49 protein-coding genes, 1 pseudogene and 1 riboswitch (2 of these 51 cut by a window edge) are annotated in these 56,395 nt (G+C 71.1%); of the genes and pseudogenes, 21 read left to right on the top strand and 29 right to left on the bottom strand.

Annotated elements, in window-relative coordinates; all coding sequences use genetic code 11:
- The 5 genes from ACFVTC_RS03300 to ACFVTC_RS03280 form a co-directional block, all read right to left on the bottom strand.
- Positions 1-2,295, bottom strand: partial view of a DEAD/DEAH box helicase family protein gene (locus ACFVTC_RS03300; protein WP_390123385.1) — the 5' portion only. 759 nt of this gene lie to the left of the window's left edge; only the first 2,295 of its 3,054 coding nucleotides appear in the window; the start codon lies at positions 2,293-2,295; its stop codon lies off the left edge, out of view.
- Between the two features lie 1,388 nt (positions 2,296-3,683).
- Positions 3,684-8,273 (bottom strand): hypothetical protein, encoded by a 4,590-nt coding sequence (locus tag ACFVTC_RS03295; RefSeq protein WP_390123383.1) that lies wholly within the window; start codon positions 8,271-8,273, stop codon positions 3,684-3,686.
- A 21-nt stretch (positions 8,274-8,294) separates the two neighbouring features.
- Positions 8,295-9,869 carry an AAA family ATPase gene (locus ACFVTC_RS03290; protein WP_390123381.1) on the bottom strand — a complete coding sequence of 525 codons (1,575 nt, stop codon included), beginning with the start codon at positions 9,867-9,869 and terminating at the stop codon, positions 8,295-8,297.
- 453 nt (positions 9,870-10,322) lie between these two features.
- Positions 10,323-10,709: a hypothetical protein gene (locus tag ACFVTC_RS03285; protein ID WP_390123379.1), complete on the bottom strand. Its 387-nt coding sequence runs from the start codon at positions 10,707-10,709 to the stop codon at positions 10,323-10,325.
- 219 nt (positions 10,710-10,928) lie between these two features.
- Positions 10,929-11,534, bottom strand: a complete 606-nt coding sequence (locus tag ACFVTC_RS03280; RefSeq protein ID WP_390123377.1) for a hypothetical protein — start codon at positions 11,532-11,534, stop codon at positions 10,929-10,931.
- 631 nt (positions 11,535-12,165) lie between these two features.
- On the opposite strand from ACFVTC_RS03280, the pseudogene ACFVTC_RS03275 reads away from it, so the two are divergent.
- Positions 12,166-12,390, top strand: a pseudogene (locus ACFVTC_RS03275) (helix-turn-helix transcriptional regulator); the annotation flags it as partial.
- Between the two features lie 1,041 nt (positions 12,391-13,431).
- Here ACFVTC_RS03275 and ACFVTC_RS03270 read toward each other — a convergent pair.
- Positions 13,432-14,622, bottom strand: coding sequence for an acyl-CoA dehydrogenase family protein (locus ACFVTC_RS03270; protein ID WP_390123375.1), 1,191 nt, complete (start codon positions 14,620-14,622; stop codon positions 13,432-13,434).
- Positions 14,623-14,747: 125 nt separating this feature from the next.
- On the bottom strand, positions 14,748-14,969 hold the full coding sequence (locus tag ACFVTC_RS03265; protein ID WP_168526353.1) for a CbtB-domain containing protein: 222 nt from the start codon (positions 14,967-14,969) through the stop codon (positions 14,748-14,750).
- A gap of 36 nt (positions 14,970-15,005) precedes the next feature.
- A riboswitch (cobalamin riboswitch) is annotated at positions 15,006-15,149 on the bottom strand.
- 144 nt (positions 15,150-15,293) lie between these two features.
- Between ACFVTC_RS03265 and ACFVTC_RS03260 the strand changes: the two genes are divergently transcribed.
- Positions 15,294-15,893: a histidine phosphatase family protein gene (locus ACFVTC_RS03260; RefSeq protein ID WP_390123373.1), complete on the top strand. Its 600-nt coding sequence runs from the start codon at positions 15,294-15,296 to the stop codon at positions 15,891-15,893.
- On the opposite strand, the gene ACFVTC_RS03255 is transcribed toward ACFVTC_RS03260, so the two are convergent.
- Together ACFVTC_RS03255 and ACFVTC_RS03250 are read right to left on the bottom strand one after the other, a co-directional pair.
- On the bottom strand, positions 15,882-16,232 hold the full coding sequence (locus tag ACFVTC_RS03255) for a four-helix bundle copper-binding protein (protein WP_390123766.1): 351 nt from the start codon (positions 16,230-16,232) through the stop codon (positions 15,882-15,884). The genes ACFVTC_RS03260 and ACFVTC_RS03255 overlap by 12 nt on opposite strands.
- Before the next feature lie 154 nt (positions 16,233-16,386).
- Positions 16,387-16,788 (bottom strand): nuclear transport factor 2 family protein, encoded by a 402-nt coding sequence (locus ACFVTC_RS03250; protein ID WP_390123371.1) that lies wholly within the window; start codon positions 16,786-16,788, stop codon positions 16,387-16,389.
- 85 nt (positions 16,789-16,873) lie between these two features.
- Here ACFVTC_RS03250 and ACFVTC_RS03245 point away from each other — a divergent pair, with 85 nt between their 5' ends.
- A complete protein-coding gene (locus tag ACFVTC_RS03245) occupies positions 16,874-17,440 on the top strand; it encodes a PadR family transcriptional regulator (RefSeq protein WP_390123369.1) in 567 nt (188 codons plus the stop codon).
- A 136-nt stretch (positions 17,441-17,576) separates the two neighbouring features.
- On the opposite strand, the gene ACFVTC_RS03240 is transcribed toward ACFVTC_RS03245, so the two are convergent.
- The gene (locus ACFVTC_RS03240; protein ID WP_390123367.1) at positions 17,577-18,173 is read right to left on the bottom strand and encodes a GNAT family N-acetyltransferase; all 597 of its coding nucleotides are present in this window, start codon (positions 18,171-18,173) and stop codon (positions 17,577-17,579) included.
- Between the two features lie 255 nt (positions 18,174-18,428).
- On the opposite strand from ACFVTC_RS03240, the gene ACFVTC_RS03235 reads away from it, so the two are divergent.
- Positions 18,429-19,001, top strand: coding sequence for a TetR/AcrR family transcriptional regulator (locus tag ACFVTC_RS03235; protein WP_390123365.1), 573 nt, complete (start codon positions 18,429-18,431; stop codon positions 18,999-19,001).
- On the opposite strand, the gene ACFVTC_RS03230 is transcribed toward ACFVTC_RS03235, so the two are convergent.
- A complete protein-coding gene (locus tag ACFVTC_RS03230; protein ID WP_390123363.1) occupies positions 18,993-20,141 on the bottom strand; it encodes a CaiB/BaiF CoA transferase family protein in 1,149 nt (382 codons plus the stop codon). The genes ACFVTC_RS03235 and ACFVTC_RS03230 overlap by 9 nt on opposite strands.
- A gap of 76 nt (positions 20,142-20,217) precedes the next feature.
- Here ACFVTC_RS03230 and ACFVTC_RS03225 point away from each other — a divergent pair, with 76 nt between their 5' ends.
- A complete protein-coding gene (locus ACFVTC_RS03225) occupies positions 20,218-21,408 on the top strand; it encodes an acyl-CoA dehydrogenase family protein (protein ID WP_390123361.1) in 1,191 nt (396 codons plus the stop codon).
- Positions 21,409-21,424: 16 nt separating this feature from the next.
- Here the strand turns inward: ACFVTC_RS03225 and ACFVTC_RS03220 are convergent, their stop codons facing one another.
- On the bottom strand, positions 21,425-22,213 hold the full coding sequence (locus tag ACFVTC_RS03220; RefSeq protein ID WP_390123359.1) for a polysaccharide deacetylase family protein: 789 nt from the start codon (positions 22,211-22,213) through the stop codon (positions 21,425-21,427).
- 417 nt (positions 22,214-22,630) lie between these two features.
- Between ACFVTC_RS03220 and dhaK the strand changes: the two genes are divergently transcribed.
- From dhaK to ACFVTC_RS03205, 3 genes are all read left to right on the top strand, one after another.
- Positions 22,631-23,623: a dihydroxyacetone kinase subunit DhaK gene (gene dhaK / locus ACFVTC_RS03215; RefSeq protein ID WP_390123357.1), complete on the top strand. Its 993-nt coding sequence runs from the start codon at positions 22,631-22,633 to the stop codon at positions 23,621-23,623.
- Between the two features lie 166 nt (positions 23,624-23,789).
- Positions 23,790-24,389, top strand: a complete 600-nt coding sequence (gene dhaL / locus ACFVTC_RS03210) for a dihydroxyacetone kinase subunit DhaL (protein WP_390123355.1) — start codon at positions 23,790-23,792, stop codon at positions 24,387-24,389.
- Positions 24,382-24,807: a PTS fructose transporter subunit IIA gene (locus ACFVTC_RS03205; RefSeq protein ID WP_329285297.1), complete on the top strand. Its 426-nt coding sequence runs from the start codon at positions 24,382-24,384 to the stop codon at positions 24,805-24,807. Before dhaL ends, ACFVTC_RS03205 begins: the two co-directional genes overlap by 8 nt.
- 219 nt (positions 24,808-25,026) lie before the next feature.
- Here ACFVTC_RS03205 and ACFVTC_RS03200 read toward each other — a convergent pair whose 3' ends face one another.
- The gene (locus ACFVTC_RS03200) at positions 25,027-25,716 is read right to left on the bottom strand and encodes a glycoside hydrolase family 75 protein (RefSeq protein WP_390123764.1); all 690 of its coding nucleotides are present in this window, start codon (positions 25,714-25,716) and stop codon (positions 25,027-25,029) included.
- A gap of 401 nt (positions 25,717-26,117) precedes the next feature.
- Here ACFVTC_RS03200 and ACFVTC_RS03195 point away from each other — a divergent pair, with 401 nt between their 5' ends.
- Both ACFVTC_RS03195 and ACFVTC_RS03190 read left to right on the top strand, forming a co-directional pair.
- Complete coding sequence (locus tag ACFVTC_RS03195) at positions 26,118-27,086, top strand: fibronectin type III domain-containing protein (protein WP_390123353.1); 969 nt, start codon at positions 26,118-26,120, stop codon at positions 27,084-27,086.
- A 240-nt stretch (positions 27,087-27,326) separates the two neighbouring features.
- Entirely contained in the window at positions 27,327-27,962 is a 636-nt protein-coding gene (locus ACFVTC_RS03190) for a hypothetical protein (RefSeq protein ID WP_390123352.1), read from the top strand.
- Positions 27,963-28,013: 51 nt separating this feature from the next.
- On the opposite strand, the gene ACFVTC_RS03185 is transcribed toward ACFVTC_RS03190, so the two are convergent.
- The 4 genes from ACFVTC_RS03185 to ACFVTC_RS03170 all read right to left on the bottom strand — a co-directional run bounded on the left by ACFVTC_RS03185 (position 28,014) and on the right by ACFVTC_RS03170 (position 32,993).
- Entirely contained in the window at positions 28,014-28,628 is a 615-nt protein-coding gene (locus tag ACFVTC_RS03185; RefSeq protein WP_390123350.1) for a PadR family transcriptional regulator, read from the bottom strand.
- Between the two features lie 65 nt (positions 28,629-28,693).
- Positions 28,694-30,709, bottom strand: coding sequence for an FAD-dependent oxidoreductase (locus ACFVTC_RS03180; RefSeq protein ID WP_390123348.1), 2,016 nt, complete (start codon positions 30,707-30,709; stop codon positions 28,694-28,696).
- A gap of 229 nt (positions 30,710-30,938) precedes the next feature.
- Positions 30,939-31,712: a putative protein N(5)-glutamine methyltransferase gene (locus ACFVTC_RS03175; protein ID WP_390123346.1), complete on the bottom strand. Its 774-nt coding sequence runs from the start codon at positions 31,710-31,712 to the stop codon at positions 30,939-30,941.
- Positions 31,713-31,889: 177 nt separating this feature from the next.
- Entirely contained in the window at positions 31,890-32,993 is a 1,104-nt protein-coding gene (locus ACFVTC_RS03170) for a hypothetical protein (RefSeq protein WP_390123344.1), read from the bottom strand.
- 53 nt (positions 32,994-33,046) lie between these two features.
- On the opposite strand from ACFVTC_RS03170, the gene ACFVTC_RS03165 reads away from it, so the two are divergent.
- On the top strand, positions 33,047-33,526 hold the full coding sequence (locus ACFVTC_RS03165) for a MarR family winged helix-turn-helix transcriptional regulator (RefSeq protein ID WP_390123343.1): 480 nt from the start codon (positions 33,047-33,049) through the stop codon (positions 33,524-33,526).
- Positions 33,527-33,617: 91 nt separating this feature from the next.
- Here the strand turns inward: ACFVTC_RS03165 and ACFVTC_RS03160 are convergent, their stop codons facing one another.
- Together ACFVTC_RS03160 and ACFVTC_RS03155 are read right to left on the bottom strand one after the other, a co-directional pair.
- A complete protein-coding gene (locus ACFVTC_RS03160) occupies positions 33,618-34,349 on the bottom strand; it encodes a GNAT family N-acetyltransferase (RefSeq protein ID WP_390123341.1) in 732 nt (243 codons plus the stop codon).
- Positions 34,346-35,266 carry an NADP-dependent oxidoreductase gene (locus ACFVTC_RS03155; RefSeq protein WP_390123339.1) on the bottom strand — a complete coding sequence of 307 codons (921 nt, stop codon included), beginning with the start codon at positions 35,264-35,266 and terminating at the stop codon, positions 34,346-34,348. The genes ACFVTC_RS03160 and ACFVTC_RS03155 overlap by 4 nt, the downstream gene beginning before the upstream one ends.
- Before the next feature lie 258 nt (positions 35,267-35,524).
- Here ACFVTC_RS03155 and ACFVTC_RS03150 point away from each other — a divergent pair, with 258 nt between their 5' ends.
- Both ACFVTC_RS03150 and ACFVTC_RS03145 read left to right on the top strand, forming a co-directional pair.
- Entirely contained in the window at positions 35,525-36,130 is a 606-nt protein-coding gene (locus ACFVTC_RS03150; RefSeq protein WP_390123337.1) for a sulfite oxidase-like oxidoreductase, read from the top strand.
- A gap of 88 nt (positions 36,131-36,218) precedes the next feature.
- Complete coding sequence (locus ACFVTC_RS03145; protein WP_390123762.1) at positions 36,219-36,938, top strand: ferredoxin reductase; 720 nt, start codon at positions 36,219-36,221, stop codon at positions 36,936-36,938.
- Between the two features lie 113 nt (positions 36,939-37,051).
- Here ACFVTC_RS03145 and ACFVTC_RS03140 read toward each other — a convergent pair whose 3' ends face one another.
- A complete protein-coding gene (locus ACFVTC_RS03140) occupies positions 37,052-37,945 on the bottom strand; it encodes a universal stress protein (RefSeq protein WP_390123335.1) in 894 nt (297 codons plus the stop codon).
- Between the two features lie 232 nt (positions 37,946-38,177).
- On the opposite strand from ACFVTC_RS03140, the gene ACFVTC_RS03135 reads away from it, so the two are divergent.
- Together ACFVTC_RS03135 and ACFVTC_RS03130 are read left to right on the top strand one after the other, a co-directional pair.
- Positions 38,178-38,759: a hypothetical protein gene (locus ACFVTC_RS03135; protein ID WP_390123333.1), complete on the top strand. Its 582-nt coding sequence runs from the start codon at positions 38,178-38,180 to the stop codon at positions 38,757-38,759.
- 166 nt (positions 38,760-38,925) lie between these two features.
- Positions 38,926-39,891 (top strand): acetylxylan esterase, encoded by a 966-nt coding sequence (locus ACFVTC_RS03130; RefSeq protein ID WP_390123331.1) that lies wholly within the window; start codon positions 38,926-38,928, stop codon positions 39,889-39,891.
- Between the two features lie 118 nt (positions 39,892-40,009).
- Here ACFVTC_RS03130 and ACFVTC_RS03125 read toward each other — a convergent pair whose 3' ends face one another.
- The gene (locus tag ACFVTC_RS03125; RefSeq protein ID WP_390123329.1) at positions 40,010-41,059 is read right to left on the bottom strand and encodes a phosphatidylinositol-specific phospholipase C domain-containing protein; all 1,050 of its coding nucleotides are present in this window, start codon (positions 41,057-41,059) and stop codon (positions 40,010-40,012) included.
- Positions 41,060-41,280: 221 nt separating this feature from the next.
- On the opposite strand from ACFVTC_RS03125, the gene ACFVTC_RS03120 reads away from it, so the two are divergent.
- Together ACFVTC_RS03120 and ACFVTC_RS03115 are read left to right on the top strand one after the other, a co-directional pair.
- Positions 41,281-42,447: a serine hydrolase domain-containing protein gene (locus ACFVTC_RS03120; protein WP_390123327.1), complete on the top strand. Its 1,167-nt coding sequence runs from the start codon at positions 41,281-41,283 to the stop codon at positions 42,445-42,447.
- 144 nt (positions 42,448-42,591) lie between these two features.
- A complete protein-coding gene (locus ACFVTC_RS03115) occupies positions 42,592-43,362 on the top strand; it encodes a GntR family transcriptional regulator (RefSeq protein ID WP_390123325.1) in 771 nt (256 codons plus the stop codon).
- A 148-nt stretch (positions 43,363-43,510) separates the two neighbouring features.
- Here the strand turns inward: ACFVTC_RS03115 and ACFVTC_RS03110 are convergent, their stop codons facing one another.
- Entirely contained in the window at positions 43,511-44,206 is a 696-nt protein-coding gene (locus ACFVTC_RS03110) for a DUF2993 domain-containing protein (RefSeq protein WP_390123323.1), read from the bottom strand.
- Positions 44,203-46,446 carry an MMPL family transporter gene (locus ACFVTC_RS03105; protein WP_390123321.1) on the bottom strand — a complete coding sequence of 748 codons (2,244 nt, stop codon included), beginning with the start codon at positions 46,444-46,446 and terminating at the stop codon, positions 44,203-44,205. Before ACFVTC_RS03105 ends, ACFVTC_RS03110 begins: the two co-directional genes overlap by 4 nt.
- A 312-nt stretch (positions 46,447-46,758) precedes the next feature.
- On the opposite strand from ACFVTC_RS03105, the gene ACFVTC_RS03100 reads away from it, so the two are divergent.
- Both ACFVTC_RS03100 and ACFVTC_RS03095 read left to right on the top strand, forming a co-directional pair.
- Positions 46,759-47,445 carry a response regulator transcription factor gene (locus ACFVTC_RS03100; RefSeq protein WP_390123318.1) on the top strand — a complete coding sequence of 229 codons (687 nt, stop codon included), beginning with the start codon at positions 46,759-46,761 and terminating at the stop codon, positions 47,443-47,445.
- Positions 47,442-48,842, top strand: a complete 1,401-nt coding sequence (locus ACFVTC_RS03095; RefSeq protein WP_390123316.1) for a sensor histidine kinase — start codon at positions 47,442-47,444, stop codon at positions 48,840-48,842. The genes ACFVTC_RS03100 and ACFVTC_RS03095 overlap by 4 nt, the downstream gene beginning before the upstream one ends.
- Before the next feature lie 62 nt (positions 48,843-48,904).
- Here ACFVTC_RS03095 and ACFVTC_RS03090 read toward each other — a convergent pair whose 3' ends face one another.
- Positions 48,905-49,825, bottom strand: a complete 921-nt coding sequence (locus tag ACFVTC_RS03090) for an NADP-dependent oxidoreductase (protein ID WP_390123314.1) — start codon at positions 49,823-49,825, stop codon at positions 48,905-48,907.
- 103 nt (positions 49,826-49,928) lie between these two features.
- Positions 49,929-50,567 carry an HD domain-containing protein gene (locus tag ACFVTC_RS03085; RefSeq protein ID WP_390123760.1) on the bottom strand — a complete coding sequence of 213 codons (639 nt, stop codon included), beginning with the start codon at positions 50,565-50,567 and terminating at the stop codon, positions 49,929-49,931.
- 139 nt (positions 50,568-50,706) lie between these two features.
- Between ACFVTC_RS03085 and ACFVTC_RS03080 the strand changes: the two genes are divergently transcribed.
- Positions 50,707-51,672: a GlxA family transcriptional regulator gene (locus tag ACFVTC_RS03080; RefSeq protein WP_390123312.1), complete on the top strand. Its 966-nt coding sequence runs from the start codon at positions 50,707-50,709 to the stop codon at positions 51,670-51,672.
- 198 nt (positions 51,673-51,870) lie between these two features.
- Complete coding sequence (locus ACFVTC_RS03075) at positions 51,871-53,460, top strand: alpha-amylase family glycosyl hydrolase (protein ID WP_390123310.1); 1,590 nt, start codon at positions 51,871-51,873, stop codon at positions 53,458-53,460.
- A 70-nt stretch (positions 53,461-53,530) separates the two neighbouring features.
- Here ACFVTC_RS03075 and ACFVTC_RS03070 read toward each other — a convergent pair whose 3' ends face one another.
- From ACFVTC_RS03070 to ACFVTC_RS03055, 4 genes are all read right to left on the bottom strand, one after another.
- Complete coding sequence (locus tag ACFVTC_RS03070; RefSeq protein ID WP_390123309.1) at positions 53,531-54,796, bottom strand: RNA polymerase sigma factor; 1,266 nt, start codon at positions 54,794-54,796, stop codon at positions 53,531-53,533.
- A complete protein-coding gene (locus tag ACFVTC_RS03065; RefSeq protein WP_390123307.1) occupies positions 54,793-55,134 on the bottom strand; it encodes a YciI family protein in 342 nt (113 codons plus the stop codon). Before ACFVTC_RS03065 ends, ACFVTC_RS03070 begins: the two co-directional genes overlap by 4 nt.
- On the bottom strand, positions 55,131-55,880 hold the full coding sequence (locus tag ACFVTC_RS03060; RefSeq protein WP_390123305.1) for a nuclear transport factor 2 family protein: 750 nt from the start codon (positions 55,878-55,880) through the stop codon (positions 55,131-55,133). The genes ACFVTC_RS03065 and ACFVTC_RS03060 overlap by 4 nt, the downstream gene beginning before the upstream one ends.
- A gap of 145 nt (positions 55,881-56,025) precedes the next feature.
- Positions 56,026-56,395, bottom strand: partial view of a cytochrome P450 gene (locus tag ACFVTC_RS03055; protein ID WP_390123303.1) — the 3' end only. It continues 884 nt past the right edge of the window; only the last 370 of its 1,254 coding nucleotides appear in the window; its start codon lies off the right edge, out of view — the gene reads right to left on this strand; its stop codon occupies positions 56,026-56,028.

Genomic DNA, 56,395 nt, shown 5'->3' with positions numbered 1-56,395 from the left:
CGCCAGTAGCCGCTCGTAGTAGGCAGCGGAGCGGACATCGCGCAGGAACAGCACGCATTCGACCGCCCGCATGTCGGTGGGGCCGGACATGATGTCCACCACCACGGCAATCCGAAACTGCGGAGCGGTCCGGAAGTCCCTCAGCAGCTGGTCCGGGTTATGACTGCGCATGGTGATCTTCTGGCAGAAGGTATCGCCGGCGCCGAACACCTCGCGGATGTGGTGCACGATGTCTTCCGCGTGCGCGTCGTTGAGTGCGAAGACCACGGTCTTGGGGACGCCCAGCCCGCCCTCGACCGCCCGCTCGGGGAACAGGGCAGGCAGTTCATCACGGAACGCCGTCATCACCGCGGCCAGCTGCTTGGGCCCCACGATCCGTGGGGCGCTGGCCGGTCCGGCGTGAGCCAGGTCCTCGTCCAACTGCTCGTACCAGCTGCGGCGCGGAGCCTTGGCCTCTGCGGTGATGCGCTCGGTCAGCGGCACCAGCGCCGCGCGTCCGGACGGCTCGAACCGTGCCTGGTAGAGGGCGTAGTCCACGACGAGTCCGTCGGCGACGGCCTGTTCGAAGGGGTATTCGCTCACCAGATTGGCGTTGAAGAAGCCGAACACCGGGGCGACCGGTGTCGCGGTGAATCCGATCACAGGAGCGTCGAAGTACTCCAGGAGAGCACGCCCTCGTCCGTAGACCTGGTGATGGCAGTCGTCGACGACGATGAGGTCAAAGGAGTCAGGCGGAAGGGTCGGGGAGTAGGTCACTTCGAGCGGCACGGTGTCGGACTGCGAGACCTGCTCGGCGGTCTCATAGGTCGATACGCGGGCGGATCCGTCCTCCGGCTCGGGCGTGCCTGCCAACATGCCCTCCAACCGTTGTGCCATGGCCACGACGATGGATGCCGACGGAGGCACGCCTGCCGATGTCAGCTCTGCGACTTGGTACACATCGGCCAGGCTCCGACCCGTATCCGGGAGAGTGAACTGCCGGAACACGGCTGTCAGCTGATGGGCCATCACCACGCGGTCGACGACGAACAGGATGCGGGCGGCCCTGGCGTCTTTGAGCTGGCGGTAGGCCGCGAAGACCTCGGTATAGATCCGTCCTGTGCCGGTAGCCATCTGGACCAGAGCACGGCGGTCTCCGGCTGCGAGGGCTTGCTCGACTGCCAAAACTGCCTTGAGCTGCAGCTGGCGCAGTTGCCCGGCCGCCTGCGTGCCCTCCTGCAGAGGCGGCAGGGCCGCCATCCTGGCGCGATAGGTTGGCGCCTCACCGTCTGCCTCTGCTTCACGCTGCCAACGAGCCAACGTGGCCGGCCGGTGGAAGCCGCTGACCAGCCGGCCGCGCGGTTCTGGATCATTGGCGTCGTAGAAAAGCAGCCGTCGGCCGTCGCTCACGTACCGATAGGGCAGCGGAGAGCGCCAGACCGACCACGGCGAGGCGTCCGTCACCGTGGCGGCCAGCCTCCCCGCCTGCTCCATGGCCGTGCTGAGATCCGCGCCGTCCTTCTTGCACTCGATGATGCCCACTACCTGCCCGCCAACCAACAGCAGCAAGTCGGCACGGCTGCCGCCGGGCAGACGGGGCTCGATCAACACGCAACCGAGCGAGTGGTGCCGGTCATCATCCGCATCGGGGCCCAGAACATCCCACCCCGCCTTGGTGAGCCCGCGCTGCACCTCCGCCGCGATCGCCTCTTCTGCCAACGGCTCATAGGCAGCGTCGCGGGCGCTGACGATCAAGTGTTCGCGCTCGGAGGCCGGCAAGGAAGTTGGCCCCACCCTACGGTCGAATTCCCGGCGCAACCGGGGCAACACCGCGTCAAGCGGGGCCACTAGCTCCGCCACCACACCGAGGTCGGACGGGCTGGTGTGAACCAAGGACATCGGCTCCTTGTCGGAGGTCTGAAGACGGAAGAACCAGACCGCCAGCTCGAAACAGCGCTGCACCAGGTGAGACGCGGCCGCCGCTCCCTGGTCACCCTCTGAGGAACCGCGGAGGTCGGTGAACGCGGCAAGGACTCGTGCCGGCAGCAGCCCGGCTCGGGTCAGCACCCGCAGACGGGCCGACTGGTCCGCCGTCGGCGGCCGCACCCCGGCCACGTGGCCAAGCTTGGCGGCGAGAACCTCACCGAACTGACGCGCCGACGTCACCGCCACAGCAGGAGCAGTGGACGCACGAGCCTCGGCCGAGGCTCCATAGAGCACGAGGAGCGGTTCGTAGGGAAGAAGAAAACCGAAATTGGCTGAGGCGAGCGCCAGGTCCGTGAACCGGCTTTCGAGGTCGCTCGACTCCCGAGCCACGCCAGCCCTCCCTGCCTGCCTGACCTGCCTGACCTGCCTGGTGATGCGGTCGGCGGCGTGGTGCGCGCTACAGACCGGTCCCTTACCCTATCGCCCGTCAACCGTGTGGAACATCGAGGTTTCGCTTGATGCAGATCAGCGCCGCCCCAAGGCGAGCCAGCGGATGGCGAGACCCGTGAGGTGCCCACTGCGGGCCGGTGCCGGGTACGGAATCCGCCCGCGGAACACCTGCGCTTGGCAGCGACGACCACGGCGGCTCGCACCGGTCCCGGCTCGCCGAGCGGCTCGGCGTGACGTTCTGGCTCATGGTCCCCCAGAAATGACGCTTTGAGGAATGCATCATTCCCAGCAATGAGGGCGTATGGGGGCGTTGTGGCGAAACTGGGCCCACACGGTTGGCCGCAGCGACTTCACGCGCCCACTCCGCGGCGTCGCCCTGCTGATGACCTGACCGCACAGCATGAAGCCCCCGCCCGACTTCGGTTCAAGGGGCCGTTGCAACACCGCTTCTCTGTAGCGTGAGTGGGTGATCGTTGAGGACTTCTGCGGGAGTTCACCAGCCGAGTCTCTTGCGAGAGCGAGAATTGAGGGCGGAGGCGACGGCCCGCTCGACCCCGTGCGCCCTGGAAGGGCAGAACCCCGGTCCACCCACAAGCGAATGCCCGCTGATATATCGATGCGGAGACTATAGCCGCCTCTCTGCCAGTGCGCCGGGACGATTGGCAGCATAGGTCCAACCGACCCACCACCCCTGTCAGTCCCGCTCGCCATCATGTAGCTCCGTACATCGGAGGTCCTGTGTGCGAAACCCCGCCCGACTCTACGGGCCAACGGCGGCCCACGGCCGGTTGGCGCCGGATCAGCATCACCATAGCCGCGGTCGCGGTCATCGCTGGGGTTTCGTACAGCATCGGCTGGCGGGCTGGCCACGAGGTAGACCCGGCCACTTTCACTCTCACTGGCCACCTTGTCCTGAACGGCGGAAGGGGAGTGTCGAGGCCAAACGAACTGGGTGTGCGGGCGAAGACATGTACGCCGACATCTCCGACGGCACTGAGGTCACCGTTTACAACAGCGAGGACAAACTCATCGGCCTCGGCAAGCTCAAGAGCTCTTCTATACAGAGCAGACCAATACGGTTGACCTCGGTGGCGACTGGGGAACTTCCGAGTTGGTGAGCGCCACCTGCTCGACCGTCACGCCCGGACCGCGGTTCCTCGCGACCCGTACGACATCCTCGCGGAGCTCTTCCGGATAAGGCTTGGACACAGCGTCATCCTTCCCACCCGCCCCACAGGATAGGCCAGTTCAGATGTCACCCGATCATGCACCAGACCCGACGACACCCACCTGGCGAGGAACTTACTAGAAGATAAAAGGCAATCCACCTAGATGACGTCTGCGGCCAGTTCCTTGCGGCTTACCTCAGTCTCTTCTGGGCGGCGCTTCCGCCTGCTGGCAGGCAGAGTTCGGGTCGTTGTCAGGGTTCGCTTCAGTTTCGGAAATGCCGTGTTGAGCTCGGCGTAGCCGGTTTCGCTCAATTGAACCTGCCAGGTCTCGGTGCAGGTCGCGTGCCGTGGTGGTTGGTGGCTGAGATTTCCTCGGACCAGAAGCACCGTGCGTGCACGCCAGTGGCCGTCCTCTCCCCTCCATGTGAAGAATTCGCATGGGTCGTGCTTCCATCCAAGTTCGGCCCCGACGGCTGGATGGAGCGCGAGCCAGTCTCGGTGTTGGGCGTCCGTCCAGTCTTCGTAACCGTGGACAACCAGCTCCTTGTCCGCCCAGTCAAGACCTCGACCGGCCGGGTACCGGGCGAATTCAGCATGGAATGCTTCCCAGGCCTGACGCTTGGGAAGGTAGAAGGCGGCACCGAGCGCGTTGCCGTGCGTCGTGTGGACTCTGCGTTCCTCTTCCGGCCTTCCCCACTCCAAGCTGCACCATTGACCGCGTTCAGCCAGTACGTACGGTTTGGCCGCAGCGTATGCGCGCGCGTACTCATCCACAGCCGGCCCTGCTTCGGCGCACCAGTTATCCACGTCGTAGGAGGAGGTTCCTTCCGGTCTCCAGATCGGCGGCAGCCATCCGGGGAGAGGCCGGGGTCTAACGGTGACCATTTGCTCGTCGATCAAGCCGAAGGAGTAGGCGGGAAGTGCCGGGGCGTCCCCCTGCGTGTCGACGTCAAGGAGCTCACCAAGAACGGTTCCAAGAGCTCGGCGGCCAGCCATATAGGCCCACGGGCGATAGCTGTGGCGCTGACGGCGTGAGGTGAGACGCTGTGCGAGAGCGTGGTGACCTCCCGCAGTCCAGCGATCGGCGTTGGATCTGGCAATCTGGGCGGCCCGGTGGAGTACCGCCGAGTCTTCCAGCCCGGAGGCCTCGGAGAGCATCTGGAGAGCAAGGTCGAACGGGCCAAGCATGTGGCGTGGATTGTGAGCGTCCAGGTGCGGGGTACCGTGCCGGTCCTCTTCTGGAGCTGTGCGTTCGGGAAGAGGAGGAAGGGCCAGGCCGTATGCGGCAGGACGAGCTCGGCGCGGCGGATTCTCCAGCTCAATGTCGTGCTGCCGAGCGAAACGGCGGGCGAGGTCTCGGGAGATAGCGTCGGGCCCAGTGGCAGCGACCTGCAGCGCGGCATCGAGTTCGGCGGACACATCGTCTGCCCGTTCGTCTTTCGGCGTGGTGATCAAGGTGAGCAGGGCAGCTTCGCATGCCCATCCTCCTCGCGAGATGTTTGCGGCGAGGATGGTCTGGATCACGTGCTGGTGGCGGGTGCCCAGCAACTGAAGGGCCCGTCGTGCGCCGAAATCGAGAGAGCGGACCGGGTGGCCGAGATACAGCCCGACCCATCGTGCCAGCGCCTCGACAGCTGAGATGGCTGCTGCCGGAGCAGCGGGGATGTCCGTGGTGTCGGTAGCAGCGGGCGCTACCTCATCGAGGTAGGCCTCCACGTCGGGCCAAGCTCGGGCGACGGTTCCGGGTTCTGTGACCAGTTGGGTGATGTCTCGGATGTCGTCGGGCGACAACTGCGCGGACAGGGAGCCGGTGAGGAAGGCGTTGGCGAGGTCTTGTCGGGCGAGTTGCACAAGGGCGGGGTGCCGGTAGCGGAGGGCGGTATGGAGGACGGCCAGCCGGGTTCCCCCGTCGTAGTGGCGCAGCCATCCATACGCCGGGGTACGGCTGAGCGCGTCTTTGAGGGCGTCTGCGGCTGCGCCGGATTCGCCCGATTGTGCAGCCAGTGCCGCGAGTCTGCCCAGGGCTGATCCTGACAGGCGCAGGCGCCCGGCCTGTTCCAGCAGAGCACGAGCCTGAGCCGGAGTCGTGGACGTAATGGTGGCGGTTGCATGCTCGACGGCTAGATCCCAGCCCTCCGGCGGGGAGGTTGCTGCTGTTGGCGCGGTTCGAAGAACGGTGAGCAGGCTGCCCAGGGTCTGGACGGACGGTGGAGCGTCTGCAGTATCTGCAGGCGCCTCTTCGATGGCCTCTTGGCTAACTGTCTGTTCGGCTGCGTCGCGGTTCAATTCCTCGACGGCCCAGAGCTGCTGGGCTCGCTCCAGGGCCGACACAGCGTCGCCTCCAGAGCTCGCCGTCCTGCGAGCGTGTACGGCATTGGCGATTTCCTCAGTCGGCTCGGGCGTGATCGGGAACAGCAGATGGACCGCGACGGCCGCGCTGTCGAGGACGGGAATATCTGGGTGGTGGCACGCGGCCAGCACCACGGCTTGGACGGCGTCGGTTTCGGCGAGCGTTCCCACGGTGCACAGCCACTCAGCCAAGTCACAGGCCAGAGAGGGATCACGGGGAAAGGTTGAGGCGATGAGTTTTTCCGCTGCGCCTGAGGCGTGATGGCCTGCGTCGGCAGCGGAGATACGAGAGGCGTATGTGAGGACCGTCGCGGTGAACTGCGTGGGAGACATGTCTCCTTCATCTGCGGCGGTGACCAGCCAGTCGACCCACTCGACCAATTGCCGGTCATGATCGCTGGCGTCGATGCCGAGCGATGTGTCAACAGCGCAGCGAGTCGCGTGTCGGGCTGCCTGTTCATGGTCGACGAGCGCCCAGACTCGCGCTTGTGCCAGCCACAGTGACACCCTGTCGTGTGGGCCGGATGACCAGTCGTTGATCAGACCATCGAGCCGTTGGAGTTGTTCCACGGCCCACGAAGTGGCGTCGGCGTGAGCTTTTAGGGCGGCCTCAATGACCGCTTGTTGGTATTGGGGTGCCCAGTAGCCAGCCCGTTCTTCGCTCTCCCAGGCGGTGTCGAATCGTGAGAGCAGGCGTTGCAGGCCAGCGCTGCCGTGTTGTTTGGTCGCGAGGTCCACTACTCTGCCGAAGAGCTCAAGGGCAGCGTCGCGAACGATGTACCAGCCTGTCCAGTCACGGGTGTTCTCGGAGGGGACTTCGAGAAGGCGGATGATGGGATCCGCCTGTGCCGGCACATCGGGCGGGTCTCCGAGACCTGTGGAGGCAGCAAGTCGCTGGCCCTCCATCTGGGCCAGGACACGCAGTGCTCGCCGGAAACGCTCGTTGCCAGCTTCCCGCGATGTCCAGTCTGAGGTCGGCATGGGGTCTGGCTGTGTCGGATCGGGGTGGACGTACCGGAGTCTGTTGAGCCCGATCAGTGTCCGGAAGGGTTCGAGGCGTTCTTGCCCGGACACGGTGGATGGCCAGGCAACGGCCGTGCCGGGGGGCACGAGTTCATCGATTTCGGGCGCGCTGTCGAAACCGTTTCGGACGAGCAGTTCGGCGGCGGCGATCCGGATGCTGAGGTGTACAGCAGGGGCGGAGCCGTTGGCCGGCAGATCCTCATCGTCCACCTCGTCTGCATCCCCTTCTTCCGCGTTGATGGCGATGATTTCGCGCGCCCATCGCAGGAGATCGGTTTGCGCTTGGTCTTCTGAAGCAGCTTGGGCCCGCATGTAGCGTGCTCGTGCGCGCCAACTGGGTGTGGCTTCAGCATCGATCACGGCCGTCAAGGCGTCGAGAGCCACGTCGTCACGGGTCTCGACGAGGAGATCGAAGCAACGGGCATGAGCGAAGCTGCGACAGCTGATCGTGCTCGCCTCGCGCTCCTGTTGCTCGCGGAGCAGCGCTCGCCGTGAGGATTCCGCCTCCTCGACGCCTGCGGACTCTTCAGGTCGTTCGGTGCTGAGCGCCGGCTCATCCGTGTCGTCTGGAGGGTGGGGAAGTTGGTGGTTGAGTGCGACCAGCACCGCGTCGAGACCGGAGAGGTTCCATGTCGCTTCAGCCCAATCGGCGACCGCTTCCGGCGACGGGTCTTCCTCGCCTGCGATTCCGGCCAGGCCACCGCAGGCACGCAGGATTCTCTGGACCGCATCCACGTTGCCGCGGTTGGCAAAGGTCACGGCATGGGAAAGGGCGGCCTTCCGCGTGATCCTCAGTCGTCCGCCCCGGGCGATGTGGTCCAGGGCCAGCCGTGAGTCAAAGGCGTGCACCGCTTCCGCAAGCGGCTCCCTCTCCAAGACGGTCTCACGCAGTCGTAGTTCGCTGAGGAACACCAGCATGCGCACGAAGGCCTGCGAATCGTCCAGCAGGCTGGCCGAGCGCAGCGCCAGCAGTGCGTGATCTCTCACCGTGGCCAGGGGCCGCAAGTCGATCAGAGACTGGCGCAGATTCTGCGGCGCAGCAAGCGCCAGTACGCGGTCGTACTGACCGGCCAGGAAGAGATGCGCGGCTGCTTCGTCTTGATACAGGCTCCATTCAGGCCCGGAGTTGGCGCACATGTCCGCAAGTTGCCTATGGAAGCCGCGTTCGCGCGCCTCCTCGGCCATGCCGGCGACGTGAGCCGTGGCGTCTGCGAGATAGCGCCGGAAGCTGTTATGGATGAAGCGCCAGTCATCACCGGCCTTGTGGAAAAACGTCGCAGCTTGGTCGGCGAAATCGGAAACTGCACGCTGGTCCGCCCAGGTCGAGAGCCACCGCAGGTTCACCGGTACGCGCAGGCGTGCGACCATACCCAGCAAGTCGAGAACTTGCTGATCCTCCTACACAGCCTGGAAGTACCCGCGATAGCGCGCGGCAACATCGCCACCGTAACGTGATGCGTCTGCGAGTAGGCCGTCGGCTAGTTGACGTCGCACTCCTTCGTCGGGCTCATTGGCTTCCAGCGCGCTGAGTTCCTGCAAGAGGTAGGTGAGGGCGAGGGGATGCCCTTCACTGGCGTCGACGACCTTCGTCATCTGACCGGAGTACAACCAGCTACCGTGGCCGGCTGTCTGGGTCAGGTACTCGATTTCCTCAGCGGCCAGCGGTGGCAGGAGCGCGATACGGTCCTCCTGCTCCAGAGCTGTCCGCACCCTGGGCGGAAGAATGCTCGTGGTCTGGGTGCCGAGGATAAGGAAAACCCCGTCGGGCAGCGCCGCCGGGTTGGGAAGCTCTTCCAGCAGAGAACGCGTCGGGTTCTGCTCTCGCGGGATGTGATCGAGTCCGTCGACCACAACGATGGTCCGCTCGCCGCGTGTCCTCCACCGTTGGCCGGCCTGGTCAAGCTGGTCGCTCAGCACGAGGCGCTGGGTGCGCAGATCGTTACCGATTCCCCGGCGATACAGACCGCTTTCCTGCAGAGCAAGCGACACGTCGTGCAGGAAGCTGTCCGCTTCTCCCCGACTGCTGAGCGGGTCGGGTGCGTCGGGCACGAAGGCGTAGTAGCGCGCCACGTGTCCTTGAATCTTCAGGCTGGCCAGCAGGGTTGACTTGCCTGAGCCGGCTGGGCCGACGAGGGCTAGGTAGCCGCCCGGCAGATGCTTCAGCCGTTCCTCCAGAGCCTGGCGGGCCACCTCGTTCGTCGTGTACACCGTCGGGACCGGGAACTGGTGGGGGTGGCGGTACCGCAACCGTTCCTGCCAGCCCAGGCGCTCCATCAGCTGGTCACGACTCAACTCCACCGGCTGCGCCGGGTCCCGCACGAGTTCCTCAAGCGTGTGCGCCAGATGCGCGACCTCACCGTCAGCCGGTTCGTGATCAGGACGCAGCAGAGGATCGCCGAGCACGAGACCGAACCTCAGTTCCAGATCGCCGACGAAGGCAACGAAATCGTCGTCGGTCAGCTTCGTGAGGGTGCGAAGCGCCTCCCAGACCGGCACCCAGTCGACAACTTCCGGGAGGATGGCCAGATCCGCCCACTGCACCGTTCCTCGCGCGATTTCAAGCCGTACCGGGTCAAAAGAGCGCGCCACAAATGTCGCCAGGCTGCGGGGGCCGGTGGCCCTAGCGCGAGCAATCGGGCCCGCCCCTTTAGCTTGCGTCTTCGACGCATGATTGTTCGTGCACAGGTGGACGGTCAGGGGCTCCGGTGAGGCCGACCGCAACCGCACCCATGCGGCCGCGAGTTGTGTCAGCAAGCCCGGCTTTTCGCCTTCTCCGCTCGTCAGGTCAGCCCACGTGAACGACCCGGCAGGCTGCGACCACTTCACCTGCAATGCGTGGCGTCGCAGCCCCGATTTGAATTGGAAATCATCAGCCACACCAGCCTCAGGATCGGCCACTCGGATCCATTCCAGCGTCGGGAGTTTGGCAAGCACCACGCGCGCGGCCAACCCGTATTGCCCACCGAAGCCCACGACGGCCGCTACCTCACCCCTACTCGGCTGCAACAGAACCCCCTGCCCACATTGCCCCAGGCTCCAAGTATGGCCCGGAGGCCACATCCTTCGCACAGCAGAGCAGTCCGGGCAGCCCGAGGCCGCATCCGAGGATGGATACGCCGTTACGACTCGATGAGCGCCGCCGTACAGATTCGGAGGCCAGTGCGGATGCACCGGCGTCTCGCGGTAGTCAATCCTCCACGGTCAGCGATCGGACCACGCCAGGAGGCTGAGGCTACCGGGCTGGAAGGCTTTCCAAGTGCTCGATGACTTCCGGGTGGCCGGCATGAGCAGCCCGGGCGAGGAGTTGCCGTGACTCCCGCAATTCGCCTCCGTCGTCCCCGCCGACGCGGGGTTGCTCCCGCGGACGGCTCGAGGGAAGTACGGGGCCCTTCTTCTCCTGAGCCAGGATGCCCTCCACGAGGGCCTTCAGGTTCGCCACAGAGCGGTCTCCGTGTCTGCGATCACCACCCCGCTCGGTGCCTCGTCCGTGTCGTTGACGACTCGGCGGAAGAGGGTGCCCTCGGGGACCTCCTCGAAGGTGTACGAGATGGAGCCGGGCAGGTCCACGAGCTCGATCGTGACTCGCCTACCACGCTCGTGCTCCGCCACCCTCCAGGCGAGTTCCACCGTGCCGTCCGCGGCCCGGATGCACTCGATGAACTCGTCGCCAGGGAGGAACGGACGGTCGATGGCCCCGGTGACGGCCCTGGTCAGCACATGCCACTTGGGCCCGAAGCGAACCTGGGTAGCGATATCGAACCCATGCTGGACGGGGCCGTTGATGGTCGTTTCCAACGGGATGGAGGAGGTCATGTCGCTCCCCCGTCCCCGCGGACCTGTCACTGGCGAGCTTCGACAACTGCTTCTTCACCAAGATCCGCCACCTCCTCAACCAGGCAGAGCGGTCGAGAAGACCACCCATGCGAAGCAGCTGACTCAGGCGTGGTGCAGCAACTCAGGACGGGGCGGACGGGCAAAGGTTTGCAGCCGACCGACCCCTTCCACAACGGGGCAAGCACCGGGCGGGTCACGTCAGTCTTCGGGACTCCCAGCGCCCCTCGATCTGGCGACCGCCTGCTGACACTGGCGGCCCTTCGACAGCAGCTCCCAGCGCAGGTCCCCTGAGGCAAGGGCCACGCTCCAGGAGGCGAGGGATGCCGCCATCCGGTCGAGCACCGGATACAGGGCCGCAGGGACGAGTCCGCACTCACGCGCGATCCGGTCCGTCTCAGCACACCCTCGACCGGCCGATCGGTCCGTGTGTGCCGCAAGGCAGAGGGAGGTCAGCCGCACAAGGGTGTCATCGGTGCGTGCGCAGCCCCCTTTCGCCATGCGCAGCGCCCAGTCAGCAGCCCTCCTGCGGTCTGGGCGTGCGGGAGCAAACTGCATTTCGTCGAGGATCTGGGCAACCACCACTCTGCTGGCAGAGCCCGGGATGGTCGACGTTCTACGGAGCCACCGCGCCTGCTCCAGTTCGCTCCACGGCAGCGGATCGCCGCCGAGGCGAAGGCTGCGCAGGACTCCGATCGGCAGCCGAACCCGTCCTTGAGAGTCCATGCGCAGTGCGCACTGCACGGCGAGCAGCCGGGCCCCGGCACCGGTGTGGATCGGCAGGGCTGCGGCCAGGTAACTGAGCATCTCCCGGACCCGAATCTGGTCGCCTGGCACCCTGGGCCGTCGCTTGCGGCGCCTCGCGACGCTGTCCGACGACGCCACGGCCGCACGCAGGGAGGTTTCCGGAACCATGGCGGCCTGCTCCGTCACCGACGCACAGGCCGTACACGCATCGGCGAGGCGCCAGAGCCGTCCACCCCGCTCGCGCGCCAGAAGCAAACGGATCGGACCGGCGCAGCCGCGGTGCCGGGGGTGCCAGCGGCAGCCTCGTTCATGGCACTGACAGGTGCGCAGGTATATCGGCAGAAGGTTGCGCCGAGCATGTCCAGCCAGATGCTCGAGCGCCGCGGAGCGCGCGGATACGGCAGCGAGCAGGGCGTCCCGGTGGTCGCACTGCTGACACACAAGCTGCGGCCCGCCAGAACTGGGCCGCAGCTCCACAATCCAGGCACGCCGCATCGTCGGGTGTGTTGTGCGGAGCCTCATAGGGCGCGCGCTCCTCCCAGTCCTGTCCCGCGCCGTTGCCCGCTCAAGAGAGAGCGACGGCCGCACACGGTAGTGCAGATGTCTGCCCTCTCACCCAACGCTGCCACCTGAGGAAATAGGGCAGAGGTCTGCACTGACAGGGCAGGGGTCTGCACCTTCGGATGGTCAAGTGACGATCTTTCCGCCCGATCCGGACTTCGAGGCACTCCGCCTGGAGCTCGCGCGCCTGCGGGCGGCCCGAGGATGGAGCTATGACGAGCTCGCCGCCCGTAGTGGCCTCGCCAGACGGACTCTCATCGAGATCGAGCAGGGCCGCACGATCGGGACTCTCAAGACCTGGCACGCCCTCGCACACGCCCTCAGCACCCCGCTCGACGAGTTCTTCGCCACTCTACGCAACCTGCGGACACCGGCCCGCAAGCACCGGTTCTCGGTTGAGGAAGTCCCGGCCTACCTGCCGAAACCTTGGTTCGACACCTACTTCGATGGCTTCCTCGATCACATGCCAGAAGACCAACGCCCCAGGGTGCGCGCGCTGCGCCGCGCCGCCTCTATCCGGCTCGTGAGACTCATCACCGGCGCCTCTTGGCCCCGAAGCGCCGAGGTCCTCGACCTGACTCCGAAGATGGCCGCCAAGCTCATATCCAGCCTCGCCAAACGCTTCGATCCTAAGCTGTGGTCTGAGTTCGACCGACGAGTCGACCAAATCGCAGACCACCTCGATGTCACCCAGGACCGAATCAACTACGCGAACCGCCGCCAGCGCCTGGCCGAGTGGCGCATGGCGAGTGAAGAGTGGCACCTTCTGACTGCCGGCATCCCTCGCCTCCGCAGACTTCACGAGCAGGGCGACCCTGAGATTGGAGCCGCCCTCGCATGGAGCGGAGCCACTCAGGGCGAACCTGTCCACAGCCCCGTCATCCGTGAATCCGAGCGCAACGGCGGTGACGTCACCTTGCTCACCAGGGAACTCTCCGTTCTCCAGGGAGACGACTTGCGCGGTGCCCGGCTCCATCTCCGTAGACGACTCGACGTCTACGCGGCGCATCTGGCGAGCGCCTGCGACCGTGGAGCCAGCCTCCAGATCCGCATTGACGACATCCTGATCCGGGGCTGACCTTAGCGTGAGGATCACAACAGGCCTCACCCAGAGGGACGAAGCAGCGAGCAGTTCTGTTGGCGCGGACAACTGAGACTAGACACGACTCGGGACTCCCTGCGACCAGAATCTGCGCCTCCGTGTCTCAGCACGCACGATCATCCAGTAGGAGACACGAACGCGCAGCACGCCCGAACCTCACCAGCCCTGAGGAAGCAGCAGGTCAGCCGCCTCAGACAGTCTGCAAGCCAGGTCCGCTACCCTGCCGGTCCGCACCTCGCCACGGTGCCAACTGTCCCGCTTTTGTGCCAACTAAAAAGCCTCGTCACAAGCAGGTCAACGCCGCACCCGTGGCATCCCCAGCCCGATCCACGAGATGATCTCGCGCTGGATCTCGTTGTTGCCGCCGCCGAAGGTGAAGATCACCGCCGACCGGTAGCCGCGTTCCAGCTCGCCGTGCAGGACGGCGCCCGCCGAGCCCTCCTTCAGGACACCCGGCATGGCGACGATCTCCATGAGCCAGGCGTACGCGTCCCGGCGCGCCTCGGAGCCGTACACCTTGACCGCGGAGGCGTCCTGCGGGGTGAGGGTGCCCTGCTGGACGGCGTTCACCATCTGCCAGTTCAGGAGCTTCATGGCGTCGAGCCGGGTGTGGGTCTGCGCGAGCCGGCGGCGCACCCAGGGAAGGTCGACGACCCGGCGGCCGTCGGCGAGCTTGGTCTCCATGGCCCAGCGCTGGACGTCGTGCAGGGCACGGATCGCCATCGTGCCGTGGGCTGCGAGGGTGACGCGCTCGTGGTTGAGCTGGTTCGTGATCAGCCGCCAGCCCTTGTTCTCCTCACCGACCCGGCGGGAGACGGGGACGCGGATGTTCTCGTAGTAGCTGGCGGTGGTGTCGTGCGAGGCGAGGGTGTTGATGAGGGTGCAGGAGTAACCCGGGTCGGAGGTCGGTACGAGGAGCATGGTGATGCCCTTGTGGGGCGGGGCGTCCGGGTCGGTGCGGACGGCGAGCCACACCCAGTCGGCGGTGTCGCCGTTCGTCGTCCAGATCTTCTGCCCGTTGACCGTGTAGTGCCCGGTGGTCTCGTCGCCCTCGCGTACGGCCCGGGTCTTCAGCGCGGCCAGGTCGGTGCCCGCGTCGGGCTCGCTGTAGCCGATCGCGAAGTCGATCTCGCCGGAGAGGATCCTGGGCAGGAAGTAGCCCTTCTGCTCCTCGGTGCCGAACTGCATGATCGTCGGTCCGACGGTGTTCAGCGCCATCAGGGGCAGCGGTACGCCCGCCTGGGCGGCCTCGTCGAAGAAGATGAACTGCTCCATGGGCGTGAGCCCGCTGCCGCCGTACTCCTCGGGCCAGCCCGCACCGAGCCGGCCGTCCGTGCCGAGGCGGCGGATCGTCTCACGGTAGAACCGCTTCTGCGCCGCGGGATCGCCGTACCGGGCATAGGCGTTGTCGGGCACCAGCTCGGCGAAGTACTCACGCAGTTCGGTCCGCAACCGCTGCTGCTCCGGCGTGTATTCGAGATGCACGGCGCCTCCTGGCTCCCCAAGGCGGGACCTGACGGCGCACACCGTAGAACGTGTTCCAGAAATAGGGAATGGCGGTGACATGCGTAAGGGGGCGCCCCGGCGGGCGCCCCCTTCTGTCCTGGCCGTCAGTGGCAGGGGAATCCGAGGAGGTGGCGGGCGTCGTGCACCCACTCGTGGACGTTCTCGCCGGACACGAGGGAGGTGGCGCCCTGTTCGGCGCCGACGAAGTAGAGCAGGACCAGCATCAGCACGCCGAAGAAGACCGCCCAGGGGACGATCGCGCCGATCGGCAGCTTGGCGGGAACGGCGGTGGGGGTGGCGGTCGGCTGGGCGACGGACTGCGCCATGGGGCAGTACCTCCTGGGGAACTCGCGTCCCGTCTCGGTGGTGCACAGGACGACGGCCGCGGGTCTGACTCGCTCGACCTCCGCCGCCCCTGGGAGGGGTGACGTGCGCTGGGCTTACAGTGGCGCGACCGTGCCGGACTCCCACCGGACTTCCGCCGAACCGTCGTCAATATCATCCAGACCGTACCGCGAAGCCGGGGCCCGGCCAAGGGCGCGTGACAGCAACGCCGTTGCGCCCCGGAACCGGGGAGACGTCGGCGGATTCCCTGTTCCGGCAGGGTGTTTCGGGCACGGGCGAACACGACAGCGCACGAGAGTGAACGTATGACGAGCCGAGTGATCTTGATCTCAGCCGCGATCGGCGCGGCCCTGCGGGAGGCCCGCTTCGACGAAGGGGGCCGGGTGGACGCCGCGGGGCTGCGGCTCGCGCGGGCCGCCGCGGGCGCGGTCCCGGGCGCGGAGCGGCTGTGGGTCTCCCCCACCGTGCGATGCCGCGAGACCGCCGACGCGCTGGGCCTCGACGGGGTCCTGGACGTCCCGGAGCTGGCCGGCCTGGACGTCGGCCGATGGCGTGGCGCGACCTTGGAGGAGGTCGGCTCCAAGGAACCGGAGGCGGTGGCCCAGTGGTTGGCCGATCCCGGCGCGGCACCGCACGGCGGTGAGTCGGTGCGGGCGTTCTGCGACCGGGTGGCGGGCTGCCTCGACACGGCCGCGCGCTTGACGGGCCGGACCGTCGCCGTGGTGGAGCCGGAGGTGGTACGCGCGCTGGTGGTACGGGTGTTGGGCGCACCGGAGTCGGCGTTCTGGCGGGTCGACGTACCGCCTCTGACCGCCACCGAGTTCAGCGGCCGCTCCGGGCGCTGGAACGTACGGGCCGGACGGCCGCTCGCCCCGTCGGCGGAAGCGGGCGGCTCAGGCGGGTAGCAGCGTCGCGAGGAAGTCCGTGCACGCCTGGGCACACGCGCGGCAGGCCCGCGCACTCACTTGTGCGCCGGGACACCGGTCGAAGACGTCCGCGCACTCACGGCAGACGGACCGGCACCACTCGACCTGGACACGGATGCCCGCCTCGCCCCGGTGGTGCTGCCCGTTCAGGACGAGGCAGGTCGCGTCGCACACCTCGGCGCACATGAGGCCCATACGGCGCGCGAGTTGCCGCACCTCGGGTCCGTCGGGATCGATACGGCTCGCCCGCAGCGCGCAGGCGAGGGCGCACTCGGCGCATGCCTGCGCGCAGTCGAAGCGGTCCTCCAGGAAGCGGATCGGTGCCTGCTCGGACGCCGGTGCGGACGTCTGCTTCGTCTTCGGTTTCGGCTTCGTCGTCGGCTTCGTCTTCGTCGTCGTGGTCACCCGGCGCGGGTAGCCCTCGGGGGCCACGCCAAACACCACGTGGACGACCGGCCCCCGGGGGCGCGGCTCACCGTTCCCCGGCCTCCGCCGCCTCCCGCGAGATCCGCTCGAACTGCGCGCCCATGGCCTCGGAGAGCGCATGGGCCGCCGAGAGCGGGCGGACCATGACCATCAGGTCGTCGATCCTGCCGTCCTCGTCGAAGTGCAGGAAGTCGCAGCCGTTGATCTCCTTGTCGCCCACCTTCGCCGTGAAGACCAGCGCGTGGTCACGGCCGTCGGCACCCGCGATCTCTTGTACGTAGCGGAAGTCGGTGAAGACGCGGGTGACGCCGCGCAGGATGGCCGCGGTGATCGCCTTGCCCGGGTAGGGCTTGAAGGCGACGGGGCTGGTGAACACGACGTCGTCGGCCAGCAGCTCCTCGACCGCGGCGAGGTCGCCGGCCTCCACGGCCTTGCGGAAGGGGTGCATCGGTGGTCCCCGCTCTCATAGTCAACTAATTGAATAGGTGCGTAAGAGATTAGTCGTGGGGGTGTGTGCCGTCTAGCCTTGGCCCATGGCATTGCGCAACGCGGTTCTCGCCGCGCTCCTGGAGGGTGAGGCGTCGGGATACGACCTGGCCAAGGAGTTCGACGCCTCGGTGGCCAACTTCTGGATGGCGACCCCGCAGCAGCTCTACCGGGAGCTCGAGCGGATGACGTCCGAGGGACTCATCGAGGCCCGACTGGTGCGGCAGGACCGGCGTCCGAACAAGCGGGTCTTCTCCCTCACCGCGGCGGGCCGCGGCGCCCTGCGCGCGTTCACGGCGGCCCCTCCGAAACCCACCGCCATCCGCGACGAACTGCTGGTCAAGGTCCAGTCCGTCGACGCGGGCGACGACGCGGCCGTACGGGCGGCGATCGCCGAACGGCTGGAGTGGGCGCGCGCCAAGCTGGCCCGCTACGAGCGGCTGCGCGCGCGCCTGCTGGACGGACTCACCGAGGACGAGTTCCTGGCCCGCGCGGGGCGGGTGGGCCCCTATCTCACCCTGATGCGCGGACGCTCCTTCGAGGAGGAGAACATCCGGTGGGCGGAACGGGCCCTGGACATCCTGGAGCGGCGGGCCGCGGTGCGCCCCTCCTGACCCGGGCACGAGCTCGTTCGCCGGACCGGGGATCGCCTGGGATCCGCCCGGCAGGTCCGGGAGCGTGCGAAGCGAGGGCGGAGCAGCCTGGATCACGCCGTACGGGAGCGAACCACCGGGGAATCCCCGGCCCGGGTCACCGGCCGGTGACCGGCACGTCCCATGACCGGGGTCGGGTGAGCTCCTGCCACTCCTCCCGGAGCAGGGCCAGCACCGCGACGTCGTACCGGCGGCCCCGGTGCAGGCAGGCGGAGCGGCGCACCCCCTCCTGAACGAACCCCGCCCCGGCCAGGACACCGAGGGCCCCGGTGTTGGTGGTGTGGGTGACCGCCTGGACGCGGTGCATGGGCAGTTCACCGAAGGCGAGGTCGACCAGCGCGTCGACGGCGTTCGTGCCGTGGCCCCGGCCGCGGTGGGCGGGGTCCAGAACCAGCATGATCTCGGCCGTGCCGTCGACCATGTCCTGGTCCGTCAGGGCGATGTGGCCGATCGGCGTGCCGTCCGGGAGCAGGACGAGGAAGTCGTCGCGGTCGTGCTCGTCGCGGTCTCGCTCGACGCGCTCGCGCACGGCGGACAGGGAACGCGGCCATATGCCGATCTCGTGGGCGGCCACGGGGTCGGAACGCCAGCCGTGGATCAGCTCCGCGTCGTCGACGTCGAGCGGCGCGAGGGCGACGCCCCTGCCCCGCCAGCAGACCTCCCGAGGCGTTTCCGCCTCCCTGTCCTCGATCATGGACGGAGGCTACCGACCGGCGGGACCGGTGGACCAGTCATTTCCGTCCTCGGCCGGCCTGCCGCTCCGTCCTCGGCCGGCCTGCCGCGGGCGGGACCCGAATGATCCGGGTCAAGGGGTGCCCTGCGGGTCAGGCCGGCCGTGGGGAGCGGCGCGAGCCGACGGGTCGCCGAGGTTCGGCCCCGCGCGCAGCACGGCGGCTCGGGCTTCCCTACGGGATCCGGCCCGGCGAAGGCGAGCGGTTACGCTGAGGTCATGCCGTCCACACGTCGAACAGCGCGCCAGACAGACCTTCTCGAACGGCTCGTCGCGTTGCTGGCGGCGGAGGGGTTCGCATCGTTCACGCTCGACGAGCTGACCGAGCGGTTGCGCTGCTCGAAGACGACGCTGTACCAACTCGCTGGAAGCAAGCAGGAGTTGGTCCGCGAGGCGGTGAAGCACTACTTCCGGGAGGCGGCGTCCGCCATCGAGAAGCAGGTGGCGGACACCTCGGCGCCGGCCGACCGCGTGGTGGTCTATCTGAACGGCGTGGCGGAGCGGTTGCGGCCGCTGTCCCGGCGATTCCTCGACGACATGGCCCAGTTCGAACCGGCCCGTGAGGTGTACGAGGCCAACACCCGCCTCGCCGCCGCCCGGATCAGGCAGCTGATCGCGGACGGTGTCGCCGCGGGTGCTTTCCGTGACGTCCATGCCGCGTTCGTGGGCGAGGTCGTGGCGGCCACCATGCAGGAGATCCAGCGCGGCGAGGTGGCCGCGCGCACCGGGCTGAGCGACGCGGAGGCGTACGCGGAGCTGGCCTCGCTCATCGTGCACGCCGTCTCACCCTGACCGCACCGCCGGGGGCGAGGACTCGACGCCCCAGTCGCGGAGCACGGACTCGGTGTCCGCGCCCGCCGCGCGGGGTGCCGAGGGCGGGCCGCTGGGGGTGCGCGAGAAACGTGGCGCGGGCGCGGCCTGCAGGATGCCGTCCACCTCGACCAGGGTGCGCCGGGCCACCATGTGCGGGTGCGCGCCCGCCTCGGCGAAGGTGAGCACGGGCGTGACGCACGCGTCGGTCCCGGCGAAGTGCTCCGCCCACTCGTCACGGGTGCGGGAGGCGAACCTGCCCGCGAACCGGGACCGCAGCACCGGCCACCCGTCACGGTCGCCCTGCGCGGGCAGGTCGGCGGGGGCGAGACCGAGCCCGTCGAGCAGGGCCGCGAAGAACTGCGGTTCGAGTGCGGCTACGGCCACGTACTTGCCGTCGCCGCACGCATAGGTGTCGTAGAAGGGCGCGGCTCCATCGAGAAGGTTGGAACTCCGTTCGTCCGACCACTGCCCCATGCCGCGCAGCGCGTACGCCATCTGGCCCAGCAGCGCGGTGCCGTCGACCATGGCGGCGTCGACGACCTGCCCGGCGCCCGATCGGGCGCGTTCCCAGAGCGCGGCCAGGACCCCCACGACCAGCAGCATGGATCCGCCGCCGAAGTCCCCCACGAGGTTCAGCGGCGGGGCCGGCGGCCCGTCGTCCCGGCCCATCGCGTGCAGGACGCCGGTGAGACCGATGTAGTTCAGGTCGTGCCCGGGATCCCCGGCGAGCGGCCCGTCCTGCCCCCATCCGGTGATCCGGGCGTAGACGAGCCGCGGGTTCGCGCCGCGGCAGTCGTCCGGACCGACCCCGAGCCGCTCGGCGACCCCGGGCCGCAGACCCTCGATGAGTACGTCGGCCCGCGCCGCCAGGCCTCGCACCAACGCCCGTCCCGCGGGATTCTTGAGGTCGGCGAAGACCGACCGGCGGCCACGCTGCACGGCGTCGGCCGCGCCGGCGGGTCCCAGGCTGAGCGCCCGGCCGGACGGCCGCTCGACCCGCACCACGTCGGCGCCCAGGTCGGCCAGCACCATGGCCGCGTGCGGAGCCGGCCCGAGTCCCGCGAGTTCCAGGACGCGCAGGCCCGCGAGCGGGCCGGCGGATCCATCTCTGGACTGCATGGCTATACGGTACCAAAAACGATACTGTTGTATCGATCGCCGTATCGTTATTTCTCCGAGCGACCGAGGAATCACCATGCCAGCCACCCGAACGCTGCCCGCCCAGGAAGCCGTCGACCTGATCGGCCTCACCCGCGAGCTCGCCGAGAAGGAGCTCGCCCCTCGTGTCGCCGAGGCCGAAGCCGAGGAGAAGTTCCCCCGCGAGGTGTTCCGCACCCTCGGCCGGGCCGGTCTGCTGAGCCTGCCGTACGCCGAGCAGCACGGCGGCGGCGGCCAGCCGTACGAGGTCTATCTCCAGGTCGTCGAGGAGATCGCCGCCGTGTGGGCCAGCGTCGCGGTCGGCGTCTCGGTGCACGCGCTGTCCTGCTTCGCCCTCGCCGCGTTCGGCAGCGAGGAGCAGAAGGACAAGTGGCTGCCCGGCATGCTCGGCGGGGAACTGCTCGGCGCCTACTGCCTGTCCGAGGCCCATGCCGGATCCGACCCCGCGGCGATGCGCACGCGGGCCGTCAGGGACGGCGACCACTACGTGCTCGACGGCGCCAAGGCGTGGACCACGCACGGCGGGCACGCGGACTTCTACACGGTCATGGCGCGGACGTCCGACACGGGCTCGCGGGCCATTTCCTGCTTCCTCGTCCCGGCCGACACCCCCGGCGTCATCGCCGATCCGCCCGAGCACAAGATGGGCCTGACCGGGTCGGCCACCGCCACCGTGCGCCTGGAGAACGTCCGCGTTCCCGTGGAGCACCGGATCGGCGAGGAGGGGCAGGGCCTCGCGATCGCCTTCGCCGGACTGGACTGCGGCCGCCTCGGCATCGCGGCGGTGGCCACGGGCCTGGCCCAGGGAGCGCTGGACCACGCGCTGCGCTACTCACGCGAGCGGGAGACCTTCGGCCGCCCGATCATCGAACACCAGGGGCTGGCCTTCGTCCTCGCGGACATGGCCGCGGCCGTGCAGGCATCCCGGGCCACCACGCTCGCCGCCGCGCGGCTCAAGGACCAGGGACTCCCCTTCAGCTGCGAGGCGTCCATCGCCAAGCTGATCGCCACCGACAACGCCATGAAGGTCACCACCGACGCCGTCCAGGTACTGGGGGGCGCCGGATACACCCGCGACTTCCCGGTCGAGCGCTACATGCGGGAGGCCAAGGTGATGCAGATCTTCGAGGGCACCAACCAGATCCAGCGTCTGATCATCGGCCGGGCGCTGCGGGAGAACGACCGGGGCACCCTCAGGGTCCACGACCAGAGGACGCCGCGGCCCTGACCACGCGCCTCGCGGGTCAGCGCACGGGGAAGCCGAAGGAGTACCCCTGCCGCTTCAGCCACGGCAGGATCTCGCGCAGGGCGAGGACGGTCTCGGAGCGGTCGCCACCCCCGTCGTGGAAGAGGACGGTCGGGCCGTTGGAGATCTCCTGCTTGACGGTGGCGACCAGCACGTCGGTGCCGGGCCGTTCGAAGTCCTTGGAGTCGACGTTCCAGCCCAGCGGCCGCATCCCGTGCGAGGCGGCCAGTTCGCGGCTGTACGGCGTGAAGGCGCCGCCCGGGGCCCGGTAGTACTGCGGCCGGACGCCCCCGGACGCCTTGGTGATCATGCGTTCGGCGTCCAGGATCTGCCGCGCCTGGTACGACTCGGACTTGGTGTCCATGGTGGTGTCGTGCGACACGGTGTGGTCGCACAGCCGGTGCCCTGCCGCCACGACCGCCCTGACCAGGTCCGGGTGCGCCTGGGCCTGCGTTCCCACCATGCAGAACGTGGCCTGCACGCCGTACTCCCGGAGCACCTTCAGCACCCGCGGTGTCCAGACCGGGTCCGGTCCGTCGTCGACGGTGATGTCGACACCCCGGGCGCCGTGGTCGGAGGCATGGGCGATGGCCACCGACACCGGCGCTCTCGCGGGCCCCTGGGCGTGCGGCCGGAAGGGCCGGGCCGCGGCTTCCGTTCGTCCGGGCCTGCTCTCGACGGGCCCGGCCTGCGCGCTCCACACGGAAGTCGCGGCGGCCACCGCCGTCACGCCGACCACCGTCGCCAGTGCCCGGCCGTACCATCCCCGCCCGCCACGCCACACCATGTCCGTCCCGCCCCTTGCCCTCTCCGTCGTTCCCGTGCACCCGTCGGGACGAGGGAGATCCGCTGCCGGATCCATCAGCCGCCGGTCACTAGCGAGTCCGCGGGGCCGGCGACACCACGGCGCCGTCCGCCGCGACGGCGACCGCTGCCCCGCCCCGCCGCACCGAGGCGGCGCGCCCTTCAGGGGCCCCCGTCCCCGGACGGCGAAAGCGGCCGCGGACCGTCCGAACCGGCCGGTACTCGACCCGAACCGACCCGAGCGTGTCGGTACACGTGACCATCGCCCTTCCAAGACCGATACTTCGCAGTGACGAGCCCTCAGCACCGACGACCGCCGGAACCGGACACCCTCCCTACCCAACGAACGGGCGAGAACGCAGGTCACGGGCTCCACTCTTACGCTCACCAGGAGGTACCCATGAAGATGCTGATCAACGTGGCGGAGACGGTGGTCGCGGACGCCCTGCGGGGTATGGCGGCCGCGCACCCGGACCTCACGGTGGATGTCGAGAACCGCGTGATCGTACGGCGTGACGCCCCGGTGGCCGGAAAGGTGGGCCTCGTCTCCGGCGGCGGCTCGGGCCACGAGCCCCTGCACGGCGGATTCGTCGGTCCCGGCATGCTGTCGGCGGCCTGTCCGGGCGAGGTCTTCACCTCTCCGGTGCCGGACCAGATGGTGCGGGCCGCCGCCGCCGTGAACAGCGGCGCGGGTGTGCTGTTCATCGTGAAGAACTACACCGGTGACGTACTGAACTTCGACATGGCGGCCGAACTCGCCGAGGACGAGGGGATCCAGATCGCCAAGGTGCTGGTCAACGACGACGTCGCCGTCACCGACAGTCTTTACACGGCCGGCCGGCGCGGCACGGGCGCGACGCTGTTCGTGGAGAAGATCGCGGGCGCCGCGGCCGAGGAGGGCGCCCCGCTGGAGCGGGTGGAGTCGCTGGCCCGTCAGGTCAACGAGAACTCCCGGAGTTTCGGTGTCGCGCTCGACGCCTGCACCACTCCCGCCAAGGGCAGCCCCACCTTCGACCTGCCGCCCGGTGAACTGGAGCTGGGCGTCGGTATCCACGGCGAACCCGGCCGGGAGCGGCGCGCGATGATGACCTCGCGCGAGATCGCCGACTTCTCGGTGCACGCGATCCTGGAGGACATGAACCCGCGCAATCCCGTCCTCGTCCTGGTCAACGGCATGGGCGCGACCCCGCTCCTGGAGCTGTACGGGTTCAACGCGGAGGTGCAGCGGGTGCTCGGCGAGCGCGGTGTCCCCGTCGCGCGCACGCTGGTCGGGAACTACGTCACCTCGCTGGACATGGCCGGTGCCTCGGTGACGCTGTGCCAGGTGGACGAGGAACTGCTGCGTCTGTGGGACGCGCCGGTGAAGACACCGGGGCTGCGCTGGGGCGTGTGAACCGGCCTGCCGCCCGGCAGCCCACGGCCACGGCCACGGCCATTGCCACAGCCACAGCCACAGCCACAGCCACAGCCACAGCCACAGCCAGGGTCACGACCACGACCGCGGGCAGGCCCACGACTCTTCTCATCGGCCCAACGTTGGTACCACGCAAGGAGATTCTGTGCTCGACGCCGATTTCTTCCGCCGCTGGATGACGGCGACCGCCGCGTCGGTGGACCGTGAGGCCCAGCGGCTCACGGAGCTGGACTCGCCGATCGGCGACGCCGACCACGGCAGCAATCTGCACCGCGGGTTCACCGCCGTGGTGAACGTGCTGGAGAAGGAGGCGCCGGATACCCCCGGCGCCGTTCTCACACTCGCCGGACGACAGCTGATCTCCACGGTCGGCGGCGCGTCGGGGCCCTTGTACGGCACCCTGCTGCGCCGTACCGGCAAGGCCCTCGGGGACGCCGCCGAGGTCTCCGAGGATCAGTTCACCGACGCGCTGCGGGCCGGTGTCGACGCGGTCATGGCGCTGGGCGGGGCCGCACCCGGCGACAAGACGATGATCGACGCGCTGGTGCCCGCCGTGGACGCGCTCTCCGACTCCTTCGCCGCCGCGGCCACGGCCGCGGAGGAGGGCGCCGCGGCCACGATCCCGTTGCGGGCCCGCAAGGGCAGGGCCAGTTATCTCGGCGAGAGGAGCATCGGGCACCAGGATCCCGGCGCCACCTCGTCGTCCTTGCTGATCCGCGCACTGGTGGAGGCGTCCGGTGAGTGACTCCGACAACACCGCGGACAAGCTCGTCGGCATCGTGCTCGTCTCGCACAGCGCCGCCGTCGCCGCCTCGGTCGCCGAACTGGCGACGGGGCTCGCGGGCGGCGGCGTCACCGCGCCCGTCGCCCCGGCCGGCGGCACGGCGGACGGCGGCCTCGGCACCAGCGCCGAACTGATCTCGGCGGCGGCCGCCTCCGTGGACCGTGGCGCCGGGGTGGCCGTCCTCATGGATCTGGGCAGCGCGGTGCTCACGGTGAAGGCCCTCCTCGCGGAGGGCGACGAACTGCCCGGCAACACCCGCCTGGTGGACGCGCCCTTCGTCGAAGGCGCGGTGGCCGCGGTCGTCACGGCCTCGGCGGGTGCGGACCTCGCGGCCGTCGAGGCGGCGGCCGCGGAGGCGTACACGTACCGGAAGGCCTGAACCGGGAAGACGTGAGGCGCGCGCGAAGGGACATACGGGCGGAGGGCCGAGGCCCGTCGTTCCACGACCGGAGCCGGGGCCGGGGGCCCCGGTTCCGGAGCCCCCGGGTTCACGCCCGGGGGCTCCCCGTCCGGCGCGCGCTCCGCGGGACCGGTCTGCCTCCGCCACGACACCGGCGTCGCCCCGGGCAGCCCACCGGGGCCGGGCACAGGACCCCGCTCATCCGTCCCGCAGGAACAGCCTGGCCAGCCGCTCGCCCTCCGCCAGGGCGGCCGCGTGGTCCTCGATGGGCTTCACACGGGAGTTCCTGAAGGCGATGTACGTGACCCCTGAGGCCGTCCCGCCGTGACGCGGGTCGGCGCCGATCCCGAGCGCCTTGGCGGTGGCGTACGAGGCCTCGCCGATGATGTGGCGCGGGCCGATGTCTCCGACGACCGCGTACTGGACCCGGTCCTGGTAGATCACGGCGACCACCGACCCGCCGCGGATCCCGTCGTCGCGGTGGTTCCACAGGCGGCTGGGGGCGGGCACGACGACGTACGGAAGGGTCTCGGCGCTCAAGTAGCGCCCGTCCGTCTGCCGGTAGGCGGTGGCCGCGGAGAAGAGCGGGTCGGTCCGACGATTGCACACGGCCCCGGGACGCCCGTCGCAGTCGATGTCCATGTCGGCCTTCCAGAAGACGACGCCCGGCGCCCCGCAGACGGGGATCTCGGCGCGGGTGCCCTCGTCGGTGCGATATCGCCCCTTCGACACGGGAACGCAGTCCCGCACCTTCGCCAGGAGATCGGCGGCCCGTACGGTTCCCTCCCCCGCCGCCGGCGCGGTGGGGTCAGGGTCGGCGGCGGCGCACAGCGCGGGTACGAGCACGACGGCGCCGGCCGCGGCCAGCGTGAGCGACCGGACACGCAGGGCACGTCGGGCACGTCGGGCACGTCGGGCACGCACGATGAAGGACCCTCTCCCGGGAGACGTTGACGGGCTTTCACCAAATCTGGGGCGCGTCCGACAGCGCGTCCACCTGGGAGGGCCGGAAGGAGCACGGCGGGCCCGGCGGGGGCGTACCGCGGCCGAGGGCCCGAGCCTCGGTCGGCTCGGGCCGCTCGACCGCCTTCGCCGGCGCGGGAACAGCGACGACAGCGGTCCGCGCCGCGGGTGCGAACTCCCCTGGCTGGTGGGCAAGTTCGCACCGCATCAGGGATCAGCATACGTAGCCGACGGCGGTCCGACGAACGCCCGTCCGTCCCCTTGATGTGGCCGCGTCAGCCGTGTCTTATAGGTACAGACCAATCCCGTCGAGGGAAGGCAGACCCGTGCGACGCGTTTTCCCGGCGTTGGTGTGCGGCTCGCTGTTCGTCCTGACCTCGTGCGCCGGGGGTGCGGACAGTCCCGGCGGACCACTGCCCCCGGCCCCGATGGGAGTCACCGCGGCGGCGGGCAGTTCGACCAGCGTGCACGTGATGTGGAACCGGGTCTCCGGAAAGCCGGAGGTCACCGCCTACGAGGTATATCGCGGCACCACCAAGGTCGATCGGGTGCCCGGCGCGGAACACATGGTGGACGTCACCAGACTCGCTCCGTCCACGACCTATGTCTTCACCGTCCGGGCCCTCGACTCCGCCGGGAACCCCGGACCGCCGAGCGCCGAGGTCCGCGCCACCACACCGGCCGCGGTCGCCGCCGACCGCGTCCCGCCGAGCCGCCCCGGACGGCCGCACGGCAAGGCGGTCGGGAGCCGGGCGGCGCAGTTGGAGTGGTCGCCGTCCACGGACGCCCGGGGCGTGGCCTCGTACGACATCTACCAGGGCGGCTCGCAGATCCACAGCGTCGGCGGCGCGCAGACCGCCACGGTGGTCACCGGGCTGCGCCCCGGCACCGACTACTCCTTCACCGTCAGGGCACGTGACGCGGCCGACAACCTCTCCCCCGCGAGCGCCGCCGTACGGCTGGCCACCGCAGCGGGCGCGGGCGACGGCCATGGCACCGCGCCGACCGGCTTCCGCGTCAGCGCCCACCGTACGGACGGCGCCTACTACCTGGACCTGTCCTGGATCCCGCCCCGCACGGACGGGGTGATCACGGAGTACCGGATCGATCTGGACGGCCACCAGGCGACCTCGCTCGTCTGGGGCGGCACGCCTCCCCGTGGCAGGTCGACGTACAGCTTCTACGTCGGCCGGGACGCCGGGGTCGCCCACCGGGTGCGGCTGCGGGCGAAACTGCCGGACGGGACCTGGGGCGGGTTCTCGGCGGAACGGTCCGTGACGACGGGCGGGGGCTGACGTGCGGGGCATGCCGGGTGGCAGGTGGCGGAGAGGGCTGGAGGGCAGGCGGCCGCTCGTTCGGGACGGCCGCTGACGAGGCGCCCGTCCGCCGGATGAAGGAATTCGTCACCTGCCCGGTCCCGTCCGCATGCGGGCCCGACCGGGGGCACGTTGGCTCGTCCTGGGGCAGCACGGGCCTTTCCCTTCCCCGGCGGCGCATCGGACGTCCCGCCAACCGTGCCGCCGGAGGACGGTCCAATGCGCACTACTCGGGATTTCCGCCGCTCGGGGCCGGCCCTGGCCGTCGCCGCGCTTTCGCTGACCCTGGCCACGGCGAACGGCGTCGCGGCCGCTTCGGGCATCTCCGTGACCGCCGTCGGTTCCAAGGTCACGGTCACCACCAGTGCCTGCCGGAGCGTGGACGGCGGTTTCGGCAGCGCCTCCCTGCTCTCCAGCGGGCAGTCGAACTTCTCCCAGGGGCGACAGATGTCGCTGTCCGGGACGAGCGCGGGTCAGTCGGCGGTGTGGACGAACGTCGACGCCGGCACGTACACCGTCATCGTGCTCTGCCAGGACGGGCGGACCGCGGGCACCCGGGACGTGGTCGTCCCCTCGCGGTCGGCGCCGTCGGCGTCCGCCGCACCCTCGGCCCCGTCGGCGTCCGCCGCACCCTCGGCGCCTTCGCCGTCCTCGGCGTCCCCCGCGTCCCCCGCGTCTTCGGTACCCACCGTCCCACCGACGGCCGTGCCGACCCGCGGGGTGCTGGCTGGTCTCGGCGGGGCGGCCACGGACCACGGCACGGCCACCACGGTGGCCGGCGGGGCCCTGGTGACCACGGGCGTCGTGGCGACGGCCTGGTTCCTGCGCCGCAGGTCCGAGCCCCACCGGCGCTGACATCCCGGTCCCCCGCGGCCGCCCGTCCGACGCGGAGCGCTCCTCGTCGTGTCAGCCCGACGCGGTGCGCTCCTCCTCGGGCGGGTCGGACGCGGGCCCCGGGCTCGTCCCCTCCCGCGTCGCGGACGGGTCACCCAGGTGCTCGAACTCCTCCAGCGCATGGCTCAACCACCGCGTCCAGAAGGTCTCCAGGTCGATACCGGCCCGCAGCACCAAGTGCCGCAGACGGTCCTGGGGAGCGTTCCTGCCGGGTGGGAAGTCCCGCTCCTCGATCTCCTCGTACTCCGCCAACTGCCGCTGGTGCAGCGCGAGATGGCGCCGCAGGTCACTCTCGATGCCCGCGGTGCCGACGACGGCCGAGGCCCGCAGCCGCAGCAGCATCGTGTCCCGCAGGGGCTTGGGGTCCTGGGTGACGGCGGTCCAGCGGGCCAGCTCGTCGCGGCCCGCGGGCAGCACCTCGTAGCTCTTCTTCTGTCCCCGGGCCGGCTGCGCGGACGGCAGGGCGCGGATGTGTCCCTCGGACTCCAGCTTTCCCAGCTCGCGATAGATCTGCTGATGCGTCGCCGACCAGAAGTAGCCGATCGACTTGTCGAACCGCCTGGTGAGTTCGAGTCCCGACGAGGGCCTTTCGAGCAGGGCGGTGAGGATCGCGTGCGGGAGTGACATGGGTTCATCCTAGGGAGGGCCGCCCACGGGGACGGCCCTCGCTGTCGTCGTCGGTGCCCGAAGGTCTACAGCGCCGCCGCCAGCTCCGTGCCCTGCTTGATGGCCCGCTTGGCGTCCAGCTCGGCGGCCACGTCGGCACCTCCGATCAGATGCACGCTGCGCCCCGCGGCGGACAGCTCCTCGTACAGGTCGCGGCGGGGCTCCTGCCCGGTGCAGAGCACGATGGTGTCGACCTCCAGCACTTGGGCCGCGCCGTCGACGGTGACGTGCAGCCCGGCGTCGTCGATACGGTCGTACCGAACGCCCGGGACCATGGTGACGCCCCGGTGCTTGAGCTCGGTGCGGTGGATCCAGCCCGTGGTCTTGCCGAGTCCGCCGCCCACCTTGGATGCCTTGCGCTGCAGGAGGTGGACGGTGCGCGGCGGTGCGGGCCGCTCGGGCGTACCGAGGCCGCCGGGGGCGCGGTAGTCCATGTCGACGCCCCAGTTGCGGAAGTACGTCGCCGGGTCCTCGCTCGCCTTGTCGCCGCCGTCGGTCAGGTACTCGGCGACGTCGAAGCCGATGCCGCCGGCACCGAGGATCGCGACCCGGTCGCCGACGGGGGCGTCGTCCCGCAGGACGTCGAGGTAGCCGACGACACTGGGGTGGTCGACGCCGGGTATCTCGGGCGTGCGCGGACGTACGCCGGTGGCGACCACCACCTCGTCGTAGCCGGACACGTCCCCGGAGTCGACGCGCGTGTTCAACCGCACGTCCACGCCGTGCTGTTCGAGCTGGGTGCGGAAGTACCGGATCGTCTCGTCGAACTCCTGCTTGCCGGGGACCTTGCGGGCCACGTTCAGCTGGCCGCCGATCTCGCCGGCGGCGTCGTAGAGCGTGACGTCGTGGCCGCGCTCGGCCGCGGAGACCGCGCAGGCCAGTCCGGCGGGGCCCGCGCCCACCACGGCCACCCGCTTGCGCAGCCGGGTCGGGGCGAGGACCAGTTCGGTCTCGTGGCAGGCCCGCGGGTTGACCAGGCACGAGGTGATCCGGCCGCTGAAGGTGTGGTCGAGACATGCCTGGTTGCAGCCGATGCAGGTGTTGATGGCCTCCGGCCGCCCGGCCGCCGCCTTGGCGACGAAGTCGGGGTCGGCGAGCATCGGCCGGGCGAGCGACACCATGTCGGCGTGGCCGTCCGCGAGCAACTGCTCGGCGATCTCGGGGGTGTTGATGCGGTTGGTGGTCACGAGCGGGACGGAGACGGAGCCCATCACCTTCTTGGTCACCCAGGCGTACGCGCCGCGCGGCACGGAGGTGGCGATGGTGGGGATACGGGCCTCGTGCCAGCCGATGCCGGTGTTGATGATCGTGGCTCCGGCGGCCTCCACGGCCCGTGCGAGTGTGATCACCTCGTCCAGCGAGGAGCCGCCCGGCACCAGGTCCAGCATCGACAGGCGGTAGATGATGATGAAGTTCTCGCCGACGGCCTCGCGCACCCGGCGGACGATCTCGACGGGGAAGCGCATCCGGTTCTCGTAGGAGCCGCCCCAGCGGTCCTCACGACGGTTGGCCTGGACGGCGATGAACTCGTTGATCAGGTAGCCCTCGGAACCCATGATCTCGACGCCGTCGTAGCCGGCCCGCTGCGCGAGCCGGGCGGCGCGCGCGTAGTCGTCGATCGTCTGCTCGACCTCGGCGTCGGTGAGCGCGTGCGGTGTGAAGGGACTGATCGGTGCCTGCAGGGCGCTGGGCGCGACCAGGTCCTGGTGGTAGGCGTACCGCCCGAAGTGCAGGATCTGCATCGCGATCTTCCCGCCCTCGCGGTGCACCGCGGCGGTGATCCCGGCGTGCTGGTCGGCCTCGGCCTCGCAGGTCAGCTTCGCGCCGCCCTCGTAGGGCCGGCCCGCCTCGTTGGGCGCGATGCCACCGGTGACAATGAGGCCGACACCGCCCCGGGCCCGGGTGGCGTAGAACTCCGCCATCCGCTCGAAGCCTCGCTCGGCCTCCTCGAGACCCACGTGCATGGAGCCCATGAGGACGCGGTTGGGCAGCGTGGTGAATCCCAGGTCGAGCGGGTTCAGCAGGTGCGGGTAACGGCTCATCGGGCCCTCCGTACGCGGTGTCGTAGGTCTGTTGTAGACGACGGGACGCGCATTGTGCAACTAGTTGCACAATGAGGAGGGTCACTCCGGCCGGTCGGCCGGGCCTGCGTCTCCTGCCCCGCGCCGCCACAGCGTGGCGGCGCGGGGCAGGACGACGATCCAGGACCGAAAGCGGCATGCCGGACGGCCGGGGGCGGCCGCTCAGGGCCGACCGCTCAGGGCCGACCGCTCAGGGCATGGTGCCGATCACCACGTTGGCGTACAGCTCGTCGGAGACGGCCAGTCCGGCGATCAGGCCGCTGCGCGCGAAGACCTCCACGGCCAGGGGCGCCTGGGGTTCGCTCGTCTCGACCAGGAGGCTGCCGCCGGGGGCGAGCCAGCGGGGCGCCCCGTCGGCCACCCGGCGCAGGATGTCGAGGCCGTCCGCGCCACCGTCGAGGGCGGTGAGCGGCTCGTGGTCGCGGGCCTCCGGCGGCAGCAGACCGACCTCGCCCGTCGGGACGTACGGCACGTTGGCGGCGAGGACGTCGACGCGACCGCGCAGGGTGTCGGGCAGAGCCGCGTACAGGTCGCCCTGGTGGACCCGGCCCCCGAAGGGCGCGACGTTGCGGCGGGCGCAGCGGACCGCGGCCGGGTCGATGTCGGCGGCGTGCAGTTCGGGTCCACCGAGGGACGCGGCCAGCGCGGCGCCGACCGCGCCCGAGCCGCAGCACAGATCCACGACCAGGGAGACGTTCCGCGCCAGGGCGACAGCCTGGTCCACGAGGAACTCGGTACGGCGGCGCGGTACGAACACACCCGGTTCGACGGCGATGCGCAGACCGTGGAACCCGGCCCAGCCGAGGACGTGTTCGAGGGGAAGGCCCGAGACGCGCCGGTCCACCATGGCGGTGACCTCGTCCGGGGTGCGGGCGGTGGAGCGTATCAACTCCGCCTCGTCCTCGGCGAAGACACAACCAGCGGCACGGAGAGCGGCGACAACGGAATCGGATGGGGAAGGCATGGAAGCCGAGAGCCTTTCGGTGAGCCGAAGGGCGCTCTCGCGGTCGCCTACCGGCGCTGAGCCGCGTCGACCTGAGGTGAGAGCACCCGACCTGAACTGGCGGTAATGGGTCCCACCTCCTCGGCAACTCCTGGGCTGGGGCGTTCCACAGCCGGGACGGTCACTTTACAGGAACCGTCAGACGGCGACCGACTCCTCCAGCTCCTCCGCGCCCTCGCGCTCCTGCGCCGTACCCCGCTGTTCCCACTCCTCCGGCGACATGAGCGCCGGCTCCTCCTCCACGGCGCCCCGGGCGCGCCCGCGCTCGACGGCACCGGCGACGGCCGTGACCAGCAGACCGACCACCAGCCAGACGGCCAACGTCCCGATGTCGCCGGACAGTCCGTCCCGGTCGAAGTAGAGGAGGCTGCGGACGCCCTCGACGAAGCCGGCGCCGTTCCAGAAGGAGTGCAGCGCGCCGAAGAAGCCGTTCTGCAGCTCGGGCCGGAACAGACCCCCGGAGCTGGTGAAGTTGAGCATCACGAAGAGCACCATCATGGCGAGGGTGGTCCACCGCTTGAGGAACGTGTGGAGGCCGACGCCGATGAAGAGGATGCCCGCCGAGTAGAGCCAGGCCACGCCCCACAGGCTCGCGAGGTCGTGGTGCGCGAGATGGAACACGGGCCCGGCGAGCAACGCGCCGATGGCGCCCACCACCGCCGAGACCCCGACGGCGAGCAGGGCCCGTACGCGCAGCGGCAGCTCCGCTCCGGCGGCGCCGAGCGCGGCGACGGACGCGTAGGACCCGATGCTCAGCGCGATCAGGAGGAAGAACAGGCCCTGGCCCGTGGGGTCGTCGGCGACGGTCGGGGCGACGTCGGTGACCTTCAGCACCTGGCCCTGCCGGGCGGCGACCGGCGTGAAGACCTTCTCGACAGCCGTGGCGCCCATGTCGGACGCGGCGGTGGCGACCACGAGTTCGGACGACCCGGTCCCGGGCACATAGGCGCCCGTGATGTCACGGGACCTGAGCAGACCGACCGCCTCGGCGCGCGTCGCCACGGTCCGTACGTCGAGCCTGCTCCCCGCCGCGTCCTTGACGGTCTGGGCGAACACCTTCGTCTCGGCACCGGAGCCCACGACGGCCACCGGGAGATGGTGCGGCTCGGGCGTGACGAACGCACCCATATAGGCCAGCCCCATACCGAGACACATCAGCAGCGGGGTGACCAGGTGCGTGAGCACATGGCGCAGGGCCGGTGAGCGCAGTCCGGTGATCACGGGACCTCCTTTGATTGGCATATACAACCATCCATCAAGTTGTACTATACAACCAGAGGAGCGAGGGAGGTCCCATGAAGGCAGCCGAAGGGCCCGATGAGACCGTCGTCACCACCGGTGCGGCGGCCGTCGAGACCATCCAGCGCGAGATGACGGCCTTCGCCCGGCGCGCCAGGGCCTCGGCCGGGCGCATGCACCCGGAACTGTCGCTCGTGTCGTACACCCTGCTCGGCCACCTGGAGGAGAGCGGCGGCTGCCGTGCGACCGACCTGGCCGCGCACTACGCGCTGGACAAGTCCACGGTGAGCCGTCAGGTGGCGGTGCTGGAGCGGGCCGGGCTCGTCGAGCGACGGCTCGACCCGGACGACCACCGCGTACAGGTACTGCAGCTCACGGAGGCGGGCACCCGGATCCTCGCCCAGGTCACGGAGAGCCGGCGGATCGCCTTCCGCGAGCGGCTCGCGGACTGGCCGGCGGAGGACCTGGAACGGTTCGCCGCGTATCTGGTGCGGTACAACACCGCGTCCGGGGCGTCCGCCGTGAAGGCGGACTGACCAGGGCGGGAGGTGCCTCGCGGCACCTCCCGCCGCCGTCCCGGGCGCCGGGCGACCCCCGTGCGTCGCCCGACGCCCACGGCCCCGGTCGTCAGCGGGCTCCCACGGCCTGCCCGTCCGCCAGGTGTTCGGGTACCCGCGCGGCCAGGAAGCGGGTCGTGCGCCGCAGCTCGAAGCCCAGGGACTCGTAGAGACGGATCGCGCCGGTGTTCTCCGCGGCGGTGTGCAGGAACGGAGTCTCGCCCCGTTCGCGTATCCCGTGCGCGACGGCGAGGATCAGCCGGGAGGCCAGACCCTGGCCACGGAAGTCCGGGTCGGTGCAGACCGCGCTGATCTCGGTCCAGCCCGGCGGATGCAGCCGCTCCCCCGCCATGGCGATCAGCGCACCGCCCCGGCGGATCCCGAGATAGGTGCCGAGCTCGACGGTGCGCGCCAGGAAGGGACCGGGCCTGGTGCGCTCCACCAGGTCGAGCATCTCCGGTACGTCGGCCGAGCCGAGCCGTACCGCTTCGGCGTCCGGCGCCGCGGCGAGCCCGGCGTCGACGAGCTGGACGCCGTCGATGCTGAAGGTCAGCTCCCAGCCCTCCGGGGTCGCCCCGTTGAACCCGGCCAGCGGTGCCTCGCCGCCCGGACCCACGAGGGCCGCGAGGTCCGCCCAGTCGTCCGCGTCGGGGACGTCGGGCAGGGCCAGCCACGGGGATACCTCGACGGGGTAGCGCAGCACGCGGCCGCGGCGTTCGGCGAAGTGGGCGTGCGGGCCGGTCAGGGATCCGAGGGCGGGGTTGTCCAGCGGGTGCGCGGCCGCGTTACGGGCGTCGTTCATCGGGCGACCTCGATCACGATCTTGCCGCGGGCATGGCCGTCCTCGACCGTGCGCAGCGCCTCGGCGGCCCGGTCCAGCGGGAAGGTCCCGGTCACGAAGGGCCGGAGCCGGCCGTCGACCACGAGCCGCGCCACCTCGTCGAGGACGGCGGCCGTCCGGGCCCGCTCCACGCCCGCTCCGCCGAGCCGCGCGACCGTCTCCCGGTCGGCTCCGGTGATCAGTTTCGTCCGGTCGGCCAGCAGGGCCGCCGCCGACTCCAGCACCTCGCCCCCGACGAGGTCGAGAACACCGTCCACACCGTCCGGCGCCACCGCCCGCAGCCGCTCGGCCAGGCCGGGACCGGCCGGGACGTGCACGGCGCCGAGCGACTCGACGAAGTCCTTCTTGCCGTCGCTCGCGACCCCCACCACGCGCAGTCCGAGCACCTGCGCGATCTGCGCGGCCGCGACGCCCACACCGCCGCCCGCGCCGGTGATCAGCACGGTCGCGCCGGAGGGCAGGCCGAGCTGGTGGACCGCGTCGTACGCCGTCGCCGCCGCGACGGGCAGCGTCGCCGCGTCCGTGAACGACAGCGCGGCGGGCTTGTGGGCGGTCACCGTCGTGGGGAGCAGGGCGTAGTCGGCGTATCCGCCCGCCACCGGGTTGCCGAAGACCTCGTCCCCCACCGCGAACCCGGTCACGTCGGGGCCGGTCTCCTCGACCACTCCCGCGACCTCGTTGCCGAAGACGGCCGGAAGCTCGCGGGCCGCGGCGCCGGGGCGCCGGTAGCCCGTCCGCTGCTTCCAGTCGACGGGGTTCACACCCGCCGCGCGGACGGCGACGAGTACCTGGTCGGCTCCCGGGCTCGGCCGGTCCTGTTCCACCAGGGCCTCGGCCTCGGGGCCGCCGTACCGGGTGAAGACGTACGCCTTGGGCATCCTGCTTCCTCACTCTCCCTCGCTGTCACCGGTGGCGGGGGCGCACCGGGGTCGGCATGGGGGCAAGGACGATCACGCCGTGGCTATTCCCCGGCCTCGGCGGCGTTCATCCGTCCGCAATGATTCGGAGCCTCGCCCGGGGACGGAGCACGGCCGCGGGCCACGTACGGTGGAAGGCGCACGCCGGGGAGCGCGTGCGCACCGATCCCGCTCGATCTGCGGGCCGTCGCACCGGGCGGCCTGGAGGCAACAAGTCCCATGAACGTCACCCGAGGATTCGCCGGACGTCCGCGCGTCGACCACACCGGGCTGCCACCCGGCCAGTACGACGCGGGCGACGACTGGCCCGTGCTGTCCGCCGAGGTCACGCCAGCGCTCGCGGCCACCGACTGGACCTTCCGGATCGACGGTCTGGTGGCCGAGCCGCGCACCTGGGACTGGGAGCAGGCGCACGCGTTGCCCGCCTCGGCGTACGAGGGCGACATCCACTGCGTGACGAGCTGGTCGAAGTTCGGGGTGCGCTTCGGCGGCGTCTCCCTCGACGCGTTCCTGGAGCGGGTGCGCCCCCATGGAGGCGCCACCCATGTGGTCGCGTACTCGCACACCGGGTACACCACGAACCTCCCGCTCACCGACCTCACCGGCGGCCGTGCCTGGATCGCCTGGGAGTACGAGGGGAAGCCGTTGCCCGCCGAGCACGGTGGCCCGGCGCGGCTGATCGTGCCGCACCTGTACTTCTGGAAGAGCGCCAAGTGGATCGCGGGCCTGCGGCTCCTGGACCACGACGAGCCGGGCTTCTGGGAGCAGAACGGCTACCACGCACGCGGCAATCCCTGGGAGGAGCAGCGTTACTCCGGTGACTGACACGACCGCCTCCCCGAGCGCCCTCGTACCCGCGAAGCCCCTCGAGCCCCCGGCCACCGGCGCCTTCGTCCCTGTCACGAGTTTCGCCGTGCCGGGGCGGATCGCCGTGAGCGGACAGACCGCCGCCACCTGGCGTGACGCCACGATCACCGATGTCCGCCGTGAGACACCGCAGGCCACCACCTTCCGGTTCGCGGTACCGGGCTGGCCGGGGCACCTGCCCGGCCAGCACCTGATGCTGCGGCTGACCGCCGCGGACGGCTATGTGGCGCAGCGCCACTACTCCATCGCGTCGCCGCCCGACGACACCGGCCACATCGAACTCACCCTCGACCATGTCGAGGGCGGTGAGGTCTCCGGCTGGTTCCACACCGTGGCCGCGCCCGGGGACACGGTCGAGGTCCGGGGTCCGCTCAGCGGGTTCTTCGCCTGGCCCGGCGACCGGCCGGCGCTGCTCGTCGGCGCCGGCTCCGGTGTCGTACCGCTGATGTCGATGCTGCGCCACCACCGGTTGCGGGGGCTGGACGTGCCGTTGCGGCTGCTCGTCTCCACGCGCAGCCCCGAGGAGCTGATCTACGCGCGGGAGTACGGCGCGGAGACCACGGCCGTCTTCACCCGCGGCGCCCCGGAGGGTGTGGCCGTCGGACGTCTGGCGGCCACACATGTGGCACCACTCCTGGCAGCACAGCCTCCTGGTGGGTGGGAAGCCTATGTGTGCGGCTCCAACGGGTTCGCCGAACACGCGTCGCGACTGCTGGTGGAGGCGGGGCAGCCGGTGGACCGGATCCGCATCGAGCGCTTCGGCTGAACGGGGCGCGGTCGCCCAGCAGGTCCGGGCGCCTCCAGTGGTCCGGGCGCATCGGGGGTCCGGGCGCCCCGCGTGCCGCGGTCCGGACACCGGTCCGACGCCCGGGTCCTCCGTCAGCCGTGCGGAACCACGGCCACCGCGCACGGGGCGTGCCGGATCAACGCGCGCACGGAGCGGCCCGGGCCGGTACCCGCCTCGCGCCCCACGACCAGCAGGCCGGCCCGCGCGGACGCCCTCAGGAGGTGCGGTCCGGGGTGCCCTTGGACGACGTGCTCGCGGACCGTCGTCCCGGGGAACCTGCGGCGCCACGGCTGGAGGGTGCCGGCCAGCGTTCCGCCCTCGCCGTCCCCGCGCCGGGCCGTGTCCCCGGACCGGGGCCCACGGGCCGCGCGGGCGTACGGTTCGGACCGCGTCCAGGCGTGCACCACGTGCAGCGGCGCCGAACGGAAGGCGGCCGTGTCGAAGGCGTAGCGGATCAGGTCGTCGGCCGGCCGGTCCACGTCGAGTCCCAGCACCACCGGCAGGTAGGGGGCGGAGTCGGGCGGTGAACCGTCGGTGACGGGCGTCCGTTCGTCCTCGGGGAGTTCACCCGCGCGTACCACCACGACCGGGCGTGCGGCACGGGCCGCTACGGCGAGGGCGACCGAGCCGACTTCGAAGCCCGCGAACCCGGTGGAGCCGCGTGAGCCGACGACCAGGGTCTCCGTGTCCGCCGCGGCGGCCAGCAGGGCCTGCACGGCGGGTGTCCCGGTGCGCCGGGCGATGATGTCCAACGCCGGGTGCGCGTAGGACAGTTGGATGGCCGCCCGGTCGAGTGCGGTGCGGGTGCGCCCCGCGGGGACGTCGACGTCCGGGACCCGGCCGGAGACCGCCGGCCCGGTCCCCGCGTGCAGCAACCGCAGGGGGAGCCGGCGGCGGCGTGCCTCCCTGGCGGCCCAGTCGGCGGCGTCGAGGCTGGTCGACGAGCCGTCGATGCCGACGGTGATGGAGCGCGCGCCGGTACTCATCGCCTCCTCCCCTGCCGCGGGCCGGAATCGGTGGCGCGCCACTGGGCGTCGAGTGCTGCTGGACGGGAATGCGTCATGGTGGCTCCTGTTTCGCCGCACGAAGTGGTTCGCGGGTTCCACAGGGGGTGCGGATCATTCGTACGGCGGCAGAATCACCGTACGGATTCTCCGTGGACGCTCGCGGTGTACGCGGTGCGCCGTGGAAAGGGTGGAGCGGGGCAGGGAGGTGACGATGCGTACGCGGGTACGCGGCTGGCGCTGGCGCCGCAGTCCGTTGCGCCGCCGTTGTGACGTCTTGGAGGCGTGGGCGCTGCTGGCCGTCGTCGTGCTGCTGGTCGTCGGCGCGCCGCTGGCCGGGGTGGCCGTGGGACGGCGGGTGTACGACGACGCGCGGGCGCGGGCCGCCACGCAGCGGGCCGAGCGGCACCCGGTGACCGCCCTGGTCGTCGAGGACGCGCCCCCCGCCGTGCCCTCACCGACCGGACGGCAGCCCTCGTACCCGGTGAGGGTGCGCTGGACCGCGCCGGGCGGGGACTCGCGCACCGGCCTGGCCCAGGTCCCCGCGGGAGCCCTGCGGGGTGAGCACACCCGTATCTGGCTGGACTCCGGCGGCCGCCGGGTCGGCCCACCGGTGAACGCGTCCGCGGTCTGGCAACACACACTGATGGCGGGCCTGTTCACCACCGGGGCCGCCGTGGCCGTCGTCATCGGCGTCCACTTCGCGGGACGGCGGGCCTCCGTACGCCGCCGCGTCGCCGAGTGGGAGCGGGACTGGGAACGCACCGGGCCGGAGTGGCGGCGCCACACGCCCTGACGTGCGCGGCCCCCTCCGGGCATGGGTGGTCGCACGCGGGGCAGGAAGGGCCGGTGGCCCGCGCCACCAGGGCGCGGGCGGACGCGGAACCAGGCATGGCGGCCCTCCGGCGGCCCACGTACGGTGTGATCATCCGCAGCCGCGACGTCTTCAAAGGTGGTCCTTCATGGCCCTGTTCGACCTCCCCCTCGACGAGCTCCGCGAGTACCGCAGCGCCTCGGCCGAGCCCGAGGACTTCGACGACTTCTGGGCCAGGACCCTCCAGGAGACGCGTGAACACGGCCTGGACGCCCGCTTCGAGCCCGTCGAGACCCGCCTCAGGACCGTCGAGGTGTACGACGTCACGTACGCCGGGTTCGGCGGGCACCCGGTCAAGGGCTGGCTCACCCTGCCGGCCGGGGCCGACGCGCCGCTGCCGGCGGTCGTCGAGTTCGTCGGGTACGGCGGCGGCCGCGGCCTCCCCCACACGCATCTGCTGTGGGCCTCGGCGGGCTTCGCGCACTTCGTGATGGACACACGGGGCCAGGGCAGCGCCTGGGGCGGCGGCGAGACCCCGGACCCGGTGGGCAGCGCGCCCGCATACCCCGGCTACATGACCCGCGGTATCGACGCTCCCGAGAACTACTACTACCGGCGGGTGTTCACCGACGGGGTGCGCGCGGTGGAGGCGGTCCGCTCGCACCCGCTGGTCGACCCGGCGCGCACCGCGGCCGTCGGCGCGAGCCAGGGGGGCGGCATCACGATCGCGGTGGGCGGTCTCGTCCCCGACCTGGCCGCGATCGCTCCCGATGTGCCGTTCCTGTGCGACTTCCCGCGCGCGACGACACTGACCGACCGCCATCCGTACCGGGAGATCGGCAGTTTCCTCAAGACCCACCGCGGCCGTGCCGACGACGTCCGGCGCACCCTCTCCTACTTCGACGGCGTGCACTTCGCGGCACGCGGCAGCGCCCCGGCCCTCTTCTCGGCAGGCATGGAGGACCAGACCTGCCCGCCCTCCACGGTCTTCGCCGCGTTCAACGCCTGGGCCCACGAGGAGAAGACGATCGAGGTCTACGACTTCAACGACCACGAGGGCGGGGGCCCCTACCAGGAGGCGGCCCAGCTCCAGTGGCTCCCCTCGTACCTCTAGCACTGCGAAGGTCCCGTCTGTCTCATGACGGCCGGCACGCCCTCCGGGCCGACGACGGGACCTTCGCGACACGCTCTGGTGCCGCGACACGCTCGGGTGCCGCGGCACCAGGCGGGGTTCAGCCGGCCGTTCCGCGCGGTACGACCGTCGCGAGCACGGCGGGCAGGGGGTACCAGTCCGCCGACACCACGCTGGCGTGCCGCGCGGCGAGGAGGGCGACGCGTTCCTGCGCCTGGGCCTGGGTGGGGTTGGTGCCGTCGATGGCGGGCGGCACGTTCTGGGCGTCGGTCATGACGACGAGGTAGTGGCGCTCGTCGTACCAGGCGGTGTCGATCGTGCCACCCGCGTAGGCGGCGGCGTCGCCGTCGTAGATCACGAACCAGGGGCGGATGGTCGGGTCGGTGTAGCGGGTGCGCGGGTCGCCCGCGGTCGCGCCGTGGACGGCGGGGAAGGCGGACGCCTCGCGCAGCCGGCCGGCGGCGGCGAGGTCGCGGAGGTGGGTGGCGTACTCGCGGTCCGTCCAGAGCGAGTCGAGGGGGTTGCTCTCCTCGACGGTGCCGGGGATGAGTTCGACGACGAACTTGCCCGCGAGCGCCGATCGTGCGGGCCAGCCGTCCGCCTGGACGGCCGAGTCGAGGTCGGGATGGGAGCCCGCGACGTCGGCGGGGCGCAGCAGCGCGTCGCCGAGTTTCGCCGTCAGCAGGGCGTCCAACTGGGTGGGACCGCGGCCGATGTTGGCCGCGAAGCCGTCCTTCATCTCGATCTTCAGCTGGATCGGCCGGTGCCCCGGGTGCGCGTCGTGCCACGTCCGGATGTCGGAGAGGCAGCCGGCGAGATCGCGGTTGACGGACTTGGTGCGCAGATCGGAGGCGTTCGCCGCGTTCTCGCAGTTGTTGTCGTTGCCGATCGGGTTGCTGTGCGAGACGCGCCAGGAGGCCCCGAACACGTTGGTCCACACGTCGAGTTCCAGCATCCCGGCGCCGGAGTCCAGCGCGTCGGCGAAGTAGGGGTACTTCGCCTTGTCGTAGGAGTTGTGGACACCCACCGAGGTGCTGGAGGAGTACGAGAGGTCCGCGGCGCTCGCCCCGGGGGACGTGGTCAGGGCGATGGCTCCCGCCGTCGCCACCGCGATCCCCGTACGTGTCAGCACCCTCACATGTCTGCGCATGTTCCCCCTGCCTCTCCCGCATCGGTGGTCAACCGACGTGCAGCGTAGGGGTGTTGGGTGACATCCGGAAGAGCCCGTGATGACGGGAGGGCGGACACCGCACCACGCGGCGGGCGGTGCGCCGCGGCCCGGCGGCGGACGGATGCGGTGCGGCCACTTCCACCCGGTCCGACCAGTCGGTATGTTCGGGCCCGGTGTCCCTACGGATGACGGAGGTCTCCATGTCCCAGCCCGCGCCCGATGTCCGGGGCCACTGCGACGCACGCTTCACGGCGGTTCGCACGGCGTTCGAGGAGAACTTCCGGGACCGTGGCGAACTGGGCGCGGCGGTGACCGTCGTTCTGGGCGGCGAGACGGTGGTGGATCTGTGGGGCGGCTGGGCCGACGCGGGAGGCACCCGCCCCTGGGAGCGCGAGACGCTCGTCAACGTGTGGTCGACGTCGAAGGGTCCGACCGCCCTGTGCGCGCACATCCTGGCCGATCGCGGGCTGCTCGACCTCGACGCGCCGGTGGCCGCGTACTGGCCGGAGTTCGCGGCGGCGGGCAAGGAGGCCGTTCTCGTACGGCATCTGCTGTCGCACCGGGCGGGGCTGGCGGGGTTGCGCGAGCCGCACACGTTCGAGCAGCTCTGCGACTGGGAGCTGACCGTCGGCCGGCTCGCGGCCCAGGAGCCCTGGTGGGAGCCGGGGACGCGGTCCGGCTATCACGCGCTCACATTCGGCCATCTGGTCGGCGAGGTGGTGCGGCGGGTGTCCGGGCTGCTGCCGGGAGCGTTCCTGGAGCGGGAGGTGACCGGCCCGCTCGGGATCGACTTCACCGTCGGACTGCCCGAGAAGGAGGTCGGGCGAGTGGCCGAGCTGGTGCATCCGCCGGCCGCGTCGAGCAGTGAACAGGCGGCGGTCTTCGCCCAGTTGGCGCCCGCGGCAGTGGCCGCGCTGACCAATCCGCTGGTCGGCGCCGCCGAGGCCAACACCGCGCGCTGGCGGGCGGCCGAGGTCCCGGCCGCGAACGGCCACGGCACGGCTCGGGCGATCGCCGCGCTGTACGGGATCTTCGCCGGGCGCGGGTCGCACGGCTCCCGGCGGGTGCTCTCCCCTCAGGCCGCGGAGCGGGTGCGTGAGGGGCAGGGAAGCTGCCGGGACCTGGTCCTGGGGGCCGGGTTCGAGCACGAGACGCAGGCCGGGCTCGGCCTGTGGCTGAGCGGGGCCAACGCCTCGTACGGACCCAACCCGAGGGCTTTCGGACATGACGGGTTCGGCGGCTCCTGCGGTCTCGCCGACCCCGAGGCGGCGCTCTCCCTGGGGTACGTCATGAACCGCATGGGGCCGCACATCGCCGACGACCCAAGGAAGATGGCGCTCGTGGACGCCCTCTACGGCGCCCTGTGAGCACGCCGGCACCGCCAGGAGCGCGCGGTCTGAAATCGGCCGAACCTCCTGGCCGCCCTTCCCTCGTGGTTTAGACCAATGCTAGATCTGGTCGCGCAATGAGCCCGCACGGCTACGCCTAGTCACCACGCAGGAGGCGCGGACATGGCCCGCACCAGCCACCCGTCCGACATCCGTCCGTCCGACCCGCCCGCGCAGGACATCCACCCCTCCGGCCAGGAGACCCGGTACTCGCGGATCGCCACCCAGCTCCTCGGCGAACTGCGCGACGGCACCGTTCCGCCCGGCGAACGCCTCCCGGGTGAAAGGGAGTTGGCGACCAGGTTCGGGGTCAGCCGGGAGACCGTACGCCAGGCGCTACAGCAGTTGCGGCTGGCCGGGCTGGTCTCCACCGACCGGCGCGGCAGCCACGCGACACTCCCCGGCAGTCACGCCGAGCACATCCCGTCGCTGGACTTCCCGGTCGGCGCGCACACCCGGGAACCGTGCGGCGTCCGGCACGCGCGGGTGACCTGGGAGGCGCCTTCGCCCGAGCACGCCCTGGCCCTGGGGCTCGCGCCGCGCCGCCCGACCCTCGTGCACCGCTACGAGTCGGCCGCGGCGGACGGCAGCGGGCTGCGTACGGCCGTCACCTCCTTCTCCGCGGTCGCGGTGACGGAGGTGGAGGAACTCGCCCGCTACCGCGACCGCGCGGACGGCACCGCCTCGGCGCAACTGCGGCGGGCCTACGACTGGATGCGGCGGGCCGGGCTGACCCTGCATCACCGGGACGCGATCACCCGGCTCCCCCAGTCCGTACTGGTGACCCGGCGCGTGCACGACCAGTACGACCGGCCCCTGGAGATCACCGACCTCGTCGTGGAGGCGCAACAGGACGCGCTCGTCTACGAGTTCACGCTGCCGGCGGCCGGCTGACCCAGCCCGGTGCCAACGGGTCACGCGCCGGGTGCCCCTGGCGGCCGGACAGCAGCGCCCCGGGCCGTACGGGCCGTACGGGGTGGCCGGCTCGGCGTCGCGTGCCGGTCGGCCACCCCGTTCGGGGCCGGCCTTGCCGGGCGGTCGCTCAGCCGGCGCTCGCCGTGGCGGGCCCGTCCGTCTTCAGGCGGACGTGGATACCGTCCGCCTCGACCCGCGCCGAGGTGGCGCGCAGCCCCAGCGGATACTCCTCGGGGTCGGCCCGCTGTGCGACCGCGTCGCGGATCCGTCGCGCCATGGCGTCGGGGGCGGGCCTGCCCATGATCTCGACCGAGGTCACCGTCATCCCGACACGTCCGCCCACGGTCCCGGGCCGGACGGTCACGCTTCCCAGGCCACCCTGCCCGATCAGCAGCGTCAGCGTGTCCCGGTCGGGGTCGGTGCGCACTCCGGTGACCGGCAGGCCGCCGGAGTCCCCCGCCAGGCCGGCGACGGTACTCGACGGGACCAGCACCGTCACCCGCGCCGAAGTGACCTCGGCGCGATCGCCACCGCCGCCGGTCAGCCGTACGCCCTCCAGCCGGGCGTGGAACGAGGCGTCGGGAATCCGGCCGATCCGCGCGTGCGCTCCGTCCACCTCGACGAACGGCAGTCTTCTGTCGGCGAGTTGGAGGAGCGCGGGCCGGGACGAGAGCCCGATCTCGAGGTCTCCGTCCGGTACCCGGGACGCCATCGCGGAACGGATGCGGTGCTGAAGCTCGGCGCGGGCGACCAGTTCACCGCCCGCCGGAAGGGCGACCAGTACGCCCACGCAGGCCAGGGCGGTCAGGGTGCGGCGCCTCATGCGGTCGTCCCCGTCCCACGGACCGCGGCGGATTCCCGCTGCCGGACCACAGCCGTCCCCTCGGGGTCCAGGCGCGGCAGGATCCGGTCCAGCGGACCCGGGAGCCACCAATTGGCCCTGCCGAACAGGTACATGGTGGCCGGGACGAGCAGCAGCCGAACGATCGTGGCGTCGATGACCACGCTCACACCGAGCCCGAGCGCCATCATCTTGATCACCACGTTGGTGGAGAGCAGGAAGGCCAGGAACACGCTGGTCATGACGATCGCCGCGCAGCTGATGACCCGCGCGGTGGCGGCCAGTCCGCCGGCCACGCTCGCGTCGTTGTCACCGGTCTCGAGCCATACCTCACGGATGCGCGAGAGCAGGAAGATCTCGTAGTCCATCGAGAGCCCGAAGACGATGGCGAACATCATCATCGGGACGAACGACTCGACGGGCACGGGCTCGGTCACCCCGAACAGGGCACCGCCCCAGCCCCATTGGAAGACGGCGACCACCACACCGTAGGCCGCGCCGATCGACAGCAGGTTGAGCACGGCGGCCTTGAGGGCCACGAGGAGACTGCGGAAGACGCAGAGCAGCAGGACGAAGGCCGCGGCGACGACCACCCCCACGACCCACGGCAGCCGCTCCACCAGGGTGTCGCGGAAAGCGATCTGGACGGCGGTGGTGCCGGTGACGTATGCCTGCGCCCCGGTCCCGTCGAGTGCCCGCGGCAGCACCTGGTCCTCCAGCCGGTGCACCAGGGCGGTGGTGGACGCGTCCTCCGGTCCCCGGCGCGGCACGACCGTGGCGGTGAGCAGGCCGCCGTCCGAAGTGGCGACCGGTCCGGTGACGGTGACGACGCCGGGGGTGCCGAAGAGCGCGGCGCGCACGCCGGCCGTGACCGCGTCCCGGTCCGCGCCGGTGCCGTCCAGTGCGACGACCACCGTGAGCGGGCCGTTGGTGCCCGCGCCGAAGCCGTCCGAGATCACGTCGTAGGCCCGGCGCTCGGTGTAGTCGGTCGGGCTCGCGCCCGCGTCGATGTGACCGAGCCGCATGGAGGCGACGGGAAGCGCGAGAACCCCGAGGACCAGCAGGCCCGCGACGAGGAACAACCAGGGCCTGCGCCCGACGGTCGCGGCCCAGCGGCGCCAGGTGTCGTCGTCGCCCTCGGACTCGGCCACCGGCCGGCGCACGCTCCAGCGGTCGACGCGCGCGCCCGTCAGACCGAGCAGCGCCGGTGTGAGGGTGAGCGAGGCGAGCGCGGCGACCAGCACGGTGATCCCGGCGGCGGCCCCCAGGCTGCCGATGAACGAGACACCCGAGGCGTACAGACCGGCGAGCGCCATGGCGACCGTCGCCGCCGCGACCAGGACGGCCCGCCCGCTGGTGGCGAGGGCGCGCCCGGCCGCCTCCTGTGGGCCGGCCCCGGACGCGAGCAGTCCGCGGTGGCGCGTGGTGAGGAACAGTGCGTAGTCGAGGCCGACGCCCAGTCCCATCATCGTGGCGAGGGTGGGCGCGGTGGCGCCGAAGGTGACGGCCGCGGCCACGAGTCCGAGGACGGCCACCCCGCCCGCGAGTCCGGCGACCGCGGTGACCAGGGGCAGGCCCGCCGCCGCGACACTGCCGAAGCCGAACAGCAGCACGACCACGGCGGTCACCAGGCCGATCGCCTCCGACAGTCCGTCGGCGGCCTTGGGCCGGGCCAGCTGGCCGAGGGGCCCGCCGTAGTCCACGCTCACGTGATCGGCGCGCAGGCCGGCGACGGCCCGGTCGACCCCGTCCAGGTACGAACGGTCGAAGGTCGCGGGGTTGTCGGCGAAGCGGACCGTGGCGTAGCCGCGCGTGCCGTCCGCGGAGACCGCGCCCGGCGTGGTCAGCGGACCGGCGACGGTGAGCACCTCGGGCAGCCGGCCGAGCCCCGCCATCGCGGCGTCGAGGGAGGTCCGGTGGGCGGCGAGCCCGTCGTCCGCGGTCACGACGATCTGCGCGCCGACGCCCTTCAGATCGCTGCCGTGTTCCTCCAGCAGATCGGCGCCCCGCTGCGCGGTCGTGCCCGGCAGCGAGAACTCGTCCTCGTAGGTGCCGCCCCAGGCCCGGTCGGCGGCGAAGGCGGCGACCAGGACGAGCAGCCAGGCGACGATCACCCGGCGGGCGTGACGGGCGCACCACCGGCCCAGGCGGTGCAGCGCGCCGGACGGCGTGGCCCGGGGCGGGCCGGGAGGTGCGGTGTCGGGAGGTGCGGAGGCAGTCATGACGGGATCATGGAAGCCACAGGTGAGCGGTGGATCAGCGGAATGTTCGAGGAATGTCAGGGCGCGCGGCCGCGGGCCCGCGTACCGGGGCCGCCGGGCTAGCATCGAATTCCCGTACGACCCCTCGCACGGCGAGTCCCATACGGCCCGACAGTCGTACCGCCAGTCCTGCACAGCCCCACCGTCGAACCGCCATCCCGTACGGCCCCAACGGTCGTACCGCCAGTCCCGTACGCCCCCGCGTACGGCCCCGTACGCATCCCCCCGCACTGGTTCCCACGGATCCCGGTGCGCGGGGACGAGGAGCACCGCATGCCGGACAGCAAGGGCCTCGTGCTGATCGTCGAGGACGAGCGGCACATCGCCGACCTCCAGAGGCTCTATCTGACCCGCGAGGGCTTCGGTGTGCACGTCGAGACGGACGGCCGGGCGGGACTGGCGGCGGCGCGCCGACTGCGTCCCGTGGCGATCGTCCTCGACATCGCGCTGCCGGGGCTGGACGGGATCGAGGTGTGCCGCAGGCTGCGCGAGGACGGCGACTGGACGCCGGTGCTGCTGGTCACGGCTCGCGACGACGAAGCCGACCGCGTGCTCGGTCTGGAACTCGGCGCGGACGACTACGTCACCAAACCCTTCTCGCCCCGGGAACTGGTCGCCCGGGTCAAGACGGTGCTGCGTCGCGCTGCCGGACCACCCGAGGCCGCGGCCCGGCGCGTGGGCCGGGTCGCGGTCGACCCCGTGCGCCGCACGGCCGAGGCCGACGGGCGGCCCGTGGAACTGACGGCCACCGAGTTCGACCTGCTCGCCCATCTGCTGCGCCACCCCGGCCGGGTCTTCCCCCGCGAGCAGCTGCTCGCGCAGGTGTGGGGGCAGGCCGACTACCGGGGCAGCCGGACCGTGGATGTCCATGTCGCGCAACTGCGCGCGAAGCTCGGTGACGCCAGCCCGATCCGGACCGTGCGGGGCGTCGGCTACAGCGCGGCGGATCCGGCGCGGTGAGGGTTCCCCGGTACGGCGGCGGCCGGCTGTGGCGGCGGCCGGGTCCGATCACCCGCGGCATCACCCTGGTCACGACGGCGGTCGCGATGGTCGCCGTGGTGCTCACGGGCGTCACCGCCTGGTATCTCGTCCGGACCGGCGCGGAGGCCCAGCAGCGCGACCAGCTGGGCCGCCAGGCGGAGGTGCTGAGCCGGACACCCGCCCTCTCGGAGCTCCTGCTCGACCGTGAACAGCGGCTCGCGGGCTCCAACGGACAGCAGGTCGCGGTCGTCGTCCCCGGCGGGGACACGGTGGGACCGGCGACCGCGGCCGTGGACGACCGGACCCGGACGAGGCTGCTCGACGGCGAGGCGGTGTCCACGGAGGCGTCCCTGAACGGCACGCACGTCCTGGTCGAGGGGCGTCCCACGCCCGGGGGCGGTGCCGTCGTGCTGACCCAGCCGTACGTCGTCGTCCACGACAGTGTGGCCCGGATGCGCAGGGCGCTGCCGCTCCCGCTCGCGGTCGGTCTGGTGGGCGGCGGCCTCGCCGGGCTGCTGCTGGCCCGGCGTCTGTCGCGGCCGCTCACCGCGGCCGCGACCACGGCCCGGCGGCTGGCCGAGGGCGAGCGCGGGCTGCGTGCCGCGCCGGGCGGACCCCGCGAACTGACGGACCTCACCGGTGCGTTGAACGTCCTCGACGAGGCGCTGGCGCACAGTGAGAACCGGCAGCGGGAGTTCCTGCTCTCCGTCTCGCACGAGCTGCGCACCCCGCTCACCGCGACCCTGGGCTACGCGGAGGCGCTCGCCGACGGTGTGGTCGGGCCCGAGGAGCTCCCCATGGTGGGCGAGACCCTGCTCAGCGAGACCCGGCGGCTCGAACGCTTCGTGCAGGACCTGCTCGACCTCGCCCATCTGGAGACCGACGACTTCCGTGTCGAGACCCGGCCGGTGGATCTGGACGCGCTGGTCGGGAAAGCCGGCACGGTCTGGGCGGATCGCTGCGCGCGGCACGGTGTGGTCTTCCGGGTCGAGCGGCCCGGCCGTGCCCTGACCGTGGAGACGGACGGCGTACGGGTACGCCAGATGATCGACGGCCTCGCGGAGAACGCGCTGCGGGTGACCCCGGCGGGCGCGCCCCTGGTGCTGGCCCTCGCCCCGGACGGCGACGGTGCCCGGCTCCAGGTCCGCGACGGCGGTCCCGGGCTGACACCCGAGGACGCCGCGGTCGCCTTCGAACGCGGCACCCTGCACGCCCGCTACCAGGGCCTCCGGCCGGTCGGAACCGGCCTCGGCCTGGCCATCGTGCACCGGCTCGCCCAGCGTCTGGGCGGTTCGGTGACGGCACAGGGGCACGGCCCTGAGGGCGGCGCGTGTTTCACCGTACGGGTGCCGGGGCGGCCGCGGGCGACGGGCTGACCCACTGACCGCCTCCGGCTTCCGCACCCCTGCCGAGGCTCGCGTGTGTTCCTCGGCCGTCCTCAGTCCTCGGTGACCCGGATGACGCTCCGGCCGGAGACGCGCCTCCCGGGGGCGAAGACGGCGGCTGCCTCGGTCAGTGGCCGCACCTCGCCGATCCGTACGTCGAGTCTTCCGTCGCGGAGCCGCTGGGCGAGGTCCGTGAGACGCGCGCGGTCGGGTTCCACGACGAAGAAGATCGCCCGCCCGTCCTCGGGCCGGACGGAAGGAGGCTGGGTGATCGTGACGAGTGTGCCGCCGCCGCGAACGAGTGCGGCCGAGCGGTCGAGGATGTCACCGCCGATCACGTCGAACACCATGTCGACCTGGTCGGCGTCCTCCAGCCGGTCGGTCTCCAGGTCCAGGAACGCGTGCGCGCCCAGCGCGAGGACGGTCTCCCGGTCGGCGGACCGGCCGGTGCCGATCACGCGGGCTCCCGCCTCGCGTGCGAGCTGCACCGCGAGCGAACCGACGCCGCCTGCGGCGCCGTGGATCAGGACGCTCTGGCCGGTCGTGACGCGCCCGTGGTCGAACAGCCCCTGCCAGGCGGTCAGTCCCGAGATCGGCAGCACGGCCGCCGACGTGTGGTCGACGTCGGCGGGCAGCGGGGCGAGGTTGCGGGCCTCGACGGCGACGTACTCGGCCAGCGAGCCGTCGCGGGTCCAGTCGGTCAGTCCGTAGACCCGCTGGCCGACGGTGAGACCGGTGGTTCCGTATCCGAGCTCCGCCACGACGCCCGAGACCTCGTGTCCGGGCACGCTCGGAGTGCGGTCGCGGCCGGCGCGATCGGACCAGGTCGCGGGCCAGTCGAGCTCTCCGCGGGTGAATCCCGCGGCGTGCACCCGCACGATGACGTCGTTCTCGGCGGCGTGGGGGTGGGGCAGGTCGGTCAGGGTCAGGCCACTGGTGGCCGCGTCGCGGTCTCGGACGACGATGGCTTTCATCAGCGTTCCTCTCTCGTTTCGGTGCGGGCCGGGCAGGCTGAGCGCGGCGTGACTGAGGACGCGGCGGCGGAGAAGACCATCGGCCTGCTCACCTTCTTCGAATTCAATTCGACCAGGGCGCGTCCATGATGCGCTCGACCATGGTCGTGCGCCGGAAACCCGGTACGAAGTGTTCCAGCACGTCCGAGTTGACCGTCCCGTATGTGGTGTCGGGACGGTTCCTGAGCCCGTCGACGAATGCCTGCAGGAATTCCGTCTTGAATTCTCCGCGCGGGTGGGCGGCGACGATCTCCTCCACCTGGCCGCCGTCCAGTCCGTCCAGCCCCCAGCCCACCACGTCGGTGAGAACGCCGTAGTTCATGGCCGCCGTCTCCGGGCCCATCCGGCCGGGAATCCCCGGCGTCGTGTGGAGCGCGATCGTCGTCCAGACGACCTCGGCGGCACCGGCGGGGAACCCGCGGTCGAGCAGGAACTTGCGCGCGTGGTCGGCGCCGTCGAGTTCGAAGCGCTGCTCCTCGCCCGAGAACGGGGTCGCAAGGCCGGTGTCGTGGAACATGGCGGAGATGTAGAGCAGTTCCGGATCGGGCCGGAGGCCGAGCCTTTGAGCGTGAAGGCTGCCGAAGAGGAAAACACGCCGAGAGTGATGGAAGATGAGCGGTCCCGTCGTCTCCCTGAGGAAATCGGTGGCTTCCGCGACTGCCGCGGTCTCGGGAATTTCCACCTCTGCGATGCTGTCGTTCATGATGTCCACGCTTTCCGATGCGGTGTGTGACGAGTGACCGGTTCTTCTTCCGCTGTCCACGATGCCGACCACCTGACCGGGGCCGCCGCATCGGTACGGCCATGAACCACTTGAATCCAGACACCGGAGGAACGGGACCGTGCCCCTCGCCCCGCACCGCGTAGTGATCCTCGTCTACGACGGGGTCAAACTGCTGGATGTCGCCGGCCCCGCCGAAGTATTCGCGGAAGCAAATAGACTGGGTGCCGACTACCGCGTCGCCCTGGTGTCGACGAACGGTGCCGACGTCGCCTCGTCGATCGGCATACGGGTCGCCGTCGACGGCGACCCCACCTCCGAGCCTGCCCCCGACACGTTCGTGGTGCCAGGCGGGGACATCTATCCGAGGACGCCCGTGACACGCGATCTGGTCGAGGCCGCGGGGGCTCTGGCGGTCCGTTCCGCCCGGGTGGCGTCCGTCTGCTCGGGAGCGTTCGTCCTCGGTGCCGCGGGCCTCCTGGACGGCAAGCGTGCGACCACCCACTGGAAGGTCGCGGGGGAACTCGCCGCCCGGTGTCCGAAGACCCGCGTAGAACCCGACTCCATCTACGTTCGCGACGGCACCACGTACACCTCGGCGGGTGTCAGCGCCGGCATCGATCTGGCGCTGGCGCTCCTCGAGGAGGACCACGGACCCGACCTGAGCCGGGACGTCGCCCGCGCCCTGGTGGTCTATCTGCAACGAGCCGGTGGCCAGTCACAGTTCTCCGCGCCCCTTCAGGGCCCCCCGCCCCGTTCCCCGGCCCTGCGCAGCGTTGTCGACCTGGTGAGGGGTGATCCCGGCGGGAACCACTCCCTCGATGAACTCGCCAGACACCTCAACCTCAGTTCGCGCCATCTGACGCGGCTGTTCCGGGAGGAGATGTCCACGACACCGGCCCGGTACGTCGAGTCGATCCGGTTCGACATCGCGAAGGCTCTGCTCGACCAGGGCCACACCGCGACGCGGGCGGCGGCTCTGGCCGGATTCCCCGGTTACGAGAGTCTCCGGCGGGTCTTCGCCCGGGAGTTGTCCATCAGCCCCGCGGCCTACCAGCGTCGCTTCGGCACCGCCCGCCGCGCATAGAACCCCACGAGGCGATCCCTCCGGGCCGGCGGCACCAGGGTCGCGCCCGCTGGTCCAGGTGCGGACCGCGTTCCGGCACCCGGTGAGTTGGCGGGAGGACGAGGGCGTGCGGGCGAGGGCGAGGGCGAGGAACGACGGTCGAACAGCAGGCAGCTCAGGGGCAGCGCGTGCTCGGTGCGCCGGTCTAAGGTCCCTTCCATGACTTCGTTCCGTCCCGCCCCCGGCTGGCTGGCCGACGCCGTCTTCTACCAGATCTACCCGCAGTCCTTCGCCGACTCGAACGGCGACGGCATCGGTGACTTCCACGGGATCACCGAACGCCTCGACCACCTCGCGTGGCTGGGCGTCAACACCGTGTGGCTCAACCCCTGCTTCGTGTCGCCGTTCCGCGACGCCGGGTACGACGTCTCCGACTACCTGGCCGTGGCCCCTCGCCACGGCTCCGCCGACGACCTCGCCGAGCTGGTGGACCAGGCGGGCCGGCGCGGCATCCGGGTCCTGCTGGACCTGGTCGCCGGGCACACCTCCGACGAGCACCCGTGGTTCACGGCCGCCGCCGACGACCCTGCCGACGACCGCTACATCTGGGCGCCCGAGGGCCGCCCGGACGGCTTCGTCCCCTCCCCCGGCACACGGCCGGGCGCGTATCTGCCCAACTTCTTCGCCTTCCAGCCCGCCCTCAACTTCGGCTACGCGCGCGGGAATCCCGCGGAGCCATGGCGTGGCCCGGTGGACGCCGAGGGCCCGCGCGCCAACCGGGCGGCCCTGCGCACGATCATGGACCACTGGCTGGGCCTCGGCCTGTCCGGCTTCCGCGTCGACATGGCCGCGTCGCTCGTCAAGGACGACCCCGGGAGACGTGAGACGGCAGCGGTCTGGGGCGAGTTGCGCCACTGGCTGGACGACGCGCATCCGGACGCGGTGCTGCTCTCGGAGTGGGGCGAGCCGGAGGTGTCCGTTCCCGCGGGCTTCCACGCCGACTTCTTCCTGCAGTTCGGCGGCGACACCGACGGGCTCGCGCTGCGGTCGCTGTGGAGCAACGGCACGGGGACGGTCAACGATGCCTGGGACCCGCTCGACTGCTTCTTCGACCCGAGCGGCCTGGGCTCGCCCGAGCCCTTCGTCGAGGCCTGGCGCCGGGCCTCCGGCACGCTCGGCGCGAGCGGCTTCATCTCCCTGCCCACCGCCAACCACGACTTCTCCCGCCTCAACTGCGGTCCCCGCACGGCGGAACAGCTGCCGGTCGCCTTCGCCTTCCAGCTCACCTGGCCGACACTCCCGGCGATCTACTACGGCGACGAGATCGGTATGCGCTACGTCCCCGATCTGCCCGACAAGGAGGGCAGCGTGCTCGGCCCGCGCTACAACCGCGCGGGTTCGCGCACCCCGATGCAGTGGGACGACGGCCCCAACGCCGGCTTCTCCACCGCTCCGGCGGACCGCCTCTACCTCCCCCTCGACCCGTCACCGACCCGACCCACCGTCGCCGCGCAGCGCACCGACGAGAAATCGCTCCTGCACCTCGTACGCCGCCTCATCGCCCTGCGCTCCGCCGCGCCGGAACTCGGCCCGGACGGCTCCGTGGAGGTGCTGCACGCCGGATACCCGTTCGTCCACGTGCGCGGCGGCCGCTATCTCGTCGTCCTCAATCCCGCCCGGAACAGGGTCGGTTGCACGGTCGACGGCGTCCGCGGCGCCCGGCCGCTGGAGAGCGCCGGTGTCCGCCTGAACGGCTCCTCCGTCACCGCCGACGGTTTCGCGTACGGGATCTTCGAACTCGACGGGTGAGCCGTAGGCGCCCCGGCCGGGCCCCGGTCGCGAGGGGACCCGGTCGGGGCGGAGCGCCGTCGAACCCGCGCTACCCGGATCGGCACTCCGCGAGGCGCCTCTCCAGAAAACGCCGCTCGGCCGCGTTCTCGACCAGTTCCAGCGCCTTGGCGTACGCCTCGGCCGCCTCCGCCGTACGCCCCGTCCTGCGCAGCAGGTCCGCCCGGGTGGCGGCCAGCAGGTGGTAACCCTCCAGCTCGCCCGTCCGCTCCAGTTCCGCCACCAGCGCCAGCCCCGCCGCCGGGTCCTCGGCCATGCCCACCGCCACCGCGCGGTTGAGCCGCACCACCGCGGAGGGCACGAGACGCGCCAGCTCCCCGTACAGCGCGGCGATGTCGGCCCAGTCCGTCTCCGCGGCCGTCACGGCGGTGGTGTGGCAGGCGGCGATGGCGGCCTGGATCTGGTACGGCCCCGGGCGCCCACGGCGCAGGGCGGTCTCCAGCAGGGCGGCGCCCTCGTCGATCGCGGCCCGGTCCCACGCCGTACGGTCCTGGTCCTCCAGCGTCACCAGTTCACCTGCCGCGTCCACCCGGGTGGCCCGGCGGGAGTCGTGCAGCAGCAACAGGGCCAGCAGGCCGAGCACTTCGGGTTCGTCGGGCATGAGCAGGGCCAGCACACGGGCGAGACGGACCGCCTCCGCGCACAGGCCCGCGCGCACCAGATCCGCTCCGGACGTGGCGGCGTACCCCTCGTTGAAGAGCAGGTAGACCACGCCCAGGACGCCGGTGGTGCGCTCGGGCAGCAGATGCGCGGGCGGCACGCGGTACGGGATCCCGGCGTTGCGGATCTTCCGCTTGGCCCGCACCAGCCGCTGTGCCATCGTCGCCTCGGGGACGAGGAAGGCGCGGGCGATCTCCGGCGTGGTCAGCCCGGCCAGCGTCCGGAGGGTGAGCGCCACCCGGGCCTCGATGGCCAGCGCGGGATGACAGCAGGTGAAGATCAGCCGCAGCCGGTCGTCCACCACGCCGCCGTCGTCTTCGTGTTCCGGATCGTACGGTCCCTCGTGCCGCGCCAGCACCGCCACCTCCCGCAGTTTCTCCGCGCCCACCGCCTCCCGGCGCAGCACGTCCAGGGCGCGATGGCGCGCGGTCGTGGTCAGCCAGGCTCCGGGGCGGCGCGGGACCCCGTCGCGCCGCCACCGGTCCAGGGCCTGGGCGAAGGCGTCCTGCGCGCACTCCTCGGCGAGGTCCCAGTCGCCGGTCACCCGGATCAGGGTGGCGACGACCTGGCCCCATTCCTCGCGGAAGGCCGAGGCGACCGCGCCCTCGACGTCCCCCGCTCCCGGATTCCCGTTCACTCCCAGACCGGCCGCACCTCCACCGATCCGCCGGCCAGCGCCGCCGGGTGCCGGGACGCGAGCGCGATGGCCTCGTCGAGGTCGGCCACTTCGATGATGTCGATGCCCGCGACGTACTCCTTCGACTCCATGAACGGCCCGTCGCTGAGCAGGACCTCGTCGCCCTGGACACGGACGGTCGTGGCGTCGGTGGACGGGCGCAGCCGCGCACCGCCCTTGACCAGGTCGCGGCTGCGCACCTCCTCGATGTAGGAGGTGAAGCGCGGGTCGTCGGCGATCTCCTCGGGGCTCAGCTCCGCACCGCCGACAGGGGTGCAGATGAACAGGACGTACTTCATGACCGGCCCTCCTCGTTCCGTGTGACGGCGGTTGCGTCGCCCTGGACCGACACGTGCTGGTGGACGATCTGCCAGCGGTCGCCGGCCAGCCGGTAGCCGGTGGTCACCCGCTCCGTGGTGTCCAGTTCCCCGCCGTCGGCGAGCGCGGCGCGCGTCCGTACGAGCGCGTGGCCGAACGCGATGCTCTCGTCGACCCGGATCCGGAGGTCGAGCACCTCGCGCTCGACCGGTCCGGTCACCGCGGAGAACCAGAGCTCCACCACCTTGCGCAGGGCTCCGACCCCGCTCTGTTCCGCACCGCTGACGGCATGGAAGACCTCGACGTCCGGCGCGTAGCAGGCCATCGCCCGGTCGATGTCGTGGTCGCGGACGGCGGCGGTCACTTCCGCGTCGAGCCGGCGGATCTTCCCCTCGGCGTCCTCGTCCTCCCAGAACGCGCGGACCTCCATGGCGCCGACGGACGCGACGGGGTGCTTCGCGGCCGCCTCGACGGCCTCCTCCAGGGTGGCGCACTCCAGGATGTCGTACCCGGCGACGTACTCCTTCGTCTCCGCGAACGGTCCGTCGGTGCGCAGCACCTCGCCGTCGCGCACCCGTACGGTGACCGCGTCGGCGGGCAGACGCAGGCGGTGGCCGTGCAGCCGTACGCCCCGTTCGGCGCTCAGCTCCTCGACCCAGGGTTCGACGGGGGCCATGCCGGAGGCGTCGGCGGTGTCGTCACCGCAGACCAGCAGCATGTACTTCATGGTTCCTCCCGGTGCTCAAGAGCTTCCTACACCCCACCGACGAACGGCGGCGCGCCGAATCGACACGCCTCGCACATCTTTTACGGACGGCGGGCGGCACACGTCCCGCGGGAGGCGCCCGATCCGCGGCGGGAGGGGCGCCCGGTCAGCTCCGAGGGGCTCCGAGCCGCACCGGAAGCGCCCGCACGCTGTTGCCGACGAAGCTGGAGTGGCGGACGAGCCCGGCCTCGGGCAGGGCGGGTTCGAGATCGGGGAAGCGGGCGAACAGCCGCTCCAGCGCGATCGTCGCCTCCATGCGCGCGAGCGGGGCGCCCAGGCAGTAGTGGGCGCCGTGCCCGAGGGAGAGATGACGGACGGCGTCGGGCCGGCCCGGCCGGGTGACGTCGAAACGGGCGGCGTCCGGACCGTGCACCGCCGGGTCCCGTCCCGCCGCCGAGTACCCGGCGAGCACCGGGGTGCCCCGGGGGATCAAGGTGCCGTCGACCGTGAGGTCCCGGACCGGGTAGCGGAAGGGG

Origin of the sequence: Streptomyces sp. NPDC057950 (assembly GCF_042887295.1) — a bacterium.
Lineage (GTDB): Bacteria > Actinomycetota > Actinomycetes > Streptomycetales > Streptomycetaceae > Streptomyces > Streptomyces kaempferi.
The sequence above is the reverse complement of the archived record's forward strand: the minus strand, read 5'-3'. Positions and strand labels throughout refer to the sequence as shown.

Coding starts and splice junctions, on each gene's coding strand:
- ACFVTC_RS03060 (WP_390123305.1), bottom strand. CDS start 55,880: ATGAAGTACATGCTGCTGGTCTGCGGTGACGACACCGCCGACGCCTCC.
- ACFVTC_RS03245 (WP_390123369.1), top strand. CDS start 16,874: ATGGCATTGCGCAACGCGGTTCTCGCCGCGCTCCTGGAGGGTGAGGCG.
- ACFVTC_RS03265 (WP_168526353.1), bottom strand. CDS start 14,969: ATGGCGCAGTCCGTCGCCCAGCCGACCGCCACCCCCACCGCCGTTCCC.
- ACFVTC_RS03105 (WP_390123321.1), bottom strand. CDS start 46,446: ATGACTGCCTCCGCACCTCCCGACACCGCACCTCCCGGCCCGCCCCGG.
- ACFVTC_RS03125 (WP_390123329.1), bottom strand. CDS start 41,059: ATGCGCAGACATGTGAGGGTGCTGACACGTACGGGGATCGCGGTGGCG.
- ACFVTC_RS03115 (WP_390123325.1), top strand. CDS start 42,592: ATGGCCCGCACCAGCCACCCGTCCGACATCCGTCCGTCCGACCCGCCC.
- ACFVTC_RS03160 (WP_390123341.1), bottom strand. CDS start 34,349: ATGAACGACGCCCGTAACGCGGCCGCGCACCCGCTGGACAACCCCGCC.
- ACFVTC_RS03280 (WP_390123377.1), bottom strand. CDS start 11,534: ATGCTCAGTTACCTGGCCGCAGCCCTGCCGATCCACACCGGTGCCGGG.
- ACFVTC_RS03100 (WP_390123318.1), top strand. CDS start 46,759: ATGCCGGACAGCAAGGGCCTCGTGCTGATCGTCGAGGACGAGCGGCAC.
- ACFVTC_RS03220 (WP_390123359.1), bottom strand. CDS start 22,213: ATGGTGTGGCGTGGCGGGCGGGGATGGTACGGCCGGGCACTGGCGACG.
- ACFVTC_RS03235 (WP_390123365.1), top strand. CDS start 18,429: ATGCCGTCCACACGTCGAACAGCGCGCCAGACAGACCTTCTCGAACGG.
- ACFVTC_RS03150 (WP_390123337.1), top strand. CDS start 35,525: ATGAACGTCACCCGAGGATTCGCCGGACGTCCGCGCGTCGACCACACC.
- ACFVTC_RS03175 (WP_390123346.1), bottom strand. CDS start 31,712: ATGCCTTCCCCATCCGATTCCGTTGTCGCCGCTCTCCGTGCCGCTGGT.
- ACFVTC_RS03170 (WP_390123344.1), bottom strand. CDS start 32,993: ATGCCAATCAAAGGAGGTCCCGTGATCACCGGACTGCGCTCACCGGCC.
- ACFVTC_RS03230 (WP_390123363.1), bottom strand. CDS start 20,141: ATGCAGTCCAGAGATGGATCCGCCGGCCCGCTCGCGGGCCTGCGCGTC.
- ACFVTC_RS03225 (WP_390123361.1), top strand. CDS start 20,218: ATGCCAGCCACCCGAACGCTGCCCGCCCAGGAAGCCGTCGACCTGATC.
- ACFVTC_RS03130 (WP_390123331.1), top strand. CDS start 38,926: ATGGCCCTGTTCGACCTCCCCCTCGACGAGCTCCGCGAGTACCGCAGC.
- ACFVTC_RS03185 (WP_390123350.1), bottom strand. CDS start 28,628: ATGTCACTCCCGCACGCGATCCTCACCGCCCTGCTCGAAAGGCCCTCG.
- dhaK (WP_390123357.1), top strand. CDS start 22,631: ATGAAGATGCTGATCAACGTGGCGGAGACGGTGGTCGCGGACGCCCTG.
- ACFVTC_RS03090 (WP_390123314.1), bottom strand. CDS start 49,825: ATGAAAGCCATCGTCGTCCGAGACCGCGACGCGGCCACCAGTGGCCTG.
- ACFVTC_RS03120 (WP_390123327.1), top strand. CDS start 41,281: ATGTCCCAGCCCGCGCCCGATGTCCGGGGCCACTGCGACGCACGCTTC.
- ACFVTC_RS03140 (WP_390123335.1), bottom strand. CDS start 37,945: ATGAGTACCGGCGCGCGCTCCATCACCGTCGGCATCGACGGCTCGTCG.
- ACFVTC_RS03180 (WP_390123348.1), bottom strand. CDS start 30,709: ATGAGCCGTTACCCGCACCTGCTGAACCCGCTCGACCTGGGATTCACC.
- ACFVTC_RS03085 (WP_390123760.1), bottom strand. CDS start 50,567: ATGAACGACAGCATCGCAGAGGTGGAAATTCCCGAGACCGCGGCAGTC.
- ACFVTC_RS03260 (WP_390123373.1), top strand. CDS start 15,294: ATGACGAGCCGAGTGATCTTGATCTCAGCCGCGATCGGCGCGGCCCTG.
- ACFVTC_RS03285 (WP_390123379.1), bottom strand. CDS start 10,709: ATGACCTCCTCCATCCCGTTGGAAACGACCATCAACGGCCCCGTCCAG.
- ACFVTC_RS03155 (WP_390123339.1), bottom strand. CDS start 35,266: ATGCCCAAGGCGTACGTCTTCACCCGGTACGGCGGCCCCGAGGCCGAG.
- ACFVTC_RS03240 (WP_390123367.1), bottom strand. CDS start 18,173: ATGATCGAGGACAGGGAGGCGGAAACGCCTCGGGAGGTCTGCTGGCGG.
- ACFVTC_RS03065 (WP_390123307.1), bottom strand. CDS start 55,134: ATGAAGTACGTCCTGTTCATCTGCACCCCTGTCGGCGGTGCGGAGCTG.
- ACFVTC_RS03190 (WP_390123352.1), top strand. CDS start 27,327: ATGCGCACTACTCGGGATTTCCGCCGCTCGGGGCCGGCCCTGGCCGTC.
- ACFVTC_RS03165 (WP_390123343.1), top strand. CDS start 33,047: ATGAAGGCAGCCGAAGGGCCCGATGAGACCGTCGTCACCACCGGTGCG.
- ACFVTC_RS03135 (WP_390123333.1), top strand. CDS start 38,178: ATGCGTACGCGGGTACGCGGCTGGCGCTGGCGCCGCAGTCCGTTGCGC.
- ACFVTC_RS03110 (WP_390123323.1), bottom strand. CDS start 44,206: ATGAGGCGCCGCACCCTGACCGCCCTGGCCTGCGTGGGCGTACTGGTC.
- ACFVTC_RS03250 (WP_390123371.1), bottom strand. CDS start 16,788: ATGCACCCCTTCCGCAAGGCCGTGGAGGCCGGCGACCTCGCCGCGGTC.
- ACFVTC_RS03075 (WP_390123310.1), top strand. CDS start 51,871: ATGACTTCGTTCCGTCCCGCCCCCGGCTGGCTGGCCGACGCCGTCTTC.